This is a genomic window from Rahnella sp. GSA61A (genome assembly GCF_019969905.1).
Classification (GTDB): Bacteria; Pseudomonadota; Gammaproteobacteria; order Enterobacterales; family Enterobacteriaceae; genus Rahnella; species Rahnella aceris.
This window is the reverse complement of sequence record NZ_JAHXYO010000001.1, coordinates 1-57,671: the sequence shown is the minus strand read 5'-3', so window position 1 is coordinate 57,671 and position 57,671 is coordinate 1. Positions and strand designations below refer to the sequence as shown.

General features: G+C 48.9%; 51 protein-coding genes, 1 tRNA gene and 1 pseudogene (1 of these 53 running past the window's edge). 20 read left to right on the top strand and 33 right to left on the bottom strand.

What is annotated here, in order from left to right:
- On the top strand, positions 1-1,124 hold the 3' portion of the coding sequence (locus LC431_RS00265; protein ID WP_173362116.1) for an MFS transporter. The gene continues 190 nt to the left of window position 1, outside the view; the window shows 1,124 of its 1,314 coding nt (coding positions 191-1,314); its start codon lies off the left edge, out of view; the stop codon is at positions 1,122-1,124.
- A gap of 286 nt (positions 1,125-1,410) precedes the next feature.
- Here LC431_RS00265 and LC431_RS00260 read toward each other — a convergent pair.
- Positions 1,411-1,486 (bottom strand) — tRNA-Phe (locus LC431_RS00260).
- 706 nt (positions 1,487-2,192) lie between these two features.
- Here LC431_RS00260 and speF point away from each other — a divergent pair.
- From speF to LC431_RS00200, 12 genes are all read left to right on the top strand, one after another.
- Positions 2,193-4,355, top strand: coding sequence for an ornithine decarboxylase SpeF (gene speF / locus LC431_RS00255; protein WP_013576854.1), 2,163 nt, complete (start codon positions 2,193-2,195; stop codon positions 4,353-4,355).
- Positions 4,356-4,695: 340 nt separating this feature from the next.
- The gene (wecA, locus tag LC431_RS00250; RefSeq protein WP_223509105.1) at positions 4,696-5,790 is read left to right on the top strand and encodes a UDP-N-acetylglucosamine--undecaprenyl-phosphate N-acetylglucosaminephosphotransferase; all 1,095 of its coding nucleotides are present in this window, start codon (positions 4,696-4,698) and stop codon (positions 5,788-5,790) included.
- Between the two features lie 310 nt (positions 5,791-6,100).
- Positions 6,101-7,231 carry a polysaccharide export protein gene (locus LC431_RS00245; protein WP_041673164.1) on the top strand — a complete coding sequence of 377 codons (1,131 nt, stop codon included), beginning with the start codon at positions 6,101-6,103 and terminating at the stop codon, positions 7,229-7,231.
- Positions 7,232-7,237: 6 nt separating this feature from the next.
- A complete protein-coding gene (locus tag LC431_RS00240) occupies positions 7,238-7,687 on the top strand; it encodes a low molecular weight protein-tyrosine-phosphatase (protein ID WP_081481103.1) in 450 nt (149 codons plus the stop codon).
- Entirely contained in the window at positions 7,684-9,834 is a 2,151-nt protein-coding gene (locus LC431_RS00235) for a polysaccharide biosynthesis tyrosine autokinase (RefSeq protein ID WP_223509103.1), read from the top strand. Before LC431_RS00240 ends, LC431_RS00235 begins: the two co-directional genes overlap by 4 nt.
- Before the next feature lie 103 nt (positions 9,835-9,937).
- Positions 9,938-11,155: an oligosaccharide flippase family protein gene (locus LC431_RS00230; RefSeq protein ID WP_134706683.1), complete on the top strand. Its 1,218-nt coding sequence runs from the start codon at positions 9,938-9,940 to the stop codon at positions 11,153-11,155.
- Between the two features lie 7 nt (positions 11,156-11,162).
- Entirely contained in the window at positions 11,163-12,386 is a 1,224-nt protein-coding gene (locus LC431_RS00225; RefSeq protein ID WP_112197160.1) for a hypothetical protein, read from the top strand.
- The gene (locus tag LC431_RS00220) at positions 12,373-13,458 is read left to right on the top strand and encodes a glycosyltransferase (protein WP_223509101.1); all 1,086 of its coding nucleotides are present in this window, start codon (positions 12,373-12,375) and stop codon (positions 13,456-13,458) included. The genes LC431_RS00225 and LC431_RS00220 overlap by 14 nt, the downstream gene beginning before the upstream one ends.
- Complete coding sequence (locus tag LC431_RS00215) at positions 13,451-14,032, top strand: acetyltransferase (protein ID WP_112197162.1); 582 nt, start codon at positions 13,451-13,453, stop codon at positions 14,030-14,032. Before LC431_RS00220 ends, LC431_RS00215 begins: the two co-directional genes overlap by 8 nt.
- Positions 14,029-15,213, top strand: a complete 1,185-nt coding sequence (locus LC431_RS00210) for a glycosyltransferase (RefSeq protein WP_223509099.1) — start codon at positions 14,029-14,031, stop codon at positions 15,211-15,213. Before LC431_RS00215 ends, LC431_RS00210 begins: the two co-directional genes overlap by 4 nt.
- Before the next feature lies 1 nt (position 15,214).
- Positions 15,215-16,219 carry a right-handed parallel beta-helix repeat-containing protein gene (locus LC431_RS00205; RefSeq protein ID WP_223509097.1) on the top strand — a complete coding sequence of 335 codons (1,005 nt, stop codon included), beginning with the start codon at positions 15,215-15,217 and terminating at the stop codon, positions 16,217-16,219.
- A gap of 41 nt (positions 16,220-16,260) precedes the next feature.
- Complete coding sequence (locus tag LC431_RS00200) at positions 16,261-17,394, top strand: glycosyltransferase family 4 protein (protein ID WP_223509095.1); 1,134 nt, start codon at positions 16,261-16,263, stop codon at positions 17,392-17,394.
- 48 nt (positions 17,395-17,442) lie between these two features.
- Here LC431_RS00200 and mltC read toward each other — a convergent pair whose 3' ends face one another.
- From mltC to mutY, 3 genes are all read right to left on the bottom strand, one after another.
- Positions 17,443-18,522: a membrane-bound lytic murein transglycosylase MltC gene (mltC, locus tag LC431_RS00195; protein WP_013576842.1), complete on the bottom strand. Its 1,080-nt coding sequence runs from the start codon at positions 18,520-18,522 to the stop codon at positions 17,443-17,445.
- Positions 18,523-18,598: 76 nt separating this feature from the next.
- On the bottom strand, positions 18,599-18,871 hold the full coding sequence (locus tag LC431_RS00190) for an oxidative damage protection protein (protein ID WP_013576841.1): 273 nt from the start codon (positions 18,869-18,871) through the stop codon (positions 18,599-18,601).
- Positions 18,872-18,904: 33 nt separating this feature from the next.
- On the bottom strand, positions 18,905-19,960 hold the full coding sequence (mutY, locus tag LC431_RS00185) for an A/G-specific adenine glycosylase (protein WP_197538465.1): 1,056 nt from the start codon (positions 19,958-19,960) through the stop codon (positions 18,905-18,907).
- A 244-nt stretch (positions 19,961-20,204) separates the two neighbouring features.
- On the opposite strand from mutY, the gene trmB reads away from it, so the two are divergent.
- The 4 genes from trmB to LC431_RS00165 all read left to right on the top strand — a co-directional run bounded on the left by trmB (position 20,205) and on the right by LC431_RS00165 (position 23,128).
- On the top strand, positions 20,205-20,924 hold the full coding sequence (gene trmB, locus LC431_RS00180; protein WP_013576839.1) for a tRNA (guanosine(46)-N7)-methyltransferase TrmB: 720 nt from the start codon (positions 20,205-20,207) through the stop codon (positions 20,922-20,924).
- Positions 20,924-21,250, top strand: coding sequence for a YggL family protein (locus LC431_RS00175; RefSeq protein ID WP_013576838.1), 327 nt, complete (start codon positions 20,924-20,926; stop codon positions 21,248-21,250). The genes trmB and LC431_RS00175 overlap by 1 nt, the downstream gene beginning before the upstream one ends.
- Positions 21,251-21,442: 192 nt before the next feature.
- Positions 21,443-22,369 (top strand): glutaminase B, encoded by a 927-nt coding sequence (gene glsB, locus LC431_RS00170; RefSeq protein ID WP_013576837.1) that lies wholly within the window; start codon positions 21,443-21,445, stop codon positions 22,367-22,369.
- Between the two features lie 24 nt (positions 22,370-22,393).
- Complete coding sequence (locus tag LC431_RS00165; RefSeq protein WP_013576836.1) at positions 22,394-23,128, top strand: DUF2884 domain-containing protein; 735 nt, start codon at positions 22,394-22,396, stop codon at positions 23,126-23,128.
- An 81-nt stretch (positions 23,129-23,209) separates the two neighbouring features.
- Here the strand turns inward: LC431_RS00165 and hemW are convergent, their stop codons facing one another.
- The 6 genes from hemW to LC431_RS00135 all read right to left on the bottom strand — a co-directional run bounded on the left by hemW (position 23,210) and on the right by LC431_RS00135 (position 27,513).
- The gene (gene hemW, locus LC431_RS00160) at positions 23,210-24,346 is read right to left on the bottom strand and encodes a radical SAM family heme chaperone HemW (RefSeq protein ID WP_223509093.1); all 1,137 of its coding nucleotides are present in this window, start codon (positions 24,344-24,346) and stop codon (positions 23,210-23,212) included.
- Positions 24,339-24,947, bottom strand: a complete 609-nt coding sequence (locus LC431_RS00155; protein ID WP_013576834.1) for an XTP/dITP diphosphatase — start codon at positions 24,945-24,947, stop codon at positions 24,339-24,341. Before LC431_RS00155 ends, hemW begins: the two co-directional genes overlap by 8 nt.
- Positions 24,948-24,968: 21 nt before the next feature.
- The gene (gene yggU / locus LC431_RS00150; RefSeq protein ID WP_013576833.1) at positions 24,969-25,274 is read right to left on the bottom strand and encodes a DUF167 family protein YggU; all 306 of its coding nucleotides are present in this window, start codon (positions 25,272-25,274) and stop codon (positions 24,969-24,971) included.
- Positions 25,259-25,813 carry a YggT family protein gene (locus LC431_RS00145; RefSeq protein ID WP_013576832.1) on the bottom strand — a complete coding sequence of 185 codons (555 nt, stop codon included), beginning with the start codon at positions 25,811-25,813 and terminating at the stop codon, positions 25,259-25,261. Before LC431_RS00145 ends, yggU begins: the two co-directional genes overlap by 16 nt.
- Positions 25,814-25,899: 86 nt before the next feature.
- Complete coding sequence (gene proC / locus LC431_RS00140) at positions 25,900-26,721, bottom strand: pyrroline-5-carboxylate reductase (RefSeq protein WP_013576831.1); 822 nt, start codon at positions 26,719-26,721, stop codon at positions 25,900-25,902.
- A 72-nt stretch (positions 26,722-26,793) separates the two neighbouring features.
- Entirely contained in the window at positions 26,794-27,513 is a 720-nt protein-coding gene (locus tag LC431_RS00135) for a YggS family pyridoxal phosphate-dependent enzyme (RefSeq protein ID WP_013576830.1), read from the bottom strand.
- 22 nt (positions 27,514-27,535) lie between these two features.
- On the opposite strand from LC431_RS00135, the gene LC431_RS00130 reads away from it, so the two are divergent.
- Positions 27,536-28,558 (top strand): type IV pilus twitching motility protein PilT, encoded by a 1,023-nt coding sequence (locus LC431_RS00130; RefSeq protein WP_223509091.1) that lies wholly within the window; start codon positions 27,536-27,538, stop codon positions 28,556-28,558.
- Here the strand turns inward: LC431_RS00130 and ruvX are convergent.
- The 14 genes from ruvX to metK form a co-directional block, all read right to left on the bottom strand.
- The gene (gene ruvX, locus LC431_RS00125; protein WP_013576828.1) at positions 28,549-28,977 is read right to left on the bottom strand and encodes a Holliday junction resolvase RuvX; all 429 of its coding nucleotides are present in this window, start codon (positions 28,975-28,977) and stop codon (positions 28,549-28,551) included. The genes LC431_RS00130 and ruvX overlap by 10 nt on opposite strands.
- A complete protein-coding gene (locus LC431_RS00120) occupies positions 28,977-29,540 on the bottom strand; it encodes a YqgE/AlgH family protein (RefSeq protein ID WP_013576827.1) in 564 nt (187 codons plus the stop codon). Before LC431_RS00120 ends, ruvX begins: the two co-directional genes overlap by 1 nt.
- Before the next feature lie 128 nt (positions 29,541-29,668).
- Positions 29,669-30,619, bottom strand: coding sequence for a glutathione synthase (gene gshB / locus LC431_RS00115; RefSeq protein ID WP_013576826.1), 951 nt, complete (start codon positions 30,617-30,619; stop codon positions 29,669-29,671).
- A gap of 11 nt (positions 30,620-30,630) precedes the next feature.
- Positions 30,631-31,362, bottom strand: a complete 732-nt coding sequence (rsmE, locus tag LC431_RS00110) for a 16S rRNA (uracil(1498)-N(3))-methyltransferase (RefSeq protein WP_112150887.1) — start codon at positions 31,360-31,362, stop codon at positions 30,631-30,633.
- An 87-nt stretch (positions 31,363-31,449) separates the two neighbouring features.
- Positions 31,450-32,163 (bottom strand): deoxyribonuclease I, encoded by a 714-nt coding sequence (gene endA, locus LC431_RS00105; RefSeq protein WP_013576824.1) that lies wholly within the window; start codon positions 32,161-32,163, stop codon positions 31,450-31,452.
- Positions 32,164-32,256: 93 nt separating this feature from the next.
- Complete coding sequence (locus LC431_RS00100) at positions 32,257-32,778, bottom strand: SprT family zinc-dependent metalloprotease (RefSeq protein WP_037033267.1); 522 nt, start codon at positions 32,776-32,778, stop codon at positions 32,257-32,259.
- 90 nt (positions 32,779-32,868) lie between these two features.
- On the bottom strand, positions 32,869-34,263 hold the full coding sequence (locus tag LC431_RS00095; protein WP_013576822.1) for a sugar porter family MFS transporter: 1,395 nt from the start codon (positions 34,261-34,263) through the stop codon (positions 32,869-32,871).
- Between the two features lie 308 nt (positions 34,264-34,571).
- On the bottom strand, positions 34,572-35,321 hold the full coding sequence (locus LC431_RS00090; RefSeq protein ID WP_166860732.1) for a fimbria/pilus periplasmic chaperone: 750 nt from the start codon (positions 35,319-35,321) through the stop codon (positions 34,572-34,574).
- 55 nt (positions 35,322-35,376) lie between these two features.
- A complete protein-coding gene (locus LC431_RS00085) occupies positions 35,377-36,492 on the bottom strand; it encodes a CfaE/CblD family pilus tip adhesin (protein WP_112197168.1) in 1,116 nt (371 codons plus the stop codon).
- 11 nt (positions 36,493-36,503) lie between these two features.
- Positions 36,504-37,628: a CfaE/CblD family pilus tip adhesin gene (locus tag LC431_RS00080; RefSeq protein WP_223509089.1), complete on the bottom strand. Its 1,125-nt coding sequence runs from the start codon at positions 37,626-37,628 to the stop codon at positions 36,504-36,506.
- The gene (locus LC431_RS00075; protein WP_223509087.1) at positions 37,625-40,318 is read right to left on the bottom strand and encodes a TcfC E-set like domain-containing protein; all 2,694 of its coding nucleotides are present in this window, start codon (positions 40,316-40,318) and stop codon (positions 37,625-37,627) included. Before LC431_RS00075 ends, LC431_RS00080 begins: the two co-directional genes overlap by 4 nt.
- Positions 40,319-40,406: 88 nt before the next feature.
- A complete protein-coding gene (locus LC431_RS00070; protein ID WP_013576817.1) occupies positions 40,407-40,910 on the bottom strand; it encodes a fimbrial protein in 504 nt (167 codons plus the stop codon).
- Between the two features lie 80 nt (positions 40,911-40,990).
- Positions 40,991-41,476 (bottom strand): hypothetical protein, encoded by a 486-nt coding sequence (locus LC431_RS00065; protein ID WP_314520656.1) that lies wholly within the window; start codon positions 41,474-41,476, stop codon positions 40,991-40,993.
- Between the two features lie 773 nt (positions 41,477-42,249).
- Positions 42,250-43,401 carry a methionine adenosyltransferase gene (metK, locus tag LC431_RS00060; RefSeq protein ID WP_112150883.1) on the bottom strand — a complete coding sequence of 384 codons (1,152 nt, stop codon included), beginning with the start codon at positions 43,399-43,401 and terminating at the stop codon, positions 42,250-42,252.
- A gap of 879 nt (positions 43,402-44,280) precedes the next feature.
- Here metK and speA point away from each other — a divergent pair.
- Positions 44,281-46,263, top strand: coding sequence for a biosynthetic arginine decarboxylase (gene speA, locus LC431_RS00055; protein ID WP_223509082.1), 1,983 nt, complete (start codon positions 44,281-44,283; stop codon positions 46,261-46,263).
- Positions 46,264-46,334: 71 nt separating this feature from the next.
- On the opposite strand, the gene LC431_RS00050 is transcribed toward speA, so the two are convergent.
- From LC431_RS00050 to LC431_RS00015, 8 genes are all read right to left on the bottom strand, one after another.
- Entirely contained in the window at positions 46,335-47,459 is a 1,125-nt protein-coding gene (locus LC431_RS00050) for a fimbrial protein (RefSeq protein WP_223509079.1), read from the bottom strand.
- Positions 47,452-48,033 carry a fimbrial-like protein gene (locus LC431_RS00045; RefSeq protein WP_223509077.1) on the bottom strand — a complete coding sequence of 194 codons (582 nt, stop codon included), beginning with the start codon at positions 48,031-48,033 and terminating at the stop codon, positions 47,452-47,454. Before LC431_RS00045 ends, LC431_RS00050 begins: the two co-directional genes overlap by 8 nt.
- Positions 48,034-48,083: 50 nt before the next feature.
- Positions 48,084-48,668, bottom strand: a complete 585-nt coding sequence (locus tag LC431_RS00040) for a fimbrial protein (protein ID WP_223509075.1) — start codon at positions 48,666-48,668, stop codon at positions 48,084-48,086.
- Positions 48,669-48,699: 31 nt separating this feature from the next.
- Entirely contained in the window at positions 48,700-49,278 is a 579-nt protein-coding gene (locus LC431_RS00035; RefSeq protein ID WP_223509073.1) for a fimbrial protein, read from the bottom strand.
- 34 nt (positions 49,279-49,312) lie between these two features.
- Positions 49,313-51,949 (bottom strand): outer membrane usher protein, encoded by a 2,637-nt coding sequence (locus tag LC431_RS00030; protein WP_223509072.1) that lies wholly within the window; start codon positions 51,947-51,949, stop codon positions 49,313-49,315.
- Between the two features lie 41 nt (positions 51,950-51,990).
- Complete coding sequence (locus tag LC431_RS00025) at positions 51,991-52,725, bottom strand: fimbrial chaperone (protein WP_223509071.1); 735 nt, start codon at positions 52,723-52,725, stop codon at positions 51,991-51,993.
- 80 nt (positions 52,726-52,805) lie between these two features.
- Positions 52,806-53,393: a fimbrial protein StkA gene (locus tag LC431_RS00020; protein WP_013576807.1), complete on the bottom strand. Its 588-nt coding sequence runs from the start codon at positions 53,391-53,393 to the stop codon at positions 52,806-52,808.
- A 554-nt stretch (positions 53,394-53,947) separates the two neighbouring features.
- A complete protein-coding gene (locus LC431_RS00015) occupies positions 53,948-54,700 on the bottom strand; it encodes a M48 family metallopeptidase (protein ID WP_223509068.1) in 753 nt (250 codons plus the stop codon).
- Between the two features lie 248 nt (positions 54,701-54,948).
- On the opposite strand from LC431_RS00015, the gene tkt reads away from it, so the two are divergent.
- Positions 54,949-56,943, top strand: a complete 1,995-nt coding sequence (gene tkt / locus LC431_RS00010; RefSeq protein WP_013576805.1) for a transketolase — start codon at positions 54,949-54,951, stop codon at positions 56,941-56,943.
- A 47-nt stretch (positions 56,944-56,990) separates the two neighbouring features.
- Here tkt and LC431_RS00005 read toward each other — a convergent pair.
- Positions 56,991-57,671 (bottom strand): annotated as a pseudogene (locus LC431_RS00005) (IS4-like element IS1271 family transposase); the annotation flags it as partial.

Sequence of the window (57,671 nt, the reverse complement as noted above, 5' to 3'; positions counted from 1 at the left end):
GCCTGCTGCTGTCTGCTTTCCTGTGGCCATATGCGCTGGCAAACCTGCCTGCGGGCTGGTTGGTTGACCGTTTCGGTCCTAAAAAAATGTTCTCGTGGGGCGTGGGGCTGTGGTCCACCTTCACGGTGATGGCAGGTTTCGTTAATGGTTATTCCATGTTCTATGCCCTGCGCATGCTGCTGGGCATTTCCGAATCACCGTTCTTTACCTCCGGCATCAAGATTACTCACCGCTGGTTCTCTGATAAAGAGCGCGCGCTGCCGACCTCCATCATCAATACCGGTTCGCAGATTGCCAATGCCATTGCACCGCCAATCCTGACCGTGCTGCTGTTAACGCTCGGCTGGCGCGGCATGTTTATTGCCATTGGCCTGGCGGGGATCCCGCTGCTGCTGGTATGGCTGAAATTTTACCGCAATCCGACCGAGCGCGAAGAAAAGGTGATCCACGCCAATTCTCAGCTGGTGCAGAAGTCGGTGACCGAAGTTAACGGCAATAACAAGGCGAGTTGGGGAGCGTTGTTCAGGCATAAAACCACCTGGTTTATGGTGATCGGCAACTTTTCTATCATGTTCACTATCTGGGTTTACCTGACCTGGCTGCCGGGCTACCTGGAAAAATCGCTGGGTTTTAGCCTGAAACAAACAGGCTGGCTGGCGGCCATTCCGTTCCTGGCGGGGATTTTAGGTGTGTTGTGCGGCGGGGCTATCTCTGACCGTCTTATCCGTCGCGGTGTGAAGACGATTACCGCGCGTAAGGTGCCGATTGTGGCCGGTGCAGCGCTGGCGGCCTGCTTTGTGGCGCCGATTCCTTTTGTGCACAACACAACACTGAGTATCGCGCTGCTGTCAGTTGGCTACTTCTTCTCGCAACTGCCGCAGGGTGTCATCTGGACGCTGGCCTCAGACATTGCGCCGAAAGAGCAGGTGGCATCGATGGGCGCCATTCAGAACTTCGGTGGTTTCCTGGGGGCGGCCTGTGCGCCGATTGTCACCGGGCTTATTCTGGATGCAACCGGGCAGTTCACCAACGTCTTCTTTCTCGGTGCCGGTTTACTGATGCTGGGCGCGTTAAGCTACGGACTGTTCGTGAAAAAGCCTATTTTGGTGACAATGTCGAAATAGCGACAATCGTAAACTTCATTAAACGCCTGGCTATCGGGGCGTTTAATGAGTACGGGTTTCCCTGACACACTGAAGAAGTCCGCATCTCTGAAAGCAAAAAAACCGCCATAGGCGGGTTTCTTTAAATTTGGTGCCCGGACCCGGACTAACGCCGCAGGCGTTTGAACAACGGCTTTGCCGTTGGCCCGCAGGGCGAGCCTGTCAAGGCGAGTCATCGAACGGAGTTCGATGGAGAGTCCGTATCTCTGAAAGCAAAAAAACCGCCATAGGCGGGTTTCTTTAAATTTGGTGCCCGGACTCGGAATCGAACCAAGGACACAGGGATTTTCAATCCCTTGCTCTACCGACTGAGCTATCCGGGCAACGGGGCGCATTAAACCGTATCGGGCATGTGCCGTCAACGGCTTTTTGTGACAACCGCGGGGTTCGTCAACCGACTGATGCTTTTTACGACAATTTGACGATTTAACTTAGGGTTCAGGCCGCTTACCCCGTTCGTACCCGGCAATAATCCCGAAAAGCGCGGAAATTCCGGGCGTAATCCATGTCGCATTCTGTAAGAAATTCGCGCAATGTTCAGGGTTGAACAGGGGGGTAAAAGATGCCATTATTGCGCCGATTTATTAAACAACTCTGATCCCGTTTTCACGCGACAGCTCAAGAGGGTTGCGGCATGGCTGGTTTATCACATCGCACTGTTCGTCAGTGCACAAACAATCTGATGATGATCTCCGGGTGCTGTAAACACCACGATTTCAGTTTTCCTCCATTTGTAGTCTCTTTCATGCGGTAAGGCTACCGTTTGCTCGCTGTCAGGCATTATTAAAAACAGAGAATAAAACAGAGCAGTTCTCTGATTTTAATGTTGTCTATCAGACGTGGCCTGGCCTGAAACCCGATTTGTCACCACTTTGCCATACCGGCATTGTTCTGTTGCACTCGATATCTCGCTTTAGCCAACGTCATTTGCCGGGCTGGACTCTGCGCTCTATACCTTTAATGACGTATGCGCCAGCTCATTGCCGTGCCACCTGGCACACCCTCTTACTTAACCGTTTGAGAGCCTGAATGAAACACTTAAAACTTGCAGCAAGCGCTTCCGTCGCCCCTTATCTCCAGACAGCACGTCTGGTCGTTGACCTGCGTCGCGCCGATTACGCGGACGTTGCGGCCATCATTATTTCTGTCGGTGACCTGAACCACGGCAGGCTGGCGGATATTGAAACGCTGGGATTTGGTATTCCCGCGTTTGTTGCGGTGCAGGGTACAGAGCAGATTTCACCTGAGTTTCTGCCGTTGCTGAAAGGCGTAATCACGCTATCGGACGCCAATCAGGCATTTTATGCCGCGCAGATTGAGTCTGCCGCACAGGTTTATGAAGAAGCCTTATTCCCGCCGTTTTTCGATACGCTGAAAAAGTATGTCGAGATGGAGAACGCCACTTTCGCTTGTCCGGGGCATCAGGGCGGCGAGTTTTTCCGTCGTCATCCGGCAGGGCGCCAGTTTTATGATTTCTATGGCCCGAATATTTTTCGCTCCGACATGTGTAATGCGGACGTCAAACTGGGCGATTTACTGATCCACGAAGGTTCAGCGAAAGATGCCCAAAAGTATGCGGCTAAAGTCTTCAGCGCAGATAAAACGTATTTCGTGCTCAACGGCACGTCTGCGGCCAATAAAGTCGTCACCAACGCGCTGCTGACCCGCGACGATCTGGTGCTGTTCGACCGTAATAACCACAAATCAAACCATCACGGTGCGCTGTTGCAGGCGGGCGCTACGCCGGTTTATCTCGAAACAGCGCGTAATCCGTTCGGTTTTATCGGCGGCATTGATGCGGCTTGTTTCGATGAAACTTATCTGCGAGCACAAATCAAAGAAGTGGCGCCACATCGCGCGACTGAAAAACGTCCGTTCCGCCTGGCGATTATCCAGCTTGGTACTTATGACGGTACCGTGTACAACGCGCGTCAGGTGGTCGATAAAATCGGTCATCTGTGTGATTACATCCTGTTTGATTCCGCGTGGGTCGGTTACGAGCAATTCATCCCGATGATGAAAGAATGCTCGCCGCTGCTGCTGGAGCTGAACGAAAATGACCCTGGCATTATCGTTACGCAGTCGGTACATAAGCAGCAGGCCGGATTCTCGCAGACCTCGCAGATCCACAAAAAAGACAATCACATCAAAGGCCAGAAGCGTCATTGCAGCCATAAAAAGCTCAACAATGCGTTTATGATGCATGCCTCGACCAGCCCGTTTTATCCGTTGTTTGCCGCGCTTGACGTCAATGCGCGCATTCATGCCGGTGGCAGCGGAAAACACATGTGGATGGAGTGCGTGAAGCTTGGCATCGAAACCCGCAAAATGCTGCTTGATCAGTGCTCGATGATTTTACCGTTCGTTCCTCCAACCGTCGGCGGCAAACGCTGGCAGGATCATGAAACCAATGAAATGGCCAACGATGTGCGTTTCTTTGATTTTGTGCCGGGTGAACGCTGGCACGCCTTCGACGGTTATGCCGAGAAACAGTATTTCGTTGATCCGTGCAAGCTGCTGCTGACCACGCCGGGCATTGATGCTTCCAGCGGTAAATACACGGAGTTCGGCATACCGGCGACCATTCTGGCGAACTATCTGCGCGAGAATGGCATCGTGCCGGAGAAATGTGACCTGAACTCGATTTTGTTCCTGCTTACCCCGGCGGAAACACCGGCCAAAATGCAGTTGCTGGTGGAAGAGTTGGTGCGGTTTGAGCAATACATCGAAGAAGATGCGCCGCTCAGCGAAGTGCTGCCGACGGTGTATCGCAAAAACGAAGATCGCTACCGGAATTACACCATCCGCCAGCTGTGCCAGGAAATGCATAATCTCTACGTCAGCTTTGATGTGAAAGAGTTACAGAAAGAGATGTTCCGTGAGAGGAGTTTCCCGAAGGTAGTGATGAATGCGCAGGATGCGCATAACGAGTTTATCCGCGATAACATCGAGCTGGTGGCAATTGGTGATGCCGAAGGCCGTATCGCTGCGGAAGGCGCGCTGCCATATCCTCCTGGCGTGCTATGTGTCGTGCCGGGCGAACTGTGGGGCGGGGCGGTTCAGCGCTATTTTATGGCGCTGGAAGAAGGTATCAATCTGCTGCCGGGTTTCTCCCCAGAATTGCAGGGTGTGTATATTGAGAAAAAAACGGTCGGCTGGAAGCGCGTGATGGGGTATGTGGTTTCTGCGTAATTTGCTGTAAAAAATAAATTATCCGCTTGCTGGTTTTCAAATAATGGGGAGGCAATAACCTCTCCATTATTTATGATATTGATATGCTTTGTGAATGTTTTATTGTTTCAAGTATTGCCATTAATATAAATAGTCTGTGTTAGTTCGTTTGATTATTTGTTTGTGTTATTAATTACAGAGAATAATTCGTTTTTTGTATGCTTTGTGTGATATTAATTGTACGTGTTATTTTCATGTTCTTCCTCTCAACTTTCAAATCAAACTTGTTTCCAGATGTTGCTTTTTACTTTCCGTTCCTATAAATTGCCAAGCTTACTTCAACTGTTAAAATAAAAACTCCATGGAAAAGGATGTTAACGGGATGTACGGATTTTTATTTGTCACCCCTATCATTTGTTTTATTTTTTTACTGGCGGCCAGGGCTGTAAGTATTAAATTAAAACTGGTCGACAAGCCTGATTACAGAAAAAAACACAGCAGTAATATTCCGCTGGTAGGCGGCATTGCTATCTATCTCACGGTGGTAGTAATAAATTTACTTTTTTTTCCTTCCGTTGCGCACAATAATGCTTTTCTGATGAGTAGCTTCCTTCTGGTTTGTATCGGTGTTCTTGACGATCGCTATGCTCTTTCAGTATTTCTTCGCGTGATTGTTCAGGCGGCAGGTGCAATTATCATTATGTCTGACGGCGTATATATTAGCTCTTTCGGCAATTTGTGGAACAATTACGAGCTTAGGTTGGGGATCTTAAGTTTCCCCGTCTCATTGCTGGCTGTCTGGGCATCAGTTAATGCTTTCAATATGATAGACGGAATTGACGGGCTGTTAGGCGGGTTAAGTATTCTGTCATTTACGGGATTGGCAATCTGCTTTGCTGTGGCAGGGAAAATACCTATGGCGCTGTACTGTCAGCTTTTTATTGCGGCAATTGTTCCTTTCATTATCCTGAATGTCAGCTGTTCCAGGTTGAAAGTTTTTATGGGAGATGCGGGGAGTACATTCCTTGGGTTTACGGTTATCTGGGCTATCATGCTGGCCACCGGGGAATATAACGCCGTGATGGCACCTGCAACCGCAATCTGGTTGATCGCTGTCCCACTGATGGATCTGGTTGCGGTGATGTTTGGGCGTCTCATCCGAAGACATTCTCCTTTCAAGCCAGACAGAACGCATCTGCACCACTTGCTCATAAATTATGGTTTCTCCAATAAAAAAACTCTCAGTATTATTCTTCTTGGCTCTTTTTTGATGAATGCATTTGGTATCGGATTAAATATTCTTAAAGTAAATGAACTGCTGTCTTTATTTTTATTCTGCCTGATTTTTGTCATCTATTGTTTTGTTCGTCACTGGCTGGCGATTCATACAAAATATTCAGAAGTCTCCCCGGGAGATGAGAATAATAATGAAACCATAGAAATATCAGTACAATAAACACGACGATAAACGATCTGTTATTGTCGTCGGCATTTATACTAATTTATAGATATGTTTAAATTCTGCTTTTTTTAAGCGGAGACTGGCTAATATTAAATTTTTTGTAAAGGACTTATTGGTGATTTTATTATTCTAATGGATGTCTACAACATCCATGGGCGGTAGCGTGAAAAAATACTCAATGCTATCGCAATATTTATCGATCCCTAAATTGAGTAACAATATTCCCTCCAGACTCCTTGTGAAGATTTTGCTAAAAACAACACCATTAAATCTACTCCCCATGAAAATAAACGGTTAAAACGTTATGAAAGTTAAGATTGTTACTATTCCACTCATCATATTTGTAGTATCGCTTTGTGGATGTTCGTTATCGCCTGGTATCGGTATAAGTACTTCGGGTAAAAATGTCGTGGAAGAAAACGGCCCTTATCAGGATATTAATGCAATGGTCGATATTTATCCCATCACGCCTAAACTGGTGGAGTCACTTGTTCGTCACCCTGCCATTGCGACAGTCAATAGCGACCTTGATTCACGTGTTAACAAGTACCAGTACTATGTTGGCATCGGCGATATATTAACAATTACGGTATGGGATCATCCTGAACTGACGACACCTGCCGGTCAGTATCGAAGTGCCGGCGATGCCGGGAACTGGGTTAACGCCGAAGGTGCCATATTTTACCCTTACATAGGGATGGTCAACGTGGCAGGCAAAACGACCTCTGAAATTCGTCGTGATATTACCGCTAGGCTCACCCAATATATTCAATCGCCGCAGGTCGATGTCAATGTTGCGACGTTCCGCTCGCAGAAAGTCTATGTCACCGGTGAGGTGGAAAAATCCGGTCAGTTAGCTGTCACTAACGTTCCCATGACCATCATGGACGCAATTAATCTGGCGGGGGGATTAAGTGAAAATGCGGACTGGAATAATATCGTGTTGTCGCATAATGGCGAGAAATCTCTCATTTCACTGCAGTCTTTAATGAAGCATGGAGATATGCGGCAGAACCGTTTGCTTGAGCCGGGAGATATCCTTTATGTCCCGAGAAACGACGAGCTGAAAGTGTTCGTGATGGGCGAAGTGAAAAAGCAAACGACACTTCGCATGGATCGTAGCGGCATGACACTGACCGAAGCCCTCTCTAATGCCGAAGGCATGGATCCGTTAACGTCGGATGCCACAGGGGTATTTGTCATCAGAACCCTGAAAGGGGATGCTAAAAAGAAAATAGCGAACATCTACCAGTTGAATGCAAGCGATGCTACGGCACTGGTGCTGGGAACCGAATTCCAGCTTGAGCCTTACGATATTGTTTATGTGACGACAGCTCCGCTGGCTAAATGGAACCGTATTATCGGACAATTATTGCCAACCATTACCGGGGTTCATGATCTGACCGAAACTGCCCGTTATATTCGAAACTGGTAAGAAAAGGTGATATTTAATTCTATCCTGGTGGTGTGCGTGGGGAATATATGTCGCTCACCGATTGCCGAAGCCTTGATGAAACAATGTCTGCCTGAAAAAAATATACAGTCAGCAGGCTTATCTGCGCTTAACGGACAAAGGGCTGATCACATGGCAAAAATGGTGGCAGAACGCCACGGGATATCACTGGAAAATCATAAGGCGAAGCCGTTCACACCAGAAAGGGGTAAGGAGTTTGATCTTATTCTGGTGATGGAGCGGACACATATCAGTGCCATCACTCATTCTTTACCCGAAATCAGAGGGAAAATTATGCTGCTGGGCCACTGGAATCAGCGGAAAGAAATTCCCGATCCTTATGGAAAAGATATGGAAGCATTTGATTATATATTCTCTCTTATAAAAGAGTCAGTATCTGGCTGGAAGGCTGCTTTAAATTATCAGGGTTTAAAATGATTGGAAAAATGACGGGTCAGTCAGGAAATAAATGTATCCCGGACGAGTTTGATTTACGTAAAAATATGGGCGCTATCATTGATAAAAGATACATTATTATTGTGATTACCTTTATTTTTGTCTTTATCGGTTTGTTATATGCCTTTTTATCATCTCCGGTTTATCATGCTGACGCTTTAGTTCAGGTCGATCACTCAGGTGAAATCGACATGATGAGTAATATCTCGCAATTATTGCCGGCGAAATCGCCTGTTTCTGCAACAGAAATGCAACTGGTTACCTCCCGGGCAATCCTTGGAGAAACGGTTGCTAAACTGAATCTGGATACTGAAGTTCGTTTTATCAGTTTCCCCATCATTGGAGAGGCGATACGACGTTACTCACAGCCTGGAGTACCGCGGATCGCGGTGGATATCTTTGAGCCACGCAGAGATGTTATCGGAGGTTCTTATACGCTTGAAATTCTCAGTGACGCTGAGTATCAGATAACGTCACCGTCCGGTACTACCGTATCAGGAATGGCAGGGAAGATACTGGAAACTCCTGAATTTCGTATTGAAGTGAACGAAATACATGCTCTTAAGGGAGATAAGTTTTCTGTTACCAAAGTTGAAACACTCAAGGTCATTGAGGAGTTACGAGCTAATGTCAACGTCATCGATCAGGGCAAAGATACCGGTATTTTGACTATTAGCTACAATGGCAGGGATCGTAAACAAATTAAGAACATCCTTCAGACAATCATTGATTGCTATGCTCGTCAAAGTATTCACCGAAAAGCGGAAGAAGCGGAGAAGAGTCTGGAATTTATTAAGAGTCAGCTTCCGCAGGTAAAAAACAATCTCGGAATCGCGGAAACGAAATTAAACGCCTTCAGAAGCCGTAACAATTCCGTAGATTTACCGATGGAAGCAAAATCAACTCTCGATAGCATGGTGCAACTCGATGGTCAGATTAATCAGCTTATCCTTAAAGAAACCGAAATTTCAAAGTTATATACAACACAACATCCGGCTTATTTAGCATTGATTGAAAAAATCCAGGTTCTGAAAGATGAAAAGAAAAATCTGAATGAAAAAGTCAGCACCATGCCTCTGACGCAACAGGAAGTCGTCAGATTGACGCGGGATGTCCAATCGGGTCAGCTCGTTTATATGCAGTTGTTGAATAAGCAGCAAGAACTTAAAATCAGCCAGGCAAGTACTATTGGCTCTGTCAGAATTATCGACAGTGCCGTCACAGGATTAAAACCGGTTAAGCCTGATAAAGTCCTGGTAATATTTATCTTTGCTTGCCTGGGATTGATTTCATCAGTTGGATTTATACTGGCACAGGTCTCATTACAGCAGGGTATCGACTCCGCAGAAATACTTGAAGATATCGGACTTAATGTCGTTTCAAATGTGCCTCTGTCAGAGTGGAGGAATAATCACTATTCTCATTCTATGAGTGATACTCGGCCTGTTAGTTTGTTAGCACTTGAAAAAGCATCAGATATTGCGATAGAAGCTCTGAGGAATTTAAGAACCAGTTTGTATTTCTCGATGATGGAAGCTCGTTCAAATGTGTTGATGATCTCCGGTGCCACTCCGGAGGTAGGGAAAACATTCATCAGCTCCAACCTTGCAGTGGTAGTGAGTCAGGCTGACAAGCGGGTCTTATATATTGACTGTGATATGCGAAAAGGATATGCGCATCGGATCTTCGATATTAAGAACGTCGGGTTAACCGATGCGATTACGGGTTCAATCACGTGTCAGGAAGCTGTTCAGAGTACTAAAATCCCCGGACTGGATATTATCACTCGCGGGAAGTGGTCAAAAAACCCTTCAGAGCTTTTGCTGCGTAAGCAGTATCACGATCTTATTCATTGGGCCTCAGACAATTATGATTTCGTCATACTTGATGCGCCACCAGTCCTTGCGGTAAGCGATGCCGTTATTATAGGTAGGTACGCAGGTATTTCTATGCTGGTCGCTAAATTTGAGCAGAGCACAGTGCGTGAAATAGAATCCGCAATCAGAGTATTTAACAGAAATAACATTGATATTAATGGAGTGATACTCAACGCAGTAGTTAATAAACCTTCTGGTTTTTATAACTATGGGAAAAAAGAAATTTATGAATATCATTCGCCTGAAACATGAGAGTTTACCACTGAGTTTTGATATTGCAGGGGTTAACAGAGATTCTTATTTTTGACAATCAAGACTGAATCACGATGCTTATCATGCCAGTTAGTGAAAAATAATGAGAAAGATATTCAGTGATAGTATTATGTATGTCGGCGGGGAACTGATTGTAAAAATCTTCCCCTTCCTTCTTCTCCCTGTTCTCTCACGTGCTTTAGGCCCTGAGCAGTATGGGAAAATATCCTTATTTAATGCCTATGTCGCGGTCTTCTTTGTCTTCATTGGACTAAACGCATCTGCCGCAATAATTAAGTACGAATATACGCAAGAAGATTACAACTCGGCAGACTATTTCTTCTCCTCTGTCATTATATCATCCGTTGCCTTTATCCTTTGCGTTGCTGGGGTATATGCTTTTTATCCGAGTGATATAATTATTCTTGCCGCGATTGCGGGATATTTTCAATGTATTTATACAAACCTAGTATCGATTAATCAGTCCAGGAAAGAAGCGAAGAAATACATGACTGCTCAAGTCCTTAATGCAGCAATGTCATTCGTTATCACATTATTGTTCCTGTACTGTTTTAAGGTAAGCTATGAAATCAGGGTTTACGCGATTATTCTTGGTTTCCTGATTTCAATATTTATTTCTTCATGGTCCAACAGAAACTGGCTGAAGCAGGCTGATTTTTGTTTTGATACCGTTAAAAAAACATCATCACAATTGCTACTTTTTGGTATTCCACTCATTATTCATAATATGAGCTTTCTGGCCCGGTCAGGACTGGACAGGATTATGATCAGTAACTATTTTTCCAGCTCCACGCTGGGAAATTACTCTGCATCATTTCAGTTAAGCGTAATTATTACTGTGGTGCTGATGGCCCTGAATAAAGCATTAACACCTCACCTGTACAGTCAGTTGAAAAATAATAAAATCAGCCGTAAACACTTTACGCTGATCTTCGTTGGGTATTTTTTTCTGAGCACACTGGTAACCATTTTGGCACAGTTAATTCCCGAGGGAATATACAATCTGGTGGCGGGTGAGGAGTATAAGGACGTTAAACGATTTGTAGTCATTATGGTTCCTGCATTTTTATCGCAGGGGTTCTATCTGATTATGGCATCGACTTGTTTTTTTTATGGGAAGAGTAAAGCAATTTCTTATTGTACTTTTACGGGTGGGGTTATTCATTGTGTCATATTATTCTTGGTCTGTAAGTTTATGAACGTGTTTTCTGTACCATGGGTATTGTTTTTCTCAAATAGTTTTGTTGCTTTGCTGATGTATATAACTGTGTTCAGGCCTGTGACAGAGAGCGACCAGTGAGGTAACAGTGAATATTAATTTTAAACGTGGTGTTATTTACCTTTGTTTGATGATGCTCACTTCTGTAAGTATAACACATCTTATTTTTGATGCCCGTGATGCTGCAGGCGTGGTGATTTTTACTTTGACCGCGTTGAGCATTCCCGCGATTACCATTCCAGGAGCCCGGTATAATTATTTGATCATTGCGGCATTACTATTTTCTGCTATCTATACTTTTTATTGTATTAATTTTTTTAATATTTTCCCCGGGATAGATGCCGTACGATATTATAATTTTTTACTGTCAAATAATTCGCTGGGTGAAATTTTATCCGGTGCTGTGGCGAGAATGGCCACAATGCATGAGAACGGCATGACTGAAGGGCCGGGATCCTTCTTTATTTTCGGGGTGCCAGTTCAAATATTTTATAGTTTGATGCCTGCCAAAGATCCATTTTATATTGTTATTTTCAATTGTATGTTTAAATTGATGAGCATCGCGGCAATGAGTCGATTATTTTCTAATGTGAGTTCAGTTGATTTTCGCTGTGTTCTGATATCCCTGATTATTGTTTCTCCAACGTTTAATTATTTTTCTTCAGTTTTTGGTAAAGATATATTCATTCTCTTTCTGACAATCCTTCTGGCTTTGGCGTTAGTCGATTTTTGTAAGACGCAGGGGAAAGTGATGCGATTATTAAAGGCCGTTGTGATACTGATGCTGGCTGGCTATTGTTTCCTGCTCCGACCTTATTCTCCCGTAACGGCACTTCTGTATGTGGTTTTTACTCTGGAATATTACCGGGCAATGAAGTTCATCACGTTAGGGGCTTTTTTTATTCTCATGCTGGCCGCATTTTTCAAATCTATTCTGCTGATTATTAACTGGCCAATGATTTTTGCTTTTATGTATATGGCCCCTAACCCTGCGCAGTGGATGAATTATGAAGGGTTTACATTACTACCTGCGCTCTGTGTCATTGTGACTTTAGTTCTTCTTATTATCAGGACAATAAAATATACCACACTCATTTTGGACTCCAGACTGATGTCATCGATTATGTGTGTCCTGATTTATTCTGCCGTAATGACGTTGGTTGGGTTCTACGCTATCCGTACCGATTATACTTTTGGAAGCGTGGGGGATGCCGTTTTCAGAAAACAATTGCTAATTATGCCACTGGTTATTTTCTCCATATTGCTTTATTTAAGAACCTACGCCTCAGGGACATCAGATGAAGAAAATTAAAGTTGTACACCTGTTAGGTCAATTGGATATCGGTGGGATTGAAAGTTGGCTTTTTGATTTTGCGATAGAAACCTCAGGAAGTATTCAACACACCTTTATCGTCGATAAGCCCCATAAAGGGTTTTACGAAGATGCTTTATTAGCTATGGATTGCAAAATAATACATATTCCTTCTTATAAAAAACCGCTGAAATACCTGGCTGCCTTATTCTCCGTTTTCAGGAATAACAAATATGACGTCTGTCATAGTCATGTCAGCTTCAATAATGGTCTCGTGGCGTACATTGCTAAAAGGTGTGGAATAGCACGGATTATTTCCCATGCTCATTCAGATCGAACGCTGCACTACCAAAATGCTGGTCTGATAAAACGCGTTGAAATCGGTTTCAAAATTCTCCTGGCTAAGCGTTATTCAACCTGTTGCGTCGCGGTAAGTGAAGATTCAGCGCGTTGCCACTATAAAACGGGGGCGCCTGTGGTCAATATTATTCCCTGTGGTAAAGATTTCCATCGTCTTGTGTCTACTGCTCCCACCAGTCTTAAACATGATCTGGGCATTGCTGAAAGCACGTTCGTATTGGGAACCGTCGGGCGAATGGAATCCGTCAAAAATCACAAATTCCTGCTTGAAATACTGTCGCAATACCGGGATCAAGATGTGTGTTTACTGATTGTAGGTGAAGGAAGTTTGCGAAAAGACTTGCACAAAAGGGCCGTGGAGCGGGGTCTCGCTGACAAAGTTATCCTGACCGGCGCAAGAAATGATGCATTGTTAATTTTACGCGATGTTATGGATGTGTTCCTGTTCCCGTCGCTGCACGAAGGTCTCGGGCTTGCGGCTATTGAAGCTCAGGCTGCCGGATTACCGGTCATCGCGTCCTTGCACGTTCCGCGGCTTATTGATGTGACTGAGCGTATTTCCCATCAGTCACTCAGCGATCTCTGCGCATGGACGTCAGAGATTGATGTATTGATGACTCAGTCAGCAACGAAAAAAATCAATACTGATGTAATAACAGGGCGCTTTTCAATCGGGCAGAATGCGGCAGAAATATTGAGGTTATATGCCTGAAAATATTAAAACTGGCCGTGCGTCTTTTCGTCGCTGGCGGGGAGTTATTCTCGTTTTATGTGCCATAACGTCTCTTTTACCGCAAATTTTCCGCGCTTATCTTCTGGATGTCTTCTCCGGTTTTCCCGGAAGAATCGGGGTAGGGATCCGTTATATTCTTATTCGTACGCTGGTAAAAACGTGCGGAGAGAATGTCTATATCGGACGATGGTGCGTATTCAAAAATCCGCAAAACCTCTCACTGGGTAGTAATATCAGTTTTCATGAACGTGCTTATGTTGATGCTGCCGGAAATATTTCTGTGGGCAGTGATGTATCGTTTGCACATTCTGTTTCGATCATCTCCTTTGAACATCGTTACGAATTGTGCGGACAGCCCTTTAAATATCAGTCGCTCGACCTGAGAAATGTTTGTATTGCTTCAAATGTATGGGTGGGATGCGGAGTAAGGATCCTGGCAGGTTCGGTCATTGATTCTGACGTCGTGGTAGCGGCGAATTCTGTTACCAAAAAACACCTTACGGCGGGGGTGTATGCTGGATCCCCTGCAATGAAAGTTAAGGAATTACCATGAAAATGGTTTTTGCGCATGACCACTATTTTATTCATCACGATGAGAAAGTATATTCTCCTGGTAAACTTCCTTATTCTGCTTTTGCCCGGTATTTTCATCATTTTAATGAAATAATAGTTTTATCTCGTTATAAAAGTGATTCCTCATTTTCGCCGCACTGGACTCTGGCCAGCGGCGATGGAATGGTTTTCAAAAAAATAGAAAATCATTCCTCTTTGAAGTCTGTGTTATTACCCTCCCGTAAAAATGTCATCGCAATTAAAGAAGCTCTCAGAGGCTGTGATGGCGTTGTGATCAGGTTACCCAGCGAAACAGGTCTTATTACCGCAAAGCTTGCGCGGCAGATGAATATTCCTTATGTCGTTGAGGTGGTCGCGTGCCCCTGGGATGCGATGGTCGGATACGGCTCATTGAAAGGATTACTCTATGCCCCGGTATTAACCTGGCGAGTGAAGCAGGCGATTAAAAAAGCCTGGGGTGCTATTTATGTGACAGGCAGTTTTTTGCAAAAACGCTATCCCAACAGACATCATGTAGTGTCTGCTTCTAACGTAGAATTATTGCCGACTTCGGCTTATGTTCTTAATCAAAGGCTGCATAAAATCACTGCGTCTTCCAGCGGGCCTTTCAAAATAGGTATGATTGCTTCTCTTGACAGTCCACACAAAGGTTTTAATACCCTTTATCAAGCAATTTATCGGCTAAAAAACAGAGGCTTTTCGATCGTTCTTGAAATCACGGGTGCGGGAAGTAAATTCAAGAATATTAAAATGATTGATGAATTATTCCTGCGTGACAATATTATTTTTTCCGGACCAAGGACGCCGGGGAAAGACATTTTTTCATTTCTTGATACTGTCGATCTCTATGTGCAGCCGAGTAATCAGGAAGGGTTGCCACGGGCTGTGATAGAGGCCATGTCGCGAGCCTGCCCCGTGATCACCAGTTCTGCCGGAGGAATGCCTGAGTTATGTCAAAGCGAATATTTGCATAAGCCCGATGATGCCAATGGGTTGGCAAAAAACATTGAGAAATTACTGAATAACCGTCAGGAAATGTTAATGATGGCGCACTACTCGTTTAATAAGGCGCGTTTTTATCAACCTGAATTATTAGAAAGAATTCGCTTTGATTTCTTCAGCCACTATAAAGATTATTTGCTTTCCCGCAGGAGCGCTTAGGGTGCAACATCCTCTCTGTTTTTTTTGCGTTGTACTGATAGTGCTGATGAGCGGCTCTTTATGTCGGGCTGAAACAGTCATCATTGACTGCCTGATTACGCCTGACATTTATCACTTTTTTAAAGAGAGGAAAATAAAAAATACGCAGATTAAAATAATTCACCCTGGCTGTTTCCTCAGTCATCCTCTCTTCATTGACAGCAATACCTCGCTTTCCGGTGAAAAAGGTGCGCAAATTCAACAGACTTTTACCTTACCGGATACTGTTGGCGTGATAAATATTTCTTCGGGCGATAGCACAAGGGCTGTCAGTAATGTGCAAATTTCGGGGGTTTCTTTTATTGGCGGCGCAGAAAAAAACGGCTTTGCAGAACATAATCCTCTGATCAGTATATTCAATGCGCACGATGTTACGCTTTCAAATTTAAACCTCACAGGGTTTCGTGGCGATGGAGTTTATGTCGGGCAGGGGAATGTTGTTTCAAACCACCATATTGTGATAAGAAACGTCATCTTTGACGGCGTTAACTTCAGTAACCGTAATGGCATTAGTATTATTGACGGGCATGATATCCTTATTGATGGAAATCGCTTTACCCGTATTTCACGTAAAGGAATGCCAGGCAGCATTGATCTGGAACCTAACACTTCGCTTCAGCGCATTTATAACATTATGATCAGTCGTAATCATTTCACTGATGTGCATGGAATGGCTGCTATTGTGATAAGCCTGAGGCATGCGGGAGGGACTGTTCCTGATAACGTCACGATCAAAGGTAATATCTTCGACAAGGTTGTCAGAGGTATTCTCATCAAATCGGCAATTCCTAAAATTCATGTTAATAATAATTTTCACATTTTTGATAATCGGAGTTCATCTGCAAGTAAAGGAGATTACAGCATTTGTAATGTCAATGCTGCGACAGATAACAATCTTCCTGCAATAGAAAAGTATTCTGATTCATGCTGGAAATCTTTAAGGATAAATCAGGATGTATTGCAATAAGAGTTGAAAGTTATTTTCTGCAACAAAAAGGAACTATAATTTTGAACGGAATCGATAAGAAAAACACCATCGCAATCACCGCCAACACCAGTTGGTATCTTTATAATTTTCGTAAAAATACTATTCTTGCGCTGTTAGAGAGTGGCTATCAGGTTATAGCCATCTCACCTGTGGATGAATATACTCACCGGCTTGCTGAACTGGGATGTAAAACCGTTTCAGTGAAAATAGACTCTGGTGGGACTAGCATTATTAAAGATTCTATTACTCTGCTTTCGTCCTGGTATGTATTACGTAAAGAAAAAGTAGATGTCATTCTGAATTTTACACCTAAAAATAATATCTACTTTACGCTCGCAGCAAAGGTATTGAATATTCCAGCCATTAATAATATCGCCGGACTGGGCAGTGTTTTCATGAGCAAAGGGATGGTAAGGGTAATCTGTCAGCATCTGTATCGGTTCAGCCAGCGCTACGCGGCCAAAATATTTTTCCAAAATGAGGATGACCGCGAATTATTCCTGACTGAAATGCTACCTGATTACTTACATACCGAACGGTTACCGGGTTCTGGGGTTGATCTGGTTCGTTTTAATGTGACACCGGCACCCGACGATGATGTCGTGCGTTTCACCCTGATTGCACGCATGCTTTATTCCAAAGGGGTTGAGCATTATGTTGAAGCCGCACGTAAACTCAAGAAGCGTCATGGTCAACGCTGCGAATTTCGCTTGTTGGGATTTCTGGATGTTAGCAATCCGGCAGCGGTGAAGACTGAGCGTATGGCCGCCTGGATTGAGGAAGGTAATATTCTATATCTGGGGACATCCGATAATGTTGAGCAGGAAATCGCGCAGGTTGATTGTATTGTGCTGCCTTCTTTTTATCGTGAAGGCGTGCCGAAATCATTACTTGAAGCCGGAGCGATGGGAAAGCCGCTGATTACCACCCGTAATATTGGCTGTCAGGATGCGGTAGATGACGGGATAAATGGATTTCTGTGTGAGCCGCAAGATACGGACTGCTTAACGCGGGCGATGGAGCGGCTAATTAATATGACTCATGTGCAACGTCTGGAAATGGGCAATGAGAGTCGGAAAAAGATGGTCAGGGAGTTCGATGAAAAGATCGTTATTTCCCGTTATCTGAAGGCGATCGAACAAGTCTTGCCCTGAAACGGCGGCTATTCTGCCTCCGCTTCAGGGCTATTTGCTGACAAAATGTTAATCCACGCGGCGATAGCTGCGCTGAGTATTGTTCACTTTATACAGATAGCGGCGCGATTCCCCGGACGGATGTTTGGTCGTCAGGGTGGTGTAGACATCGCCCGGTGACATATTGTTGATGATGTTAAACGCCTGAGTTTTATTACTTGAGAACACGCGCAACACGCTGCCCGCCCCACCATTATAAGCAGTAATCACCGCATAACGACGCGATGTCGGGTTGCTGATATTCCCCAGATACACGTTTTGCAACATCGCCAGATACGCGGTGCCGGTATTAATATTGTTCTGCGGATCAAACAGATAGCTGCGACTCGGTTTGCCCCATTTCCCTTCAGATTTGAATACATCTACGCCTGCGGTGTGCTGCACAACCTGCATCAGACCCAGCGCATCAGCATTACTGACCGCATACGGGTTAAAGGCCGATTCTGTTTGCATGATCGCCAGTATCAGCGACTGATCGACACCATATTTCGCGGACGCTTCCCGGATCATCGGCAGGTATTTATGCGCACGCTGATTCAGGTGGTTTGGCACCATCTGAATCGTCACGGAATAAATCACGTGCAGACCGGACTGACGACGCATCAGCTTGTTCTGGATCAGATAGTCGGCAAAGCTGGCTGCGCGGCCTTCCCAGCGGATTGGCTGACCGGTGTTGTCGAGAACCTGACCGTACAACATCGGTTCACGGCTGATCTGGATATCGTTGACGTCTGAATAGAGATCAACGTTACCCGGGTCATCGCCCACCAGCAAGGTGCTGATAATTGCCTTACGCAGGCTGGCGGCCGGATCGGTGCCTGAAATGGTTTCGAGGGTGATGGTACCCGCATCAAAGTTGATGTGGCTGCGGGTGTAATACTGATCGCTATATTTCACGTAGTCTTTCGGACCCGCGATCAGCACTTCATTTATGCCCCAGATGTTTTCGATGTTATGGGCGAACTGCCCCATCAAAATATCGAATCCGTTGGTATCTTTCACATAAGCTTCGTTGAACTGGTTTTTCTTACTGCCGGAGCAGGAGATCAACATTGGCGCGATAATCAGCAAAGCTAAAATTTTCTTCATCTTACAAGCCGTTTCTGCTGAAAGAAGCAGGCGCCCGGAGCGCCTGCCTTAATGTTTCAACCATTGTTACAAATGATTATTTTGATGGCGGGGTGTAGCCTTCGATATGAACGTCCTGACCTTCAAACAGAAAATTCACCATTTCCTGTTCCAGCAATTTACGGTCATCCGGGTTCATCATGCTGAGTTTCTTTTCGTTGATCAGCATGGTCTGTTTGGCCATCCACTGTGACCAGGCTTCTTTAGAAATTTCATTGAAAATACGTTTGCCAATCTCGCCAGGGTACAGCTGGAAGTCTTGCCCTTCGGCATCGCGCTTGAGAAAGGTGCAAAAAATCGTTCTGCTCATGCTAATTCCTTATCGGTCGTTCTTTTGGGGCGGTTATTTGCCAGCGGTCTGCTTTGCTAATTGCATCAGCAAACGTTCTACCGGCGCAGCCAGCCCGACGGATTGTGGTTGCGCTAAGTTATACCAGAGACCCGCACCTTCATCCATGCAACCTGCCGGAGAACGCAGATTTAACCACATCGGGACGATATCCAGATGGAAATGGCTGAAAGTGTGACGAAAAGCGGTCTGCTGCTGCAACGCATTTTGCGTAACACCGTATTTTTGCAGCCCCAGCGTGAGTTCGTCTTCGGTCGAATATTGCGGGAAGCAGAACAATCCGCCCCACAGGCCGACGGACGGACGCTGCTCCAGCCAGACTTTATCCTCCTGCTGGATCATCAGCATAAAGGCCGTTTTTTCCGGTAACGTCGTCTTGGGTTTTTTCCCCGGATATTTTGCCCAGCTGTGATGTGCATAGGCTTCACAGCCTGACTTCACCGGACATAGCTCGCATTTCGGCTTACTGCGGGTACACACCATCGCACCCAGATCCATCATTGCCTGATTAAACTGCGCGACCCCTTCGGCAGGTGTGACGTCCTCACTGATCGCCCACAGTTTATTTTCGGTTTTCTTCTCGCCCGGCCAGCCGTCAACGGCGTAGCAGCGGGCCAGCACGCGTTTCACATTGCCGTCCAAAATGGGGTAATGCTGATTCAGTGCCAGCGACAAAACGGCACCCGCTGTGGAACGGCCAATGCCGGGCAGCGCAAGAATTTCATCAAAGGTTGTTGGAAATACGCCGCTGTGCTGGCTGACGATAGTTTGCGCTGCTTTATGCAGGTTTCGTGCGCGGGCGTAGTAACCCAGCCCGGTCCACAGATGCAGTACTTCATCGAGTGGCGCGGCGGCGAGATCAGACACCGTCGGGAAACGTTCCATAAAGCGTTCAAAATACGGGATGACAGTCGCTACCTGCGTTTGCTGCAACATCACTTCAGAAAGCCAGACTTTATAGGGGGTTTTTGCGATTTGCCAGGGCAGCGTTTTGCGGCCATAGCGCTGATACCAGTCGAGCACCAGCGGCGAAAAACTTTTTGCTTCCATAAAACCAGGGGTTTCCATCATGGGTGAATTACAGTCCGGCAGGGTTAAAAGACGGGGCTGATCACATCACAGTTCCCGTCTGGCTGTAAACCGGAACTTTCCGCACTGTATTGACGGATTTCCTGCCGTCAAACCTTGCTAATCGGGAGTAAGTTTGGATAATGCGCCTTTCCTTATATTCAGTGACCAAAGCACAGGCATCCGCGCGCGGGTACCGCGTCTTGCCAATCGGAGTGGAAACACCATGAAAAACGACGTCATTTCACCGGAGTTCGACGAGAACGGTCGCGCGATGCGCCGTATCCGTAGTTTTGTCCGCCGTCAGGGCCGTCTGACCAAAGGTCAGCAATTCGCGCTGGACAATTTCTGGCCGGTGATGGGCGTGGAGTTTCAGGCAGAACCTCTGGCAATTGATGCCTTGTTTGGTCGCCCGGCACCGGTTGTGCTGGAAATCGGTTTCGGGATGGGCACCTCGCTGGTCACGATGGCGAAACAGAACCCGGACCAGAATTTCATCGGCATTGAAGTTCACTCGCCTGGCGTCGGTGCCTGTCTTGCGACCGCGCATGAAGAGGGTGTCAGTAACCTGCGCGTAATGTGTCACGATGCGGTCGAAGTGTTGGAAAAAATGATTCCGGATGGCTCGCTTGACATGGTGCAGCTATTCTTTCCTGACCCGTGGCACAAAGCGCGTCATAATAAGCGCCGTATCGTGCAGCCGGAGTTCGTTGAGAAGCTGCGCAAAAAATTGAAAGTGGGCGGTGTATTCCACATGGCAACCGACTGGGAGCCTTATGCGGAGCACATGCTTGACGTCATGACCAGTTTAGAAAACTGGGTGAACCTGTCGCAGGAGGGCAATTATGTCCCGCGTCCGGAATCCCGCCCGGTGACCAAGTTCGAAATGCGTGGCCAGCGTTTAGGCCACGGCGTATGGGATCTGATGTTTGAGAGGAAGCAATAATGGCTACAAATCGCAGTCGTCGTTTACGTAAGAAGTTACACATTGCCGAGTTCCAGGAACTGGGCTTCTCTGTAAAATGGCGTTTCCCGGAAGGTACCGCGGTAGAAACCATTGACGAATCACTGGATAAATTCATTGACGGTGTGATCGAGCCAAACAAGCTGGCCTTCGACGGCAGTGGCTATCTGCAATGGGAAGGTCTGGTTTGCCGTCAGGACATCGGCCATTGCACTGATGAACAACGTGCGCTGGTCAAAAAATGGTTAGAAGACCATAAAATGGAAGACGTGGAAGTTTCTGAGTTATTCGATATCTGGTGGGACTGATTCTGCCGTCATCCTTCGAATTGTCTCTGCGTTGACTGCCTTCACTTACCCCGGTCACTTACTTTTGTAAGCTCCCGGGGATAAGTTCAGTTGTCGCCTTGATACAACTCGAATGATTTAGGCAGATCCTGAGGATCTCTGAATCTCATAAAGGTGCCTTCCGGCACCTTTGTTACATCTGGAGGCAGGACGTTGGGTACCGAACTTGATAACAGTTTGCTGGAAGATATTCTTGCGCAGGTCAGGCCGCTGATAGGTCGGGGTAAAGTGGCCGGTTACATTCCTGCTCTGGCGGAAGTCAGCCCCGATCATTTAGGAATCGCCGTGTGTACCACGAAAGGGGAGATCTTTCGTGCCGGTGATGCCGATATTCGTTTCTCGATCCAGTCGATCTCAAAAGTTCTCAGCCTGACGCTGGCGCTGACCCGTTATCAGGAAAGCGAAATCTGGCAGCGTGTCGGCAAAGAGCCGTCCGGTCAGCCATTCAATTCTCTGGTACAGCTTGAGCTGGAACAGGGTAAACCGCGTAACCCGTTCATCAATCCGGGCGCACTGGTGGTCTGCGATATGCTGCAAACCCGGCTTTCGGCACCGAAGCAGAGAATGCTGGAAGTGGTGCGTCAGCTGGCCGGATCGGCAGATCTCAACTACGATCGGCACGTTGCGCGTTCCGAGTTTGAGCACTCCGACCGCAATGCGGCGATTGCGTATCTGATGAAGTCTTTCGGTAATTTCGACAACGACGTCATCACCGTTTTGCACACCTATTTTCACTACTGCGCATTGCGCATGAGCTGTGAAGAGCTGGCGCGCACCTTTGTGTATCTGGCCAATAAAGGGCATCCGCTGGGTAGCGAGACACCGCTCATTGATGCCCGTCAGGCACGGCAGATTAATGCGATGATGGTGACCAGCGGTATGTACGATGGTGCGGGTGAGTTCGCCTATCGCGTCGGGATGCCGGGCAAATCCGGTGTCGGCGGCGGTATTATTGCCGTGGTGCCGGGGGAGATGTGTATCGCGGTATGGTCGCCGGAACTTGACGCGGCAGGGAACTCTTTGGCAGGTATTGCTGCCTTAGAACTACTGGCGCAACGTATTGGCCGTTCAATTTTTTGAGTTTGCTGTCTTAAGGGAGAGTACATGTTAGTAAAAAGTGGAGTGGTAAAAACCGGACTTGCTGCGTTGCTGGCCCTCAGTGCGTGGAGCGCACAGGCGGACTATCAGTGTGCCGTACAGCCTAAAGATGATGTGATCATCAAGCCGCAGACCGTTCAGGTGGTCGGCAACAGCGGTGATTTGCTGATCACGCCAAATGGTAACGTGACCCTCAACGGTAAAGACATGACCCTGAGCGCCAGACAGCGTCAGGAAGCGATCGATTATCAGGCCGGTTTGCGCCGCGACCTGCCGTGGATTGATCAGGGTGCGACGGCGCATCTCGAAAAAGGCCGCGTGGCGGTAGATCGGGTGATCGTCGAGAAACTGGGCACCGACAGCAACGTGCGTAACCGTCTGGTCACGCTCGACAAGCAACTGAAGCAACAAATGAACCTGATCATTGAGCACCGCGCCGACGGTCTGACCTTCCACCATAAAGCGGTGGATCAGGTTAAGCAAAACGGTCAGAAGCTGATGGAACAAACCATGGGCGGCGTGATGCAGGACAGCATCAACGAAATGGGCCTCAAACAGGCTACCAGCGGTGGGAATCCGTTGCAGGCGATGATGGGTAATCTTGGCGGGCTGCAGCAAGCCATTCAGGAAGAGTGGAACAAGCAGGAAAAAGAATTCAAAGCCTTTGGCGATGACGTCTGTAAGCGTGTGACGAATCTGGATACTCAGCACAAAGCCTTGCTGGCGGATTTGAAAAAGTAACCGGCTAAATGACGGACACAAAAAAACCGCGATTACGCGGTTTTTTTGTTGGAAAACGAACCGTCCTTTGTGAACTGCACCTTACTCCCCCAAAAACAGCTCCAGCAGTGAGTTGAGGAATAATTTTCCTTTGCCGGTGATCTGCCAGTGCGTGGCGGTTTCCACCAGATATTCTTTGGTGATCGCTTCGTCAAGCTGTGCGCGTATCACCGACTCATCCAGCCCGGTATACAGACCAAACTCTTCACGCGGCGCGGCTTCCAGCAGGCGGAAGCGGTTCATGAAGAATTCAAACGGCAAATCTTCGGTTTCGACCGGATGCTGTTTGTCCATATAACGTCCCTGCATATAGCCGCGAGGATGTTTGGTTTTTACGGTACGCAGGATTTGCCCGTCGGGCTGCGTCAGTTTGCCATGCGCGCCACAACCGATGCCGAGATAATCCCCGAAGCGCCAGTAGTTCAGATTGTGCTGACACTGGTAGCCCGGTTTGGCATACGCCGAGGTTTCATACTGCTGATAACCGGCGGCAGTCAGCAACTGATCGCCTTGCTCGAAAATATCCCACAGTGCATCGTCATCCGGCAGGGTCGGCGGACGCGAGGCGTACATTGTGTTCGGCTCAATAGTCAGCTGATACCACGACAAATGCGGCGGGTTGAGTGCAATAGCCTGACGCAAATCGTCCAGCGCTTCTTCCAGCGTCTGATCCGGCAAGCCGTGCATCAGATCCAGATTGAAGCTGCGCAGGTTCAGGCCGGTCGCCAGATGCGCCGCGCGTGTGGCTTCGTCAGGGCCATGAATACGCCCCAGACGCTCCAGTTTCTGCGCATCAAAACTTTGCGCGCCAATGGAGATACGGTTCACACCGGCGCGCTGATAGCCGCTGAAGCGGTCTGCTTCGACGGTACCCGGATTAGCTTCCATGGTGATTTCAGCATTAGCATCGAGCGGCAACCGCGCACGCACGCCGTCGAGCAGATTCTGCATCGCTTCGCTGCTCAGCAGACTTGGGGTTCCGCCGCCGATAAAAATCGTCCCCACACTGCGTCCGCCCACCAGATGCAGGTCTGCATCCAGATCAGCCAGCAGATGCGCGACATAATCGTCATGCGGCACTTCACCCTTTAACGCGTGCGAGTTGAAATCGCAGTAAGGGCATTTTTGCACGCACCACGGAATATGGATGTAGAGACTCAGCGGCGGTAACTTACGCATTCTTCTGTACAGCCTCTTTCATCGCGGCAAGCAATAGTTTCAGTGCCTGTCCACGGTGCGAGACCGCACTTTTTTCTTCACGGGTCAGTTCTGCGGCGGTCTTGCCCAGCTCAGGAACATAAAAAATCGGGTCATAACCGAAGCCGCCTTCGCCTGCTTCGGCAAAGATAATCTCACCAGCCCAACTGCCGTGACACACCAGCGGCGTCGGGTCTTCAGCGTGGCGCATATACACCAGCACACAATGGAACTGCGCATCGCGCTGACCCTGTGGCACGTCTTTCAGCGCCACCAGCAGTTTATCGAGGTTTTGCTGATCGCTGGCATCAACGCCTGCGTAGCGTGCGGAGTAAATCCCCGGCGCGCCGCCGAGAAAATCCACCGCCAGACCTGAATCATCAGCAATGGCTGGCAAACCGGTGACCGCTGCCGCATGGCGGGCCTTCAGGATGGCGTTCTCAATGAACGTCAGCCCGGTTTCTTCGGCAGATTCAACACCGAGTTCCGTTTGTGCGACCACGTCCAGCCCGAAACTGGCCAGAAGATGTGCGAGCTCACGCACTTTACCGGCGTTGCCGGTAGCTAATACGACTTTCTGCATGGGAGAGTCCTGACGTAAACGTTATTCTGCGAGCAGTACCGCGACCTCAGTCGGGATATTTTGCGGATGTGTAATGCGGACTTGTTTATGGCGGCCCAGTTCGCCCTTTTCAATGCTGACCTGACTTTTGGCGACTTTAAACTGTTTTGCGAGAAATTTCACCAGATGTGTGTTCGCCTGACCATCAACCGGCGGGGCGGTGATGGCGACTTTCAGTTCGTCGCCATGCAAACCCACCAGGCTGTCGCGGCTGGCTTTGGGCTGGATAACCAGCCGCAAAACCAGCGCATCAGATTGCCAGAACGCCGGGCTTAAAGCTGGAACCACAACGCACCCAGCAGATCCATCCCCAGATAATTCAGCATATAGAGGATAAGGATCACCACCATCGCCGAGAAATCGATGCCGCCCATCGCCGGAAGAATACGACGAATTGGCGCCATCAGCGGCTCAGTCAGCTGCATCAGCAGATAATCCATCGGCCCGCGGCCCTGGCTCACCCAGCTCATCAGCGAGCGGATAATCACCAGCCAGAACACCAGATAACCGGCTGCTTTAACCAGCCCTATCAGGCCAATCAGCAGGCTGCTCAGACCAAAGAAAATAGCGCCGCTTTGAATAAGCAACAGCAGCGGGAATTTGATGGTGCAAAGGATAAACGCCAGCAGCAAACTCGCGCTGTCAATCGGGCCCAGCGGCGGAATAATCCGGCGAAGTGGTCCGATAATGGGCTGAGTAATTTTCACCACGAACTGTGAAAACGGGTTATAAAAATCTGTACGTGCCCATTGCATCCAGATGCGCAGTAGCAGAACCATCACGTAGAGATCTATGAGGGTTTTAACCAGAAACGTCAGCGTTAACATAATTCTCCTATGCCCTTCATCCTTCGCGTGTCGCCTTGACGCAACACGAATGATTTTGGGCAGTGTTATTTTATTATTTGCTCTTATTAGAACAGTTTTTCCATTTCCTGCGCGCGGGTAATGGCGGCCTGCATGGCCTCGGAGACAATCTCCGGTAATTTACGGTCGGTGAAAACCTTCAGAGCTTCAAACGTCGTGCCGCCTTTGGACGTCACATTCTCACGAAGTTGTGACAATGGCGTGTCCGGACTGGCGGCGACTAAAGCACTGGCGCCGCTGGCGGCTTGCTCAACCAGCATCCGTGCGGTTTCAGCGCTGAAACCCAGACGTTGCGCTTCAGCCTGCATTGCTTCCATAAACAGGAAGAAATACGCCGGGGCGCTGCCTGCGGCGGCAATTACGTGGTTGATACCTTCTTCGGTATCGACCCAGCAAATTTTCCCGACGGCGGTCATCAGTTCGCCGCTGTAATCACGGTCTGCCTGAGAAACCTGAGAAGGTGCGTACAGGCCACTCATGCCTTTCCCGACCAGGGATGGCGTGTTCGGCATGATACGCACGATGTTCAGATTATCGCCCAGCAACTCGCAGAAGCGCGCCACACTGACGCCTGCGGCAATCGACAGTACCAGCTTGTCGCTAAAATCCACGTCTTTTTGCAGTGCTTTACACACATCGGCCATCATTTGCGGTTTTACCGACAAAACAACGACATCCGCCTCCTTTGCACAGCCGCTGTTATCGCTGCTGCTTTGCACGCCATATTTATCAGCCAGCGCATCGCGATGCGTGGTGGAAGGGGCACAAACGCTGATGAGATTTGCCGGATAGCCGCTTTCGACCAGGCCGGAAATAATTGCGCCCGCCATATTACCGGCGCCGATAAAACTGATTTTGCGATGTTGCATTCATGCTCCTTGCTTTTAATGGGGGCTGAATTGAGCCTATCAAGAGTAAAGCAGTAAACCCAAAGATAAAGGTTACTGTTTTATGCTGTAATCACGGGCACCGAAAATGGCGGTCCCGATGCGAACCATCGTGCTGCCAGCCGCAATTGCCGCAGGCATATCATCGGTCATACCCATCGACAGCGTATCGGCCTGCGGACAAATATTTTGTAAATCTTTCAGCGCATCCCGCATCTTGCCGAAGACCTCAAGCTGTCGCGCGTGATCCGTTTCCACTGCCGGAATCGCCATCAGGCCGCGCAGTATCAGGCGGGGCATCGCCATAATCTGTCGGGCCAGTTCTGCGATATCGCCCACTGCAATGCCGGATTTACTGGCCTCATCGCTGATGTTGACCTGAATCAGCACCTGTAAAGGCGCTAAACCGGCCGGACGTTGTTCGTTCAGCCGCTGGGCGATTTTCAGGCGGTCAATGGTATGGCACCAGTCAAAGTTCTCCGCCACCAGGCGGCTTTTATTCGACTGCAATGGCCCGATGAAATGCCAGGTCAGCGCAGGCTGATGTCCGGCAAAGTGGGCAATCTTATCCACGCCTTCCTGCACGTAGTTTTCGCCGAACGCTAACTGTCCGGCGGCAATCGCTTCTTCGACAGCGCTCGCAGGTTTTGTTTTGCTGACTGCAAGCAAGGTAATTTCTTCTGGAGACCTGCCGCAATGTTGTGCAGCGGCTGCGATTTTCTCGCGGACATTCTGTAAGTTCTGCTCAATAGCGTTTTGCTGACTAAGGCTCATAGGGACTCAGGAGGATTTCAACATGGATATTGATGGATTAGTGGGACGTAGTGTAAAGCAAAATGCCTCCGATCTGCACCTTTGTACCGGCTATCCGCCTGTGTTGCGCATTGACGGGGAATTATGTCGCTGTGAAGATCTGCCGGTGGTGGAGGCTTCGCAGATGCTGGGTCTGATCCATGCGTGGCTGGATGCCACTGAACAACATACTTTGCAGCTGGCCGGACAGGTGGATAAAGCGCTGACATTGGGTGATGGCGTGCGGATGCGGCTCAATATCTTTCAGCAACTGCACGGGTTGTCTGCGGCGCTGAGACCGGTGCCTGCCCGTTGCCCCGAGCTGGCTGCATTGAGGGTGCCGGATATCTTGCAGCATGTGATTATGCAGGAAGACGGCCTGATTTTGGTCACCGGCGCGACGGGCAGCGGGAAATCCACCACGCTGGCGGCGCTGATTGATCATCTCAACCGCCATGCGAAGCGCCATATTATTACGCTGGAAGACCCCATTGAGCTTATCCATACTGGCAGGCACTGTCTGATTCAGCAGCGCGAACTCGGGCTGCATACGCGTTCATTTGGTGAAGCGGTGCGCGGTGCTCTGCGTGAAGATCCGGATGTATTGTTACTGGGCGAACTGCGTGACACTGACGGTATCCGGCTGGCGCTGACGGCGGCAGAAACCGGACATCTGGTTCTCGCGACACTGCATACGCGCAACGCCACACAGGCCATTGACCGGCTGGTTGATGTGTTTCCGGCAGAAGAAAAAGCGTTTGTCCGCGCGCAACTGGCGGGTAGCCTGCGGGCCGTGATCGCGCAAAAACTGGCGGTGACTGAAGAAAAGGACGGTAGAAAAGCGGGAAGGGTAGCGCTTTTTGAAGTGCTGACTTCCACACCGGCGGTGTGCAATTTAATCCGTGAAGGGAAAACTCATCAGCTGGCGGATATCCTGCAAACCGGCGCGCAGGCCGGCATGCAGACGTTCGCACAAAGCCGTCAGCAGCGGCAACGTGCGGGATTACTGGCGGAAGATCAGGACTGACTCCACTGTTTCTCGAACCAGCTTTCCAGAATAATGACGGCGGAAGCGGCATCCACGCTGCCTTTATCCAGCGCACGGAAACCGCCGCGATCGAACAAATCAGCGCGGGCTTCTACGGTACTCAGGCGTTCGTCGTGCAGTTCAACCTGAACGCCAAAACGGCCATGCAGACGGTTGGCAAATTTGCGCGCACGGGCGGTCAGAGGTTGTTCTGTGCCGTCCATGTTCAGCGGCAAACCGACAACCACCAGATCCGGCAGCCATTCTTTCAGCAGTTTTTCAATTTTCTGCCAGTCCGGTGTGCCGTCCTGCGCTTTAAACGAGGTCAGCGGACGGGCGGTGCCGGTGACTTCCTGACCAATAGCCAGACCGATGCTTTTGGTGCCGAAGTCGAAAGCAAAAACCGTGCGGTTTGCCATTATGCATGCCCCGCATGGGTGGCGAGCTGTCCGACGTCAACGCCGATCATTTTCGCTGCTTCGCGCCAGCGGTCAGCAATGGGTGTGCGGAACAAAATATCGCTGCTGGCTTCAATGGTCAGCCACGAGTTTTCCAGTAATTCTTTTTCAAGCTGGCCCTGTTCCCATGCGGCATAACCCAGTGCCACCAGCACATCTTTTGGCTGATCGGGCGTGCCCAGCGTTTCCAGCACGTCTTTCGAGGTGGTGATCATCGTGCAGTCAGAGATGCGGATGCTGGAGCCAAAACCTTCGCGCGGCGTATGCAAAATGAAACCGCGATCGTCTGCCAGCGGCCCCCCGGAAAAAACCGGGCGATCAAGACGAATACTCAGGTCACGGGGTTCGGGGGTGATGTCGAGTTTGTCGAGTACGCTTTCAATGGTGAAATCGTCGACCAGTTTGTTAATCACCAGCCCCATGGCGCCGTCTTCATTGTGTTCGCAGATGTACACGACCGAACGTTTGAACTGGGGTTCATCCAGGCCAGGCATCGCAATTAGAAAGTGATGTTGTAGATTCATGGTATGCAGGATGTTTAACCTCAGAATTGAAATCAGTGCAGGCAGGCCAGTTTATTACGTCAGGCTCGCCAAAAAAAGCGGGTTATCCAGCAATGCTGAACAACCCGTTTATCGATTTTAATCTGTGCTTATCGTGAAGCCAGACGTTTCTCGATGGCGTCCATCAGCATGCCGGTGATGGAAATCGGGAAGGCGGCTTCGATTTCACGTGCACAGGTCGGGCTGGTGACGTTAATTTCCGTCAGGCGATCGCCGATAATATCCAGACCGACAAAAATCAGGCCTTTCTGCTTGAGGATTGGCGCGACGGTACGGGCAATTGCCCAGTCACTTTCGCTCAGCGGACGGGCTTCGCCACGGCCTCCGGCAGCCAGATTACCGCGGGTTTCACCCTGCGCCGGAATACGCGCCAGGCAGTAAGGCACCGGTTCGCCGTCGACCACCAGAACGCGTTTGTCACCGTCCTTGATGGCTGGCAGGTAGTTTTGTGCCATACAGAAACGGCTGCCGTGTTCGGTCAGTGTTTCGATAACGACGGAGACGTTGGCATCTTCAGGTTTCAGACGGAAAATGGAAGCGCCACCCATGCCATCGAGTGGCTTGAGGATCACGTCAGTGTGTTCTTTATGGAACGCTTTCAACTGCGCTGCATTGCGGGTAACCAGCGTATCTGGCGTCAGTTCAGGGAACCACGCGGTGAACAGCTTCTCGTTACAGTCGCGCAGGCTCTGCGGTTTATTGACGATCAGCGTGCCTTTTTCTTCGGCACGTTCGAGGATGTAAGTGGCATAAATGAATTCGGTATCGAACGGCGGATCCTTACGCATCAGGATCACGTCCAGTTCCTGCAGGGCGATATCCTGCTCTGTGCCAAACTCATACCAGCCATCGTAATCCTGCTTCACGCTGAGTTTTTTGGTGGTCGCACGGCCTTCGCCGCCGCGCAGATACAGGGAATTCATTTCCATGTAATGCAGTTCGTAACCACGACTCTGCGCTTCCAGCAACATAGCGAAACTGGTGTCTTTTTTAATGTTGATGGAAGAGATCGGATCCATCACGATGCCAAGCTTAATCATTTGGTTTCCTCTTAACCCAGATCGCCGAAACGAACCTGTAAGGCTGTAATCGCGGTGAGTGCTGTGGTTTCTGTACGCAGAACACGGGGTCCCAGCAGGATATCAGTAAATCCGTAGCCGGAGGTCATTGCAATTTCTTCAGCGGATAAACCGCCTTCCGGACCGATCAGCAGGCGGACATGGCTTACCGGCAGCGGCAGGGTGTTAATGCTGTGGCTGGCGCGCGGGTGCAGGTTCAGCTTCAGGCTGTCGTCCTGCTCGTTGCACCAGGCTTCGAGCTGCATCGCCGGACGAATTTCAGGGATACGGTTACGTCCGCACTGTTCGCAGGCGGCAATGGCGATTTTCTGCCACTGCTGCAATTTTTTCTCCAGACGTTCGCCGTCAAGTTTGACGCCACAGCGCTCGGAAAACAGCGGAGTAATCGTATTCACGCCCAGCTCAATAGATTTCTGAATGGTGAATTCCATCTTCTCGCCACGCGAGATCACCTGACCAAGATGCAGATTCAGCGGGGATTCATTATCCGCCAGCACGCCCTGATTCAGGCTGACACGCACACTTTTCTTATCAACCTGCGTGATGCTGGCTTCGAAGACCTGGTTGCTGCCGTCAAATAACTGAATCGCCTGACCCGGCTGCATACGCAGAACGCGCCCGACGTGATTGGCGGCATCTTCGCTCAGCGCAATCTCGCTGTGAGCGGTCAGGATTTCCGGATGATAAATGCGGGGTATGCGCATGTGTGACTGCTGTCCTTAAAGTGGTGAAGTGGGCTATTTTGGCAACTGTTGCCAGCCCTGTCGCTGACTATTGTGCCCTATAGTAGGTTAGCTTTTTCTTTGCACGCAAGCCTGCTGAACGTAAGGGTTGTGATTCCCCTGTACCCTGGCAATGCGGTTATCGCGTTCACATTCCCATGAAGTGACCGGATACTGGCGATCCCAGGCGGTAAACAACTGTGTCTGCTGGCGGGATAAATTCAGTTTGTACTGGTCACGCATGTAGAAGTAAGTGCGCGCAATGGCCCCACGGGCGCGGGCTGGCGGCTCGGCGGCTTTGGCTTTGAAGTCGATTTTCATTTCACAGCGGCCATACTGACCTTCGCCACCGTTCCACTGGCTGTACATGAAATTATTGCGGTCGCCGTTCACTTCACCGATGGCCGGTTCAAGGTTGTGCAGGTCAGTTTCAACCTTGCGATAGTCGGCGCTTTTCGCGCAATTTTTGCGCCCGCCATCCTGCCAGCATTGCATCTGGTGGCCGAACTGCCACGCGGGAACCACATGTTCCCATTCGATCCGGCTGGCGCGCTGTTCACTTTTACGTACCGCGTAACCGCAGGATTGCAGATCCGGCGTGCCTTTTTTCCCCTGCCAGCTGATATCGCAGCCGCAGTAAAATGTTGGCGCGCCCTGATTGATTTTCACGGCAGCGGCTTTGGCCTGACTGAAGTTATTGATGGCGTTGCCGGACTGGCTGAAGGCGCTCAGCGGTGTCAGCGCACTGATAAACAGAAAAGATAAGAACGTTTTATGAAACATGTTTCTGAAAGACCCAGGACTAAAAGGCCGGAAGGGTAACGGATGCGGCGCGATGTGACAATGGGACTTTGCTGCTAATGAGTGATTGAAAAATCAGCAATTAGTGATGCCGTTAGCGTTAAAACGTAACAGTTCGCCGCAATGGCGGCAGCGGTATTCCGACTCCTTGCGCATCACCTTATTGTGGCGTCGCACGGTCAACTGGTGGTCGCGGCAGGCGCATAAATACGGATAGGTTTTACTTTGCACGGATGCCACTTCGAACTTGTGGGTTCTGCTCGCTGAGACACCCAGCACATGTTCCATCATCCAGCGCCACTCTTTGCCATGCGGTGCAGGAGCGCGACCAAAACGGCGGTATACCAGCAAATGGGCCAGCTCGTGTGGCACCACTTCATCGATAAACGGTTGCTGATTTTCCAGCAGTAATACCGGATTAAGGCGGATTTGCCAGTGTTGCAGATACGCGCTTCCCGCGCTGGTGCCGCGTTGCTGATAGCTGATTTCCGGCTCCGTGTAATCGGTGCCAAAAAACTGATTTGCCATCTGGAGTTTTTCCCGCAGGCAGCGCATAACGGCTTGTTGCAGGGCGATGGGGAGACGTGAGGTTTTCATCTGGCGAAGGATAAATCTGGCGGGGGAGAGATGCAATATGGAATTCCTCCCCTTTGCAGGGGAGGAATGGCAGGCTTATTTATTGCTAACTTACTTACCGATGTCGCGCAGGGCTTCACCTTTCATCAGGTTGCGTTCGATGTGTTCCAGTGAGACGTTTTTGGTCTCAGGGATCAGCGCAATAGTGATGAAGATGAAGACCACGTTCAGCGCGGCGTACACCCAGAAGGTATTGGCATTGCCGAGGCTGTCGAGCATGGTCAGGAAGGTTGCGCCGACAATCATGTTGGCGATCCAGTTGGTCGCAGTAGACACGGTGATACCAAAATCGCGGCCTTTCAGCGGCTGAATTTCAGAACACAGTACCCAAATCAGCGGACCAGCACTCATCGCAAAACCAACGATGAACATCAGCAGCATGGCGATGGAGAAGTATTTCGCCGCATCGGATTCGACACCGATATGCAGCATAGTACCCAGCACACCCATACCGACTGCCATCACCAGGAAGCCCAGTTTCAGCGTAGGTTTACGGCCCCAGCGGTCAACCAGACCGATGGCGATGAACGTCGCCAGAACGTTAACCAGCCCGACGATCACCGTGCCCCACATCTGTTGAGAGGTGCTGGCGAAACCGGCGATGCCGAAGATTTTTGGTGCGTAGTACATGATGACGTTCATACCGGTGAACTGCTGCATGACCTGCAACAGAACGCCGAGGTAAACCGCACGACGGAAGTTTTTGTTATTAACGAACAAACCCCAGCCGCTTTGTTTTACTTTCAGACTTTCACGGATTTCATCCAGTTCATGTTTTGCCTGCTCACTGGAATCACGCAGTTTTTCCAGTACGCGGCGTGCTTTACCGTCATCGCCACGAGCGGCCAGCCAGCGCGGGCTGTCCGGCAGAAAGAAGACGCCAACCAGCAACAGCAATGCCGGAATGGTGATGATGCCCAGCATCCAACGCCATGCACCGGTGTAGCTGAACGCGGTATCCGACAGGTATGCGGCCAGAATACCGATGGTGATCATCAGCTGGTACATGGAAATCATGCTGCCGCGGATTTTTTCCGGTGCGATTTCTGACAGGTAAATCGGTGCGGTGTAAGAGGCAATACCGACAGCCAGACCCAGCAGAACACGGGCAACAATCAGCACTTCTGTGTTGGGTGCAAAGGCGGAACACAGGGAGCCGACAACGAACAGAACTGCGCCGATCATCAGGCTGAATTTACGTCCCAGACGGAAGTTCAGCCAGCCACTGCCGACAGCACCGACGGCGGCACCAAACATCATGGAGCTGACAACCCATTCCTGTTGGTGGTTAGTAATCTGGAAGTCATGGCTGATAAAGGGCAGGGCGCCCGCGATGACGCCGATATCTAAGCCGAACAGCAGTCCGGCAAGTGCAGCAAGAAAACAGACAAAGAAAGTGACGCTTTTGTTCGAGCGTTTTCCTTTGGTCGAAGTTGAGTTGTTCATCCGGTCTCCAAAATAATGCAATCGTTTTGAGTTTGTAATAATGCTTAGGCTGTTATGTTATTAACCCTGCACACAGCTTAACGTGAACCCGGTCACAGTGTTGTAATCGTTTACACTAATAGGTGTGGCTGGGTATCTTGTTTCTGAAGGGTTTCAAACGGATAGCGTAACAGGAAGGAGATGTGCCTGAGAGTAATAGCCCATAAATTGATTTATATCAATCAATACAGTGTTTCAAACTTTTACATATACAAATAACTTATTAATTTATAACAAATTATTTTCTGTAACCGTTTTCATTTTAGCCATCATCTGGCCATAAAACTTCCCGCTTCCTGCTTTTGAGTGTAATCGTTGAAATACTCAATTCGGACTTTTTCAGACGATGCTGAAGCCGAAAATGGTAACGATGGGGTGTATGGCTTGCCCGGATAGACGTTTTTCTTCAGCTCTTTCCACTGGCACCGGGCTTCCTTTTTATCGCTGTCACACAGGCCAATACGCTGTACCAGCAGATGGATATTGCCGGTATTGGTAATTTGCTGAGTAGATGGATCCCAACCCAGTCTGGCGACCGGTTTTGCTGGCGGCACCATGACGACGACCCCCCAGACAATGGTCAGGTTCAGTTCGCTGGTGAAATTTTTGTTGCTGGCAGGGTTTTTGAATTCTTCCGGAGTCATTGACTGAAAATGCACGCGGTAGATTTTTTCTTCGTTGCTTTCACCGAGGCCGACGATCCTCACCGGCTGGCTGTTACCGGCGGGCAAACCAAATTTTAGCGGCGAGACCACCAGACTGTTTTGTGCGCCCTGTGGTGCAGGCGTTTCACTTTCCTGTGGTGTGCCGGGGTTATGAACCTCGGTGATTTTTCCCTGAATATACTGGGTAGTTTCGCTTTTAGAACTGATGACCAGTGCAGCAGCATGTTGTTCGTTAAGCGTTACTTTCATCGGTGAAACGGTGATGTTGGCAAAACACAGGACAGGTATGGTCAGCATCAGTAACGGGAGCAGTTTCAGGTCTGAGACCCGCCTTTGTATTTGTGATCTGCGCATAAAAATCCTTACGTGAATGCGGTGATGAAGTGCAATCCGTTGCCAGGAGAATCTCCTAAAGCTGCGGCGTAAAATTCACAATCAGATGTCCGGTATAATGCCCAGCTTGTTTACTGTTGATATCCATTGTCTTGGTGCTGAGTTCCAGTGGTGCAGGAACACACAATACTGCCTGTGGGATCCCGGGCAGATGCACTGGCCGGGTATGAGCGGTCTGAATATCAGAAATTACCAGATCATCACCGCGTATTACGCTGACGTATTTACCGTCGGGTGCCTGCATTCGCACATAATAATCAATGCGTCCTGAATCCAGATTAGTGTCGCCGTGATCAGAATAAATAGAGAAGTATCCGTTATTGCGCTGGGTTGTCCCCTGCTGCTGATCGTCAAATTTCAGGGTGAAACTGGTACTGTTCGAGCCATACCCATCGTACAAACACATATCTATAGTAGCCGAGCCGTTCATTTGCGTTTGATTACCTTTAGTGCCGGGCAGCGGGCGCAGGTTAAGGTCAACGCGCGGTGCGGCTTCGCCAAATTCGGGTAAATAGATTTGCTGGTTGTTATTGTCAGTGACGTTGAGGGTGATGTGCGCTGTCCATCTGGCCAGATTTTTACCCGGGGACCACTGCCACAGATCCAGCGCCAGTGTACCTTCCCAGACTCCGCCAACCGGAAGTTTTTTCAATTCATCCCCGTTGATAAACATATAGAGAAAGGTTTCTTTGGCACCGTTGTCAGCCCCCGCAGTGACTAAAAAATGCGTGCCATCTGCCGAACTCGAATGGTAGCCTTTGAGATTAATAACGGCTTGCAGGCCGCTCTTCTTCTCAGTAAAGAGAGTAGGAATAAGCGTATCCCCTGTTGCTCCCCAGTCTCCATTCGCATTTTTGGCTTCGCCACTTTTACATTGCCCGGTCTCCGGAGACGTATTTGATAAACACCGCCAGTTATTTCTCCCCCATAACCTCGGGTCTTCGGTGTCATAACCTCCACTTTCATGCGTCCAGATGCCGAGTGTACTGGGCGGTGTTCCTCTGTCAAAAGTTGCGCTTACAGGCGTATCTCGTCCGGCAGGAGGCACGCTTTCTGCAAGTGCTGGCAGTATTGTCAGCACAGGTGCCAGAGTGGCAAACAGTGCAAAAAAACATGCTCTTTTAACGGACATATTCACTTTCCTTAAAGCTGCGGTGTAAAATTCACAATCAGATGTCCGGTATAATGCCCGGCTTGTTTACTGTTGATATCCATTGTCTTGGTGCTGAGTTCCAGTGGCGCAGGAACACACAATACTGCCTGTGGGATCCCGGGCAGATGTACAGGCCGGATATGAGCGGTCTGAATATCAGAAATCACCAGATCATCACCGCGTATTACGCTGACGTATTTGCCGTCGGGTGCCTGCATTCGCACATAATAATCAATGCGTCCTGAATCCAAATTAGTGTCGCCGTGATCAGAATAAATAGAGAAGTATCCGTTATTGCGCTGGGTTGTCCCCTGCTGCTGATCGTCAAATTTCAGGGTGAAACTGGTACTGTTCGAGCCATACCCATCGTACAAACACATATCTATAGTAGCCGAGCCGTTCATTTGCGTTTGATTACCTTTAGTGCCGGGCAATGGACGCAGGTTAAGGTCAACACGCGGTGCGGCTTCGCCAAATTCGGGTAAATAGATTTGCTGGTTATTGTTGTCGGTGAGATTGACTGTGATGTTGGAATCCCAGTGATAAACCTCGGTTTCGCTGCTGTTATGGAGAAGAATTTTTAGCTGAGCAGTCCAGATGCCGCCAACCGGTAACTTATTGAGTTCGGCGGCAGGGATTTTCAGGGTTAAGTTAACACCATCTGTTGAATCACCGCTGCAGGAGTTTTGTGCGCTTTGATTCATGGGCTTAGGATCGCCATACATCGCGCAATTTCCGTTATACCAGTAGGCTTCGCGTATTCCCTGCAATTCGAGAGTCTGCGTTGCGCCACTGCGCTTTTCCGTAAATTTAAGATAAACCGGCAGATAGGCGGCATATCCGCCTTTACCCGTTGGGCATTTACCATGTTCATCGCTGGTGCTTGACGTGCAGGCCCAGTAGTTAAGGCCCCAGCGACCGGAATTAGTCGAGTCGTATCCGCCGCTTTCTTGTGTCCAGATATTTACCGTTGATGCGGTACCCTTCGCGATGTTCAGTTCTGTATTGATGCTGTGATCCAACGGAGCAACCGTGTCAGCCTGAGCATCGGACAACGTGACTAACAGGGTGCTCAGTAAAATAAATAAAGCAGTCAGAAGTTGTTTATGTTTCATTTTTTTTCTCGAATCGCAGCAGGTAAATCCGCAGGCTGAACCGGTTTACACAATGTTTTACCGACATAACGCACGACATCGCGGCTTGATTGCACGGTGACTGCGCACTGGTAATTCTGCTCACCGTTTTTGACATATAGCGTTTTTGCTAATGACGTCATTTCTGCGGTAAAGCCGCCATCTTCCGAACTGCTGAAAGCATTGGCATTGAGCATGTTGCCGCCATTGAGGGGGGCACCCGTGGCGGTAACCAGTTGTCCGACATAGGTATAATGCGATTCCATCGTCACTTCGCGTACTTTCATTTTCCCCGGCAGGAGGAACAATTTCTGGCTGCCTGCGCCCTGTGTAATGCTGGCCTGGCTACCTGAACTGACATCACGGCTTTCATCAACGGACACCTTGCCTTCTTCAAAACCGGTCACCGGGAATAACGCTTTGCTGTTCTGTTTCATGTGGGCCGCGCCGCCGCCCTGAACTGAAACGTCGATCAGTGCGTCATCTGCGGCATCCGCCTCTTCTTCATTACTGCCTTTCACCTTCACAGCTACCGCAGCACCCGGTGAGCCTGTACCGCCTGGCCCCCAGAAGAAGCCGGATTTAGATACCGCAACGGAAGAACTGTAGCTGCCGGTCACTGCGCCCTGATGGGTTTTTTGCTCATTGTCATAGCTGTCGGAAACGGTCAGTTCGCCTTCGCCATACTGGCCATTGAGACGGCCATGAACCGAGGCGTTAGCGTTATCGGTATCTGTGCCGCCCACGTCAATACCCAGTTCGCGGTCGTTATTGCTGCCCCAGTCCCAGTTCTGACTGGCGTTATACGTCATCTGCGCATCGCCGTTCTGGCTGCCCTGATAATCGGTGCTGAATGAAGTGTTGCTGCTGCGAAGCTGCGCATCTTTTGGCGTATTACGTGACAGGGAGAAGCCGACGTAGACACCTTTGTCACTATCGCTGTCACTGCTGCTCTGACGACGGTAGCCACCAAAACGCGTGGTGATCGTCATCTGTTTCCAGTTGAAGCTTTTATTCAGGCTCAGTTGCAAGGTTTTGGATGTACTCTGCGATTCGGTATTGTTGATCATGTTGTCTTCAAAAGGTTTTGAAGGATCGTACGTCGCAGAGTCCGGTGAGAGACTGGTATTTTTATTGTAAGTGTAGCCCAGAGAGGCAGACCAGCCCTTAACCGGCACGGAAAGTGTGGCGTTAATTGATTCGTAGCAGCCAATATCCGCATAATCATTTTCCCCGACATCGGCACTGGTGCAGCTTTTACCGTATGCGGCATTGCGATAGACGCTCATGGAAAAACCGTCGTTGTAGCTGATTTGCTCAACGTTACCTTTGGAACCGTCTGTGCCGCTAAACACGCTGGTCTGCATATCCAGCACGCCGTCGATCACTTTTCCGTTAAAACCGTGTGTCCATTGCAGGCCCGCTTCGCCATAATTTTCATTATCGGTATTGGCAATACCTGCCGTCGCCGTCAGCTCGGCAAACACCGGCAGACGCGCACCGGCTTGCATCACCGGTTTGCGTGATGTGCTGTCATTTTCTTCGTCATCTGTTGAGCTGACGACTTTGTTATCTGCCGTTTCACCGGCCTGTACAAACCATTGCATATGCCCGTCACTGATCCCGCCCGTTTTGGTAAACGGCTGGGTTTCGGTGCGCACGAGCTGGTTATTCTCATAAATTCGCAGGGTGACGGCATAACTGCCGCTCGGGAAGTTGCCGGTATCCAGCGTATTTGAACCGTTATTGAGATAAAACGTGCCGAGCAACTGATTGCCGCGATAAGCATCGACGCGGGATTTGCTGGAAAGCAGTACCACCAGCGGTGAACCTTTGCTGGCTTCATCAAGATTCAGGTAGCTCAGGGAACTGCCCGCCCGGACGCCATCGATCGCATTCAGCGGTAACAGCGAGAAACTGATATTACCGCCCAGATTGCTGGAAAGGTCGCGTGAGTCCATGCGTCCGGCCTGCACGTAGTGGCGCTTGCCTAAGCTCTGGCGGAAATAGAGATCATCGACAGATACTGTCTGGCTGTCACTGTCGTCACTTTTGTAAGAATCAAGCGACCAGTCAAAACCCACATAGCCGCTGGTCAGCACGCCCAGTGCGCCGGCGCCTTGTAGTGACAGACTCTGGTATTGATCCTGCGCTGCCACGTTCAGGGTTTGCTGATGAATTAAGGCATTTTCAGTCTGCGCGGTCGGGGTGTAATAAAGGGCTTTTTTATCAGCATCAGGCACCAGTGCTTTGCTGACAAAGACGTCGGCGGCGCTGTTGTTTTCATCGTAAATCAGCGCCAGCGAGTCGGTTTCCAGATAACCACAGCCCCTGGCGTCGGCATTGCTGCTGCAGGCCAGGTTGCCATGGCGGGGAAGCGGCGCAGACAAGGTCGCCAGCATTTTCTGGTAATCCGGCGTGCCTGTTTTCAGCGGCAGATTCAGTGCGGTAAGTACCGCCTGCGGGTCTTTAAACTGTACGGTTTCCAGTGTGACGCTGGCTTCAAATAAGCCGGCAGACTGGCCGAGCAGATTGACGTTCAGCCAGACGTTCTGACCTGAGACCAGCTCTTCGAAACCCGGAGGAACGTCAGAGCCAGCTAAAGCAAGATTGCTGAATAAAGCAAAATGAATTGCCAGAAAGCAAAGTGACACTTTCAAGTTAGGTTTCATTATTTTTCCTTTATTCAAAAATCTGGGAGGTGAAAAGAATCGGCCTGATTAACAGGCCGATGAGGAGTGATTCAGGTGGAATGAACGCTTATGGCGTTTCAGTTGCCTGAGTCAGTACCACGCTGACAACGCCGCTGTAGTTACCGGAAGCAACAGGTGCCTGAGTGGTCTGGCTGACTTTCAGAGGCTGAATGATGGAACCGTTAGTGGTATCGCCGTTCGGGAACAGGGTAGTTGCAGCCATGGTCTGCTGAGCCTGAGTCAGGGTCAGTTCGCCGTATTTAACAGTCAGTGGGATATTTGGGTTGGTACCCACGGTATCCATTAATTGCGGGGTACCTGCCAGGTTGATGTTCACATCTTTTTCAGCATCGTTAGAATAGATCTTGGTCATCTGTGTAACAGGTTCCAGACCTACGCCAGGCATATAAGTCATTTCCATCGTAGAAGGTAATACTTCGCCAGTGTCAGTGGTCATATCCAGAGTGGCGTCAACGTTTGCAGTCACAGTAATATCTTTCTGTACAGCAGAAGCGTTAATAGCGAAGCCCATGATTGCAGTGACCAGCAGTGGTTTGATAATTGATTTCATTTTTAATTCCTAATTAAGAAGATGCATATTGCTATGCGGGGTTTATAACAAGAGTTATTCTTTACGTAAAATAATGAGATCTATTTTGCGCTGAATTCTTTTACGCCAACGGTTTTATCTGTCCAGTTGAAGTATTTCACTTTCACCACACGGTAATTATTTCCTTTAAATAATTCCGGAGATAACGTTGCGCGCTGATTAGGGTAAATGCTATTTTTTACCGGTTTACTCCATTTACATCCGTCATCAGTGAGTTGCTGAGGACATAAACCGATACTGTTAATTTTAAGATGAATATTGCCGGTGTTGCTCACCACGCGAGTCGCCGGATCCAGCGTGAAGTCTAGTCGCGGTGCGGCAGGCGGGACGGTAACCAGTACGCCCCAGATCATGCTGATGCCGAGTTTGGTCTGATTCTTCTGGTCACTTTTCCCACCGTTATTATTCAGCCCCGGAACACCTTCAAAGTAAACGCGATAGGCTTCTTCTGTTTGCGGTTGCTGAATATTAATCAGACGTATAATTCGGGTGGTGCCGGGTGCCAGTCCGAATTTCTCCGGTGTCACAACAATACCGTTACCAGATGACTGAGTTATTGTTGTTTCATTTTCCTGCGGCGTTGCCGGGTTATTTATTTTCTTTACCGTCGTTTTTACATATTCCGTGGTGGCGGAGTTTGTTGTTACGCTAATTTGTGCACCACCGCTTTTCTGCATAGGAACCGAAATAGGGTAGACGCTTATTCCTGCAAATGATGATGCTGATAAAAGTAATGGGGAAGCCGCTAAAATCATTACCCATGATTTCAATTTTGTTAATGGCATTGTCATTTTCTCAATGTTTAATAAGTCGCTATCCTGAAGAAGATTTCGTTAATTCCTTTTACTTGATATTTGTTTGGTTGCTTTCGATGGGGTGAATAATAGATTCAATGAATGTTCAGGTCAATGGCATGCAAATTAGCTATTTGTGTTATTTATTTGGCTATAAATGATATTCAACATAAATATAACATTTGGCATGATTTTCACTTTCATGATTATGAAGGGATTTTATTCGTTATTTTGTTTTTATAATCGTGAATGTTAACTAAATGAAGACGGCTAATTTCAAACTGGCGCACATCTACATGATGTATTAAGTTAAATGAATATAAACGTGATTTTGAAATTATCCATTAAAATCATTTAGATATAACATCTTCGGTTAACGGTTGTTGTAAGCTGTTTGGGTATTTAAAGGGCGAAAAAGAAAGGAATAAGAAACGAAAGGGGAATAAGGGGCAATAAAAAACCCCGCCTGGGGCGGGGTTTGAGAGATTTTATGACGCGTGGGTTTCTTATAAACCTGCGGCTTCACGCAACTGAGCGGCTTTGTCGGTTTTTTCCCAAGGGAAATGTTCACGACCAAAGTGACCGTATGCGGCGGTTTCTTTATAGATAGGGTGCAACAGATCCATCATCTGGATCAAACCGTACGGACGCAGGTCGAAGAACTCGCGCACCAGCAGGGTCAGTTGTTCGTTGGAGACTTTACCGGTACCGAAGGTTTCCACCATGATGGAAGTCGGTTCTGCCACGCCGATAGCGTAAGACACCTGGATTTCGCAACGATCTGCCAGACCGGCAGCCACGATGTTTTTCGCCACATAACGTGCCGCGTAGGCCGCTGAGCGGTCAACTTTCGACGGATCTTTACCAGAGAACGCACCGCCACCGTGACGGGCCATGCCGCCGTAGGTATCCACGATGATTTTACGACCGGTCAGACCGCAGTCACCCATCGGGCCACCGATAACGAAACGGCCAGTCGGGTTAATGTGGTATTTGGTACCGGCGTTCAGCCATTCTGCTGGCAGGACAGGTTTGATGATTTCTTCCATCACCGCTTCCTGCAAATCTTTCAGCGAGATGTCTTCAGAGTGCTGAGTAGACAATACCACGGCATCGATACCGACGATTTTGCCTTCGTCATACTGGAAAGTGACCTGGCTTTTCGCATCCGGACGCAGCCATGACAGGGTGCCTGATTTGCGCACTTCAGCCTGACGCTGCACCAGACGGTGAGCATAAGTAATAGGCGCTGGCATCAGTACGCTGGTTTCGTTGGTCGCATAACCAAACATCAGACCCTGGTCGCCCGCACCTTGTTCCAGCGGATCAGTACGGTCAACGCCCTGATTGATATCCGGAGATTGCTTACCAATAGCGCTCAGCACTGCGCAGGAATTGGCGTCGAAACCCATGTCGGAATGGATATAACCAATTTCACGAACAGTCTGGCGTGTGATTTCTTCAACGTCGACCCATGCGCTGGTGGTGATTTCACCGCCAACCAGGACCATGCCGGTTTTGACATAAGTTTCACATGCAACACGTGCTTTTGGGTCTTGCTCTAAAATTGCGTCCAGTACCGCGTCGGAAATCTGGTCAGCGATTTTATCTGGATGTCCTTCCGAAACGGATTCGGACGTGAAGAGATGTTTAGCCATTATGTTCTTTACCTTACATACGACGGGTTAGATATCACTGCATAGCACTGGGGAGACTGGCAGATGAGGAGCAGAGCTCGCCATTGTCGCAATGCGTCCTGCATGTCCCCATTAGGCAAAGCCTTGAAGCAGTTTGCGCGTTAAACCACCCAAGCGTGTGGACGGATTAACATCTGGATGGCTATTTTAGGATAGCAGGCGTTCTGAATGCCAGTCATTTTTGTGACGGAGTGGGTGTTATTGTGCGGGTTTGCAGTGATATTCACGGTCTGAAACTATTTGTACTGCATTTTCATTTTGCATTTACAGCGTGTTATCGGTATAAACGGCGCGCGCTATGCACATTTCTGCAGGCCTGCAGAAGCAGCGTATTCCAGTAATTACTGTTTTCTCAGCTCGAATGCCCGCGGGTGATGCGTGGCACGTGTGGAGGTGGTTAGTTTAATGACCCACTTTTTACCGTTTGTAACATTTCAACAGCATCCCCTGCAGCCTTTATTGCGTTCTGCAGCACTTCTTTCAGACCTTCATTCAGAAAAGCGTCTGTCATCTCTGCGATGTTTCAGACAGCCTGATTACAGACAGGTCAGTCACCGACATCGGTACGCTACTCAGTAAGCTCAGGTCTGCGTGAACATCGCATTCCCGACATATAACTGATGTAGCCTGCAATCTCCCGGGGCATCCACCCCTGATTTCTCCCGACTCGTTACACGGAGTCTAAAAACGTGTTTTACAATGATATGAGTAGAAAACAGTCCCGTGGCTGTGGCTCGCAGGGTTTTATCCTGTCTGAAAGCCAGCCTTGCGGGTTGTTCTCACCTGTTGTTACTGCGATAGTGGCTGGCCATGTTGTCAGTATAGAAAGAGGATTTACCTATGTCTGATGACATCCAGTCCCACCGTCCGTCACACGCGGGCGATACTGTTTCTTTGCGCTCCATGCAGGAGGTTGCCGTGAACGATCGTGATGCCAGCAAGATGCTGCGCACTTACAACGTTGCCTATTGGGGTAACAACTATTTTGACGTCAACGAACTGGGCCACATCAGTGTCTGCCCGGATCCTGACGAGCCTTCTGCCCGTGTTGATCTGGCACAACTGGTGAAAGACATGCGTGAGCAGGACGGTCAGCGTCTGCCGGCACTGTTCTGTTTCCCACAAATTTTGCAGCACCGTCTGCGTTCGATTAACGCTGCGTTCAAACGTGCGCGTGAATCGTTCGGTTATGAGGGTGACTACTTCCTGGTTTATCCGATTAAGGTTAACCAGCATCGCCGCGTGATCGAATCGCTGGTGGAATCCGGTGAACCGCTGGGTCTGGAAGCCGGCTCGAAAGCTGAACTGATGGCCGTTCTGGCGCACGCCGGGATGACCCGTTCCGTGATCGTGTGTAACGGCTATAAAGACCGCGAATATATTCGTCTGGCGCTGATCGGTGAGAAGCTCGGTCACAAGGTATATCTGGTTATCGAGAAGATGACTGAGATTAAACTGGTGCTGGAAGAAGCCGAACGTCTGAACGTGATCCCACGTTTGGGTGTGCGTGCACGTCTTTCCTCGCAGGGCTCCGGTAAATGGCAGTCCAGCGGCGGCGAGAAATCCAAATTCGGTCTGGCGGCCTCTCAGGTTCTGCAACTGGTTGAAATGCTGCGTGAAGCAGGGCGTCTGGAAAGCCTGCAACTGCTGCATTTCCATCTGGGTTCACAGCTGGCGAATATCCGTGATATCTCGACCGGCGTGCGTGAGTCTGCGCGTTTCTACGTTGAACTGCACAAGCTGGGCGTCAACATTCAGTGCTTCGACGTGGGTGGGGGGTTGGGCGTGGATTACGAAGGCACCCGTTCGCAGTCTGACTGCTCGGTGAACTATGGCCTGAATGAATACGCTAACAACGTCATCTGGGGTATCGGCGATGCCTGTAACGAACATGGCCTGCCACACCCGACGGTGATCACCGAGTCTGGCCGCGCCGTGACCGCGCACCATACCGTGCTGGTCTCCAATGTGATTGGTGTTGAACGTAACGAGTTCAAAGAGCCGGTTGCGCCTGAAGATGATGCACCGCGCGCGCTGGGCAGCATGTGGGATACCTGGAACGAAATGCACGATCCGGAAAACCGCCGCTCATTGCGTGAATGGCTGCACGACAGCCAGATGGATTTGCATGATGTCCATTCGCAATACGCACACGGTATTCTGGATCTGACGCAGCGCGCCTGGGCGGAAGATATCTACCTGAATATCTGCAACAAAATTCAGGATCAGCTGGATCCGAGCAACCGTGCACACCGTCCGATCATTGACGAATTGCAGGAACGTATGGCGGACAAACTGTACGTCAACTTCTCGCTGTTCCAGTCTATGCCGGATGCGTGGGGTATTGATCAGTTGTTCCCGGTGCTGCCGCTGGAAGGTCTGGATAAGCCACCGGTAGGTCGTGCTGTGCTGCTGGACATCACCTGTGATTCCGACGGCACTATTGATCACTACATCGACGGTGACGGCGTGGCGACCACCATGCCAATGCCGCCGTACGATCCGGAGGATCCGCCGGTACTGGGCTTCTTTATGGTCGGCGCGTATCAGGAAATCCTCGGCAACATGCATAACCTGTTCGGCGATACCGCGGCGGTGGATGTGTTTGTGTTCCCTGACGGCAGCATTGAAGTGCAGCAGTCTGATGAAGGCGACACCGTGGCCGACATGCTGGAATACGTCCAGCTGGATCCTAACGTGTTGCTGTCCCGCTTCCGCGATCAGGTGAAAGAAACCGATCTGGATGCAGAGCTGCAGGCGCAGTTCGTCGAAGAGTTTGAATCCGGTTTATACGGTTATACGTATCTTGAAGAAGATGAGTAATTCGTTGAAATAATACGTCGTATTACCGTCACAATAATATGGCGAAGGGGTCCTCCTTCGCCATTTTTTTACTATTCATAATTGACAACAAAAGTACCGGTGGCAGAGAAGCGTCCTACCGAAATACTCCTGGAATCGCCGACCAGTTGCGCGTTGAACTGTAATTGTTTAGATGAAGGCATATTCAAATCAGTTACTGAGTAAACGGAATTGGTGTCGTTAGGTTTCAACTGGCTGCCAGAACCTGTGGTAATTTTCACACCCACACCCGTTGCCGCATTTGATGTCACTGAATTACCCAACAACATATTGTTCCCCGGCGCGACAATATTCGTCGTCATCCGGGTTTTAAACATGTTCACATTCGTACAGCCGGAAGCATTCAGGCTGAATTTCGTCACGCTGGTAGCCCCTGAATTGACTTTTGCTGCACTGTAATCCCCCAGCGGGATAGTACCGCCGCCCGCACTGCTGACCAGCGCAGTACAGGTTGGCGTTTGCACGGGGAAGGAGAAAGTACTCATATTCAGACTAATATGATGGTTGTTAATGTCCTCCTTACCCACCCTGAATCCACCAATATAACCCGCCGAAGCCGGTCGAATGGAGGTTACACCTGCGGGTATACCGGTGAACTGGGGGGTCTGAAAAAGCACAATATAGTAATCATACCACTGACCCCCATCCATTGAGTTTTCCAAATTGGTGGTATTCTGTGCCGTGGTTTCATTGTCAGAGAAAAAATAAGGCATAAAAGCTTGAACTCTGTAACTGGCCCCGGTGCCTCTGATTTGAACTGAATAGAGGATCCCCGGGATATTGGTGGCATATAACCCCGCACTGGGGGAAACACCCGCGTAATCGTCAACCTGAGGAATGGCGCCGGCGATCCCATATAAAATCTCACCAGAATCACCCGGGCTACAATCGGTACGCGCATTCTTAGTTGTGGTTGCTTTTTGATTTAAGTCCGTAATCATTTGCGTCCTGGCCACGTGCGGTAACAGGGAAACCACAGAGCCGGAAAAGCTTAATGTTGCGGTGTAGGGGGCATCCCTGAAATAACATTCTACTGCCGCCTCAGCCGGTTTAACGGTTAAATCCCCCGTTAGTACTAATAAAGCGGTAAAAATGAATGTACGGATGAAACGAGACGACCGTATATACACTGTATTAAAAGGTAAATGATTATTCATAGCTAACACTCACTAATACTTTTGATGTAACCCGGCCTGCTGAGACAGCACCTGTATTCTGATAACGTGTATAGAAGTGATAGTCCGTTATTTCAGCAACGGGTGTTGCGGCGTTTATCGGGAAATTCACATCGGAAGAACCGTCTGCCTCCAGCACATTGGTGTTGTATTTCTGGGAAAATATCACCAGGCCCACGTTATCGGCGCCATCTGCTGCACCGTCTGTTTCGCTGATAAATACCTGTTTAGAGCCAGGTGCGAAATTTCCTGATTGCGGGGTAAAACTGAAATGAATATTCTCTATCACATCCGTGCATTCGCTCAGGCTAACAGTGAACGGATAACCGCCCAGCTGATCGGTGGGTAATATTGGCGCAGGCGGGGAACCGCGATCATCAAAATAATTGACGCTAACGGTAGGTAAATGAATGGCGCCGCCATTTTGTACGGTTAACTGGCAGGTCGTCTCGAGAATATTAGCTTGTATATTCAGGTTGAGATCACTTTCCGCACTGGTGACGAAAGGAAACCCCACGGCTAATACCGTTAACAAACGTAATAATGTATTATTCATATTCACCGGGTGATTTATCATATTCCTTCCATTAGTCTTTGCTCGGCGATTTATTGATAGATAATCACAAACGTGATCGGTGCAATAAAGTTCCCTGAGGTAACATTTGATAGTGTACTGCCTGCTGCAATCACCATTCGGGCATTCATATTCAGGGTTGTGCCCGCAGTGGTGAGTGTGACCGTTTGCGGTGTGGCTCTGTCGACACAACTGAACTGAGTGCCGCTGTCAGGTGCATTCCGCCAGAGTTCAACCGCAGTCGCCGCTGCAGTGCCGCCATTGTTGGCAAATGAATCACCGCTGGCTCCGGTACCGGAACAGGCTCCTGCTGTTGGGTTGGCGGTGATCTCGGCGGATTTAACGCCGGAGCAATCGCTGAAAACCAGTTTAAAAGGCTGAATTTTACTTTTCTGTTTCAGTTCTGATTTATAGACATCATTAAAGTTAATGGCGGATGTCGGTGTTCCTGATGAGTTTTGTATCTGGGCAGCACAAGTCCCTGCTTCAATAGTAGAAGTAAAAGTAGCGGTTAAATTTTCAGTCGGCGTGAGCTCAACGGCATGTGCTGAACACGTCATGATGAATGCTGCTGAAAGCAGTAAAATTTGATTGGGTTTCACGTTATTCTTCTCCATGCAGATCTTTCATAACCTGATTTTTTCTATTTTATTCATAGTTAAAGTTAAAGGTGGCAACGGCGCTGAAATTCCCCGTTGTTCCTTTATTTGATTGCGTTTCTTGCAGGCGTGAAATCAGGGTGACCTCTTTTGCATTGATTTCTGCGCTGCTCCAGTTGAGCCGCTGGCTGTCATTGGTGGAGTTAATCACAAAAGGCTGGTTTGACGCCGAGGCACGTGCAATAGAAACGCCCAAAAAGGAGGATGCCCCTTCACCTGAAACTCCATTACTAATCAGTGTGTTAACATAATTTGACTGCGTACCCCTTATGGTGGTTTTAATCGATGTGACTCCCGCCGGGCATTCCACAATTTTTATTTTGAAGGTTGCCGTAGCAGCATTATCACCGGCAATAATTTTATCTAACCCTACCTTTCCACCCGAACCAACAGGAATGGTATTGTTAATGCCATTTCCTGAACCGCCTTCCAGTCTCATTTCACACGTCGTTTCAATAATATTAGCGCTAAAAGTAACGTTAACATTTTGTGCGAAAGTCGGTGTCATGTTTATATTGATAAATAAAGCTGAAAATATCGAGAATGATATTCTGTATCCCTTTCTCATTCTTTTTCTCCTGTTTATTCTATTTGCCTGGAAATCAATGGGTGATTTTGCAAAGGATGTTTTTTAACATGATTGTCATGTTCACTTTTTCCGGGGTTTCCGGGATGGAATAATTAATCTGACAGGATTGGTCAGACTGACTTCCCCAGACAACATGCAGTGTCCCTTTATCATCGATACCGCGAATGAAAGCCATTCCGCCCTGGCCCATATTTCCCACGAGGATGTTTTTATCATTAAAAACATCAGCACCTAAAGGAATGAATCCGTTATCGGAACGTTGCAACTCCATAATAACTGAGCGGCCTTCATCGGTTTCGAAATTAACTAATACCACTGAACCACTGCGCGGGTAGGTAATCGTGCTGGTATTAACAATATTAACGTCTGCCTCCAGTGTGCTGATGTCCAGACCCACCGTATTTTCCTGATAGGGTGAAAGATAAGGTGTGATTGCATATCCGTTACTGTCAATCCGACCTTCACCCGTACTCATTTTTGTGCCCTTCGCCCCTTTGGCGCTGACCAGTGCCAGCGTATCGGAGTCATTGATGTTTCCGGGAGCAAATGTAATCCCGTCAGCATGAATAACCATACCTCCGCTGGAGCCGAAGGAAGCCTGCCGTCCTCCGTCATCGGTTAAAGAGGCGGAAAGACTCACGGGGCCGTAAGCGCTGTTATAGCTTCCGTATCCGCCAATTTGATTTAAATTCTCTGAGTCGGCGAGTGAAGATGACGTATTAACGCTGTAGTTGTAGCGATTATCCTCGCTATAACCGCCAGCACTCATGTCCATTTGCGAGGAGCCTTTAAAGTCAGTGCTTATGCCGGCATTTAGGTTGGTAAATCCACCGGGACGTTTACCCTGCGTGAAAATGTTTTCCAGAGGAATACTCAGATTAACATACAGTCGATTATCCTGGTCGCCATTCTCGTTATACTCACGCTGAAGGGAAATACTATAGTTTGCCCAACGATAGCTATTGTTATATCCGAGAGAAAACTGAGACGTTTTCTTATTTTGATTCCAGTAAGTTTCCCAACTGCCCGTCATATAAAGAGAACCATAACTCTGTTCACGATATTCCAGAGGCTGGTTAACATTAATTTGTATCTGGTTTTTCATTCTGTCGTAATTTTTAAAAGTTTCCTCTTCATTCATTGGATCCCGGCTGAGTTCATCCTGAAGTGAAGCGGCATCGCGTAAGCTCAGATAGTCCTGTGTCGAAAATCGGTAAGCCGCAACATTCAGCGACGTATTGGTTTCAGTCAACAGCTTATTGTAAGAGATTCGATAGCTCTGACCGTCGAGTGACCGGTCGTCGTCGATATCGGCACGGGAGTGGGTAATGTCGAAGGCAAATGCACCCGCCGGGGTATTCATCGCAACCCCTGTCAGCAGGGCAAGGTAGTCCGATGACATCGCTTCAGCACCGGCATAGCCGGTGAAGGTATTATTGATCCCATAATAGCCAGTCAGCACCGCCACCTCGGGGGAGTTGCTGGATGAACTCTCATTGAGTTTGCCGAAGCCTACATCCCAGCGGCTATTACCGGGGCGTAACATCTGTGTGACCGAGGAGAAGGGCACTGAGAAAGAACGCCGGGTGCCATCTGATTCTTCTACTGTCACGTCTATACTGTTGCCATAACCCGTTGGGTTAATGTCATCAAGAGCAAAAGGTCCCGGCGGTACGGTGGTTTCATAAATCACCGTACCGCTCTGGCGGACAGTCACTTTCGCATTACTGTTTGCGGTGCCGCGGATCACTGGCGCATAGTTGTTAGATGAACCCGGTTGCATGCGGCTGTCACTGAACACCCTGAATCCTCTCAGATTGATGGAATCAAAGGCATCGCCCTGAGTGTAAGTATCACCCAAAACGAACTGGGCTTTTAATCCGGTGATATCGTGCTGAACATAAGCATCCTGACTGGTATAGGACAGGCCATTTTCCTGATCCCAGTTGGTTGAACCTCTGGCACGAAAACGCCAGCCAGATAAGTTCGCGCCATAATTCAGCCCTGCATAGGCGCTGTCGCGAGAATCTCCGTCAGCGCTTGAACGGTAGGCATTCATGTCGTAAGAAAGCATGAACGCTGGAATGCCTTCTTCCCACAGAGCCGGATTGACATAACCAGAAGGACGTTTTGCGAGATAAATCTGCGGAATAGTAATATCCAGGCGTTGTTCCGATGAATTGAATTTGACCTTTGAATGACTGAGTTTTTCGGTCAGATTAATGCACGTTGTTTCCCCGCCTTCCGGCGAAATATCTGCAGTATCTTCTTTATCGATATCGATGAGGATATCTAACTGCTCAAGCAATTTTTGCGTGAGACACGGGCTGGCAATATTCGTCCCGTTATCAACGAAATTGACTTTAGAGTTTAGTTTTAATGAACCGTTAATAAAAATACCGACGCTGTAAACGCCTGGCACAACAGGATTGCCCTTGCTAAAACGGCGGGTGTCTATTTTTTCACTGTTTGCTGTGCTGTAGAGAAACTGACTATCAAACTCTACATTTTCATCATCATCTCCAACTTGCTCATCGAATTTATCATTGGTAACCGCAGTTTCCGCCACGGACCTGGGTGACCACACAGCGCTGACGCCTATAGTCAATGGAAGCAGTAATAATCCCGTTGTGATTTTATTTTTTTTCATAATATTGCTTTTTTTATGAATCAGATGGCGTCAGGGTTTATTTAAAGGGATGCTTCGTATTTTATATTTCCGCCATAATCATTAATTGCGGTATAATTTATCTTCCCTGTGTTTACCGTCGTCGTCAGCCCGTCGACTTTCATCAACTGAGTGGAATCGGGGGCGATCATTTTTGTTTCCAGTTCGTACTTGCGGCCATTCGTATTCAGAAAAGCTTCATTCACCGTGACAAAGTAAGGGGTGGCATTTTTCGCTTCTGCAAAAACTTGTTGACCATTTTTCACTATTTTCCATGTCAATGCCGTCGCTGCTTCAGAAGCTGAACCCTTCAGCCCCTCAGGACGATAAAACAACTTTATGCGGGTACGAAAAGCCAACTGAAGCAAATTTTCATCGGTACTATTTTTGGCTTTAGGCGGAATTTCAAGAACGTTAAACCAAAATACAGTTTCTTTATCTTTGGGTAATTCGCCCCCAAGGCTGGCAATTTTCACTGTCTGGCCTTGTTTGGCGTTCATTCGTGAAATAGGGGGGGTCACAAGGAAAGGAATTTTCATCTCCTGCGGATTCACATCCTCGCGGCCATCATCCAGCCAGGATTGAACCAGCAAGGCTTTTTCACCGCGGTTATCCAGTTTCACCGTAATCTCTTTCGCCTGAGCCGGATAAATAATCCGGGTACCAGAAATGACAACATCTGCGCAGACATCACAAGCAATAAATCCCAGAACGGCAAGGCAGAATGAAACAATTTTTGGTGTCTGTATAAAATTCATATTTCCCTCTATTAAATTTTATAATAAAAGCGCACCTGTTTGTTCATTGGGTACGCTTAATCATTAATTAACGTTGAATATTATTCGTAGTTCATAGTAAAGGTGACGTTAGTATTCACTTTACCCGACTGAACACTATTTGTTGCAGACCAGTCAGCACTAGGTACATAGGCTGCCTTATAGGCAAACACACCACGACCTTCGACCAGAGCCACGCTTTGTGCCACATCAGTCGGGTCGCCGATCAGAACCTGGCTAACGTTGGTTGCTGTGTTGTTGTAAAGCGCAACACTGACGTTTTGCGCACTACCAGAGACGGTAGCATCAGGTTTCAGCGTACCGCTGGACAATTCAGCAAATTGCTGTGAAGAGAAGCTGACGGAGGCTTTTTTCACTGATTCGGCGCAATCATTCAGCATTAACTCGAACTCTTTGGCACCGACACCGCCAGCAGCGCGAGTGGTGACATCCACTGCCGCTTTCGTCACCACAGGCATTGAGATAGTGACATTATTCGCTGCAATACCGTTGTTAGTGGTGATTTCACAGGTCGTGTCAGAGACTGCACCATCAAAGGTAATTAATCCCAAATCCGCTGCCTGGGCAGATAAGCTGCCGAATGCCAGACAAAAGACGGATAAAGGGAAGAGCGTCTTAATTTTTTTCATGAAATGTCCTTTTCATTATGAAAATAACAAAATAGTAAAGTAAAAGTAGTAGTGAATTAAATAAGCTTTTTTCAAAGACTTACTAAGGAGGAATTATAATTACGTTGTTGTTTATATCAAGTTGTACACACTGCAATATGAATGTAACTAAATATTTCATTGTGGGATCTGTAATGAACCCCAGAATTATTTTTTAAGTATTGAATTTTATTTTTAGGGAAGTTATTAATTATCAGATAAAGAGATCTTAATGATCGATTTTTCTAATTGAAATGGAAAACTGCATAGAAATATATATCAAAATATATGATGGATTTAGTTTTAAAATCCGTGAAAATGATAAACAAATTGTGCTATTGAAGGTGGATAAGGTAATCAGGTTTTGTTTGCTTACATAACATACAGGTGTAATGACATGCTGAAGAGGAGGGGAGGCAGAAAGGAAAAATATTAAGGCACCCGAAGGTGCCTGGATGATTAGCACGGAAATTAAAAGTCAGAGGCCCGACGCTTTTAGTGACGAACCGCAGGATGACTTGTTATGCATCTCTTTATTATTTCCCGGCAGCAATTCGCTCGCGAATATGTTTAGCACGTGCTTCTGAAGGCGGGTGATCATCAAACCAGCCGATGCTGCTGCCCTGATCCAGTTTTGCCAGTTTCTCAAAACTGGTTGCCAGACCTGTCGGGTCGATACCGCGTTTTTTCAGCAAATCAAACGAGTAATCATCCGCTTCGGATTCCTGTTTCTGCGAGAACTGCGCATTGACGTATTTCTCGCCCAGATCCGCCAGCTGCGATTGTGACAATGTTGCGCTGACGCCGCCGAGTGACGAAATCGCGGAACGTGCCGCCGTGGCGCTGTAGGCGACCTGCATGGCTTTACGGGTGTGGCCGAGTGCGACGTGGCCCATTTCATGGCCGAGCACGCCTTCCACTTCATTGTCGTTCATTATGTCCATCAGGCCGCTGTAAACGCGAATACAGCCGTTGGCCATTGCCCAGGCATTGACGTCTTTGGTCAGGTAAACCTTATAGTTGGCGGGCGTGCCGTTAATATTATCGCCCAGTGCTGCGGAGATTTTTTTCAGGCGCTGTGCGTATTCGCTGCTGTCGGGTGCTATCTGCGCCTTTTTATCCATTTCTTCACAAGACTGCACGCTCAGCGTTTTGACGTCGGCATCGCTCAGGGTATACGCCTGATAAGCCTGCGCGCCGGACTGCATTAAAGTGTCGGTATTGACGGTCGCACAACCGCTGACCAGTGACGCGGTAAAAAGGCTTAACAGAAGAGGGTGAAATTTCATCAATTTGTGTTCCCAGAAAAAGTTAACAAAACAGAAACTGTAGCCTGAAAAAGGCTCTGGTTGTAAGGATAGCGTTAAGGTAGGTTTTTCGCAGTGCACGATCTATAGTGTAAGTCCGAAAAAACGCCCTGATTTAAAAGCGGATTTTGTGAACTTAATCACGAGAGTGATTAGAGATTGCCGTTTTAATGCCGAGTCTGAGAAAATGACTTTCTTGACTGCTTTTTTAATCCGACCTGGAGTAGAACATGTCCTCTCGTAAAGAGCTTGCGAACGCTATTCGCGCACTTAGTATGGATGCCGTGCAGAAAGCGAATTCCGGCCACCCTGGCGCCCCTATGGGCATGGCAGACATTGCCGAAGTGCTGTGGCGCGATTACCTGAATCACAACCCGACTAACCCGCACTGGGCTGACCGTGACCGCTTCGTGCTGTCCAATGGTCATGGCTCTATGCTGATTTATAGCCTGCTGCACCTCACTGGCTATGATCTGCCGATGAGCGAACTGGCTAACTTCCGTCAGTTGCACTCGAAAACCCCGGGCCACCCGGAATACGGTTATACGCCTGGCGTTGAAACCACCACTGGCCCGCTGGGTCAGGGCATCGCGAACGCCGTCGGTTTTGCTATCGCAGAACGTACGCTGGCAGCACAGTTCAACAAACCAGGCCATGACATTGTCGATCACCAGACTTATGCATTCCTGGGCGACGGCTGCATGATGGAAGGCATTTCTCACGAAGTGTGTTCTCTGGCCGGTACCATGAAACTTGGCAAACTGACCGCGTTTTATGATGATAACGGCATTTCCATCGACGGCCACGTAGAAGGCTGGTTCACCGATGACACTGCGGCACGTTTCGAAGCTTACGGCTGGCATGTTGTACGTGGTGTTGATGGTCACAATCCTGACTCTATCAAAGCGGCTATTGAAGAAGCGCACAAAGTTACCGACAAACCTTCCCTGCTGATGTGTAAAACTGTGATCGGTTTCGGTTCGCCGAACAAGGCCGGTACTCACGATGTACACGGTGCCGCACTGGGCGCAGCCGAAGTGGCCGCTACCCGCGAAGCACTGGGCTGGAAATACGCGGCGTTTGAAATCCCGCAAGATATCTATGCGCAGTGGGACGCGAAAGAAGCCGGCAAAGCCAAAGAAGCTGCGTGGAACGACAAGTTTGACGCTTACGCTAAAGCGCACCCTGAACTGGCAAAAGAGTTCAAACGTCGTGTGAACGGCGAGCTGCCAGCAAACTGGGAAACCGAAGCACAGAAATTCATCGAACAATTGCAGGCTAATCCTGCGAACATCGCCAGCCGTAAAGCCTCCCAGAATGCGCTGGAAGCGTTCGGTAAAGTGTTGCCTGAATTCCTGGGCGGCTCTGCTGACCTGGCACCAAGCAACCTGACCATGTGGTCTGGTTCGAAGTCTATCGGCGACGATCAGGCAGGTAACTACATCCATTATGGCGTACGTGAATTCGGTATGACCGCGATCACCAACGGTATCGCGCTGCACGGCGGTTTCCTGCCGTACTCTGCGACTTTCCTGATGTTCGTGGAATATGCGCGTAATGCCGTGCGTATGGCCGCACTGATGAAGATCCGCAACGTGTTCGTGTACACCCATGACTCCATCGGTCTGGGCGAAGATGGCCCGACACACCAGCCGGTTGAGCAAATCGCCAGCCTGCGCGTTACGCCAAACATGAGCACCTGGCGTCCTGCGGATCAGGTTGAATCTGCCGTGGCATGGAAATACGCCATCGAGCGTAATGACGGTCCGGTTACCCTGATCTTCTCCCGTCAAAACCTGACCCAGCAACCACGTACCGCTGAACAGCTGGCCAACGTGGCGCGCGGGGGTTACGTGCTGAAAGATTGCGACGGTACGCCGGAAGTGATCCTGATCGCGACCGGCTCTGAAGTCGGTATCACGGTAGAAGCGGCAGACAAACTGGCTGCAGCGGGCACTAAAGTGCGCGTGGTTTCTATGCCGTCCACGGATGCCTTCGACAAACAGGACGCGGCTTACCGTGAATCTGTCCTGCCGAAAGCCGTTTCTGCGCGCGTTGCGGTTGAAGCCGGTATTGCTGATTACTGGTTCAAATACGTTGGCCTGAATGGTGCTATCGTCGGAATGCACAGCTTCGGCGAATCTGCGCCAGCAGAACTGTTGTTCAAAGAATTCGGTTTCACTGTTGATAACGTTGTTGCTCAGGCACAGGCGTTACTGAAGTAATCCCGCATTCTTAGAGCCGCTTAAAAGCACCTTCGGGTTAATGCCGGTCACTTAAGGTGACCGGCATTGTTTTTTAAGGGATATTTCGACCTTTTTTCTCTCACTTCCCTGACATATTCACGCTCACGTCTCGAGGGCAGTTTTAGCATCGCTGCGTTGCTGTAAAAATGCTTCAGATGACCCGGGATGGCTCCCGCTGATGCCCACGGCAGCCCGATTAACAACCGTAATATCTCCGACACTGCACCGCTAAAACTCAGCTGATAAGGCAGATAATCTCCCTTCAGGCTGAACGCCATCTTGATCATCTGGTAACGAATTAGGTTATAACTCAGCAGGATACCCCACAGTTCCTGCCTCACCATTTCCGGCAGTTTGCTTCTCAGCGCCCACCGGTTCCCCAGTAAAAACTGCTTCGTCTCCCGGTATCCTAACTCGATTTCCCAGCGATGCTTATAAAGCTCCGCCACGCTGGCGGCCGGATAACGCATCGCATCCGTCATTGACGTCAGAACCTGCCGTTCAACGCCATTGACCTTCCGGCGGATAAGCCGCACGGTCATTTCTTCCGGCAGTCCTTCCCACTGTTTTCTGGCCTGCGGTGACGTTTTCAGCCGTATCAGCTCGTCCTGTTTGCCGAGCTTACACACCACCTCGTACTGCGTGTTCTTTTTCAGCGGCGTCAGCCAGTGGCGATTTTCGCCCGCATTATGCCAGTCATGTAGCAG

Bases quoted from the DNA above. Each gene is read 5' to 3' on its own strand.
- speF (WP_013576854.1), top strand. From the start codon at position 2,193: ATGAAACACTTAAAACTTGCAGCAAGCGCTTCCGTCGCCCCTTATCTC.
- wecA (WP_223509105.1), top strand. From the start codon at position 4,696: ATGGAAAAGGATGTTAACGGGATGTACGGATTTTTATTTGTCACCCCT.
- LC431_RS00245 (WP_041673164.1), top strand. From the start codon at position 6,101: ATGAAAGTTAAGATTGTTACTATTCCACTCATCATATTTGTAGTATCG.
- LC431_RS00235 (WP_223509103.1), top strand. From the start codon at position 7,684: ATGATTGGAAAAATGACGGGTCAGTCAGGAAATAAATGTATCCCGGAC.
- LC431_RS00230 (WP_134706683.1), top strand. From the start codon at position 9,938: ATGAGAAAGATATTCAGTGATAGTATTATGTATGTCGGCGGGGAACTG.
- LC431_RS00220 (WP_223509101.1), top strand. From the start codon at position 12,373: ATGAAGAAAATTAAAGTTGTACACCTGTTAGGTCAATTGGATATCGGT.
- LC431_RS00215 (WP_112197162.1), top strand. From the start codon at position 13,451: ATGCCTGAAAATATTAAAACTGGCCGTGCGTCTTTTCGTCGCTGGCGG.
- LC431_RS00210 (WP_223509099.1), top strand. From the start codon at position 14,029: ATGAAAATGGTTTTTGCGCATGACCACTATTTTATTCATCACGATGAG.
- mltC (WP_013576842.1), bottom strand. From the start codon at position 18,522: ATGAAGAAAATTTTAGCTTTGCTGATTATCGCGCCAATGTTGATCTCC.
- LC431_RS00190 (WP_013576841.1), bottom strand. From the start codon at position 18,871: ATGAGCAGAACGATTTTTTGCACCTTTCTCAAGCGCGATGCCGAAGGG.
- mutY (WP_197538465.1), bottom strand. From the start codon at position 19,960: ATGGAAGCAAAAAGTTTTTCGCCGCTGGTGCTCGACTGGTATCAGCGC.
- trmB (WP_013576839.1), top strand. From the start codon at position 20,205: ATGAAAAACGACGTCATTTCACCGGAGTTCGACGAGAACGGTCGCGCG.
- LC431_RS00175 (WP_013576838.1), top strand. From the start codon at position 20,924: ATGGCTACAAATCGCAGTCGTCGTTTACGTAAGAAGTTACACATTGCC.
- LC431_RS00165 (WP_013576836.1), top strand. From the start codon at position 22,394: ATGTTAGTAAAAAGTGGAGTGGTAAAAACCGGACTTGCTGCGTTGCTG.
- hemW (WP_223509093.1), bottom strand. From the start codon at position 24,346: ATGCGTAAGTTACCGCCGCTGAGTCTCTACATCCATATTCCGTGGTGC.
- LC431_RS00155 (WP_013576834.1), bottom strand. From the start codon at position 24,947: ATGCAGAAAGTCGTATTAGCTACCGGCAACGCCGGTAAAGTGCGTGAG.
- LC431_RS00145 (WP_013576832.1), bottom strand. From the start codon at position 25,813: ATGTTAACGCTGACGTTTCTGGTTAAAACCCTCATAGATCTCTACGTG.
- proC (WP_013576831.1), bottom strand. From the start codon at position 26,721: ATGCAACATCGCAAAATCAGTTTTATCGGCGCCGGTAATATGGCGGGC.
- LC431_RS00135 (WP_013576830.1), bottom strand. From the start codon at position 27,513: ATGAGCCTTAGTCAGCAAAACGCTATTGAGCAGAACTTACAGAATGTC.
- LC431_RS00130 (WP_223509091.1), top strand. From the start codon at position 27,536: ATGGATATTGATGGATTAGTGGGACGTAGTGTAAAGCAAAATGCCTCC.
- ruvX (WP_013576828.1), bottom strand. From the start codon at position 28,977: ATGGCAAACCGCACGGTTTTTGCTTTCGACTTCGGCACCAAAAGCATC.
- LC431_RS00120 (WP_013576827.1), bottom strand. From the start codon at position 29,540: ATGAATCTACAACATCACTTTCTAATTGCGATGCCTGGCCTGGATGAA.
- gshB (WP_013576826.1), bottom strand. From the start codon at position 30,619: ATGATTAAGCTTGGCATCGTGATGGATCCGATCTCTTCCATCAACATT.
- rsmE (WP_112150887.1), bottom strand. From the start codon at position 31,362: ATGCGCATACCCCGCATTTATCATCCGGAAATCCTGACCGCTCACAGC.
- endA (WP_013576824.1), bottom strand. From the start codon at position 32,163: ATGTTTCATAAAACGTTCTTATCTTTTCTGTTTATCAGTGCGCTGACA.
- LC431_RS00100 (WP_037033267.1), bottom strand. From the start codon at position 32,778: ATGAAAACCTCACGTCTCCCCATCGCCCTGCAACAAGCCGTTATGCGC.
- LC431_RS00095 (WP_013576822.1), bottom strand. From the start codon at position 34,263: ATGAACAACTCAACTTCGACCAAAGGAAAACGCTCGAACAAAAGCGTC.
- LC431_RS00090 (WP_166860732.1), bottom strand. From the start codon at position 35,321: ATGCGCAGATCACAAATACAAAGGCGGGTCTCAGACCTGAAACTGCTC.
- LC431_RS00085 (WP_112197168.1), bottom strand. From the start codon at position 36,492: ATGTCCGTTAAAAGAGCATGTTTTTTTGCACTGTTTGCCACTCTGGCA.
- LC431_RS00080 (WP_223509089.1), bottom strand. From the start codon at position 37,628: ATGAAACATAAACAACTTCTGACTGCTTTATTTATTTTACTGAGCACC.
- LC431_RS00075 (WP_223509087.1), bottom strand. From the start codon at position 40,318: ATGAAACCTAACTTGAAAGTGTCACTTTGCTTTCTGGCAATTCATTTT.
- LC431_RS00070 (WP_013576817.1), bottom strand. From the start codon at position 40,910: ATGAAATCAATTATCAAACCACTGCTGGTCACTGCAATCATGGGCTTC.
- metK (WP_112150883.1), bottom strand. From the start codon at position 43,401: ATGGCTAAACATCTCTTCACGTCCGAATCCGTTTCGGAAGGACATCCA.
- speA (WP_223509082.1), top strand. From the start codon at position 44,281: ATGTCTGATGACATCCAGTCCCACCGTCCGTCACACGCGGGCGATACT.
- LC431_RS00050 (WP_223509079.1), bottom strand. From the start codon at position 47,459: ATGAATAATCATTTACCTTTTAATACAGTGTATATACGGTCGTCTCGT.
- LC431_RS00045 (WP_223509077.1), bottom strand. From the start codon at position 48,033: ATGAATAATACATTATTACGTTTGTTAACGGTATTAGCCGTGGGGTTT.
- LC431_RS00040 (WP_223509075.1), bottom strand. From the start codon at position 48,668: ATGGAGAAGAATAACGTGAAACCCAATCAAATTTTACTGCTTTCAGCA.
- LC431_RS00035 (WP_223509073.1), bottom strand. From the start codon at position 49,278: ATGAGAAAGGGATACAGAATATCATTCTCGATATTTTCAGCTTTATTT.
- LC431_RS00030 (WP_223509072.1), bottom strand. From the start codon at position 51,949: ATGAAAAAAAATAAAATCACAACGGGATTATTACTGCTTCCATTGACT.
- LC431_RS00025 (WP_223509071.1), bottom strand. From the start codon at position 52,725: ATGAATTTTATACAGACACCAAAAATTGTTTCATTCTGCCTTGCCGTT.
- LC431_RS00020 (WP_013576807.1), bottom strand. From the start codon at position 53,393: ATGAAAAAAATTAAGACGCTCTTCCCTTTATCCGTCTTTTGTCTGGCA.
- LC431_RS00015 (WP_223509068.1), bottom strand. From the start codon at position 54,700: ATGAAATTTCACCCTCTTCTGTTAAGCCTTTTTACCGCGTCACTGGTC.
- tkt (WP_013576805.1), top strand. From the start codon at position 54,949: ATGTCCTCTCGTAAAGAGCTTGCGAACGCTATTCGCGCACTTAGTATG.